The organism is Pseudarthrobacter oxydans (assembly GCF_034258515.1).
GTDB lineage: Bacteria > Actinomycetota > Actinomycetes > Actinomycetales > Micrococcaceae > Arthrobacter.
The window spans coordinates 115,344-171,482 of record NZ_CP139438.1; the positions used below are offsets into that span (position 1 = coordinate 115,344).

52 protein-coding genes (2 of these 52 running past the window's edge) are annotated in these 56,139 nt (G+C 65.2%); 23 read left to right on the plus strand and 29 right to left on the minus strand.

The features are described 5' to 3' along the window. Positions 1 to 623: the end of an MmgE/PrpD family protein gene (locus SMD14_RS00465; RefSeq protein ID WP_321214917.1), read on the plus strand. 772 nt of this gene lie to the left of the window's left edge; 623 of the gene's 1,395 nt are visible here — the last part of the coding sequence; its start codon lies off the left edge, out of view; its stop codon occupies positions 621 to 623. Positions 624 to 848: 225 nt separating this feature from the next. Here the strand turns inward: SMD14_RS00465 and SMD14_RS00470 are convergent, their stop codons facing one another. After that, positions 849 to 2,468, minus strand: coding sequence for a carboxylesterase family protein (locus tag SMD14_RS00470; RefSeq protein ID WP_321214918.1), 1,620 nt, complete (start codon positions 2,466 to 2,468; stop codon positions 849 to 851). 515 nt (positions 2,469 to 2,983) lie between these two features. On the opposite strand from SMD14_RS00470, the gene SMD14_RS00475 reads away from it, so the two are divergent. After that, a complete protein-coding gene (locus SMD14_RS00475; protein ID WP_321214919.1) occupies positions 2,984 to 3,340 on the plus strand; it encodes a VOC family protein in 357 nt (118 codons plus the stop codon). A gap of 168 nt (positions 3,341 to 3,508) precedes the next feature. Here the strand turns inward: SMD14_RS00475 and SMD14_RS00480 are convergent, their stop codons facing one another. After that, a complete protein-coding gene (locus SMD14_RS00480) occupies positions 3,509 to 5,323 on the minus strand; it encodes a GAF domain-containing protein (protein WP_321214920.1) in 1,815 nt (604 codons plus the stop codon). Positions 5,324 to 5,817: 494 nt separating this feature from the next. Between SMD14_RS00480 and SMD14_RS00485 the strand changes: the two genes are divergently transcribed. Together SMD14_RS00485 and SMD14_RS00490 are read left to right on the plus strand one after the other, a co-directional pair. Further along, positions 5,818 to 7,752, plus strand: coding sequence for a hypothetical protein (locus SMD14_RS00485; RefSeq protein ID WP_321214921.1), 1,935 nt, complete (start codon positions 5,818 to 5,820; stop codon positions 7,750 to 7,752). Then, positions 7,745 to 9,205: a hypothetical protein gene (locus SMD14_RS00490; protein WP_321214922.1), complete on the plus strand. Its 1,461-nt coding sequence runs from the start codon at positions 7,745 to 7,747 to the stop codon at positions 9,203 to 9,205. The genes SMD14_RS00485 and SMD14_RS00490 overlap by 8 nt, the downstream gene beginning before the upstream one ends. A gap of 76 nt (positions 9,206 to 9,281) precedes the next feature. On the opposite strand, the gene SMD14_RS00495 is transcribed toward SMD14_RS00490, so the two are convergent. The 3 genes from SMD14_RS00495 to SMD14_RS00505 all read right to left on the minus strand — a co-directional run bounded on the left by SMD14_RS00495 (position 9,282) and on the right by SMD14_RS00505 (position 12,127). Next, positions 9,282 to 9,881 (minus strand): recombinase family protein, encoded by a 600-nt coding sequence (locus tag SMD14_RS00495; protein ID WP_157240048.1) that lies wholly within the window; start codon positions 9,879 to 9,881, stop codon positions 9,282 to 9,284. Between the two features lie 283 nt (positions 9,882 to 10,164). Continuing rightward, positions 10,165 to 10,590 (minus strand): hypothetical protein, encoded by a 426-nt coding sequence (locus SMD14_RS00500; RefSeq protein WP_157240047.1) that lies wholly within the window; start codon positions 10,588 to 10,590, stop codon positions 10,165 to 10,167. A gap of 832 nt (positions 10,591 to 11,422) precedes the next feature. Further along, positions 11,423 to 12,127 carry a TetR/AcrR family transcriptional regulator gene (locus SMD14_RS00505; RefSeq protein ID WP_370460776.1) on the minus strand — a complete coding sequence of 235 codons (705 nt, stop codon included), beginning with the start codon at positions 12,125 to 12,127 and terminating at the stop codon, positions 11,423 to 11,425. 135 nt (positions 12,128 to 12,262) lie between these two features. Here SMD14_RS00505 and SMD14_RS00510 point away from each other — a divergent pair, with 135 nt between their 5' ends. Beyond that, positions 12,263 to 13,648, plus strand: a complete 1,386-nt coding sequence (locus SMD14_RS00510) for an NAD(P)/FAD-dependent oxidoreductase (RefSeq protein WP_321214923.1) — start codon at positions 12,263 to 12,265, stop codon at positions 13,646 to 13,648. An 89-nt stretch (positions 13,649 to 13,737) separates the two neighbouring features. Beyond that, positions 13,738 to 14,220 (plus strand): pyridoxamine 5'-phosphate oxidase family protein, encoded by a 483-nt coding sequence (locus SMD14_RS00515; RefSeq protein ID WP_321214924.1) that lies wholly within the window; start codon positions 13,738 to 13,740, stop codon positions 14,218 to 14,220. Here the strand turns inward: SMD14_RS00515 and SMD14_RS00520 are convergent. Both SMD14_RS00520 and SMD14_RS00525 read right to left on the minus strand, forming a co-directional pair. Further along, entirely contained in the window at positions 14,217 to 14,825 is a 609-nt protein-coding gene (locus tag SMD14_RS00520; RefSeq protein WP_321214925.1) for a DUF6919 domain-containing protein, read from the minus strand. The genes SMD14_RS00515 and SMD14_RS00520 overlap by 4 nt on opposite strands. Positions 14,826 to 14,890: 65 nt before the next feature. Next, on the minus strand, positions 14,891 to 15,493 hold the full coding sequence (locus SMD14_RS00525) for a hypothetical protein (protein WP_321214926.1): 603 nt from the start codon (positions 15,491 to 15,493) through the stop codon (positions 14,891 to 14,893). A gap of 164 nt (positions 15,494 to 15,657) precedes the next feature. Between SMD14_RS00525 and SMD14_RS00530 the strand changes: the two genes are divergently transcribed. After that, a complete protein-coding gene (locus SMD14_RS00530) occupies positions 15,658 to 16,038 on the plus strand; it encodes a VOC family protein (protein ID WP_321214927.1) in 381 nt (126 codons plus the stop codon). A 60-nt stretch (positions 16,039 to 16,098) separates the two neighbouring features. Here SMD14_RS00530 and SMD14_RS00535 read toward each other — a convergent pair whose 3' ends face one another. Next, positions 16,099 to 16,503, minus strand: a complete 405-nt coding sequence (locus tag SMD14_RS00535; protein ID WP_321214928.1) for a DUF5997 family protein — start codon at positions 16,501 to 16,503, stop codon at positions 16,099 to 16,101. Here SMD14_RS00535 and SMD14_RS00540 point away from each other — a divergent pair. Beyond that, complete coding sequence (locus SMD14_RS00540) at positions 16,466 to 17,290, plus strand: LysR family transcriptional regulator substrate-binding protein (protein WP_321214929.1); 825 nt, start codon at positions 16,466 to 16,468, stop codon at positions 17,288 to 17,290. The genes SMD14_RS00535 and SMD14_RS00540 overlap by 38 nt on opposite strands. A gap of 78 nt (positions 17,291 to 17,368) precedes the next feature. Here the strand turns inward: SMD14_RS00540 and SMD14_RS00545 are convergent, their stop codons facing one another. Genes SMD14_RS00545 through SMD14_RS00555 form a run of 3 tightly spaced genes read right to left on the minus strand, consistent with a single transcriptional unit; the run spans position 17,369 to position 19,310 of the window. Beyond that, positions 17,369 to 18,031, minus strand: a complete 663-nt coding sequence (locus SMD14_RS00545; RefSeq protein ID WP_321214930.1) for a DUF3618 domain-containing protein — start codon at positions 18,029 to 18,031, stop codon at positions 17,369 to 17,371. Continuing rightward, entirely contained in the window at positions 18,028 to 18,438 is a 411-nt protein-coding gene (locus tag SMD14_RS00550) for a phage holin family protein (protein WP_321216319.1), read from the minus strand. The genes SMD14_RS00545 and SMD14_RS00550 overlap by 4 nt, the downstream gene beginning before the upstream one ends. 17 nt (positions 18,439 to 18,455) lie before the next feature. Beyond that, a complete protein-coding gene (locus tag SMD14_RS00555) occupies positions 18,456 to 19,310 on the minus strand; it encodes a hypothetical protein (protein ID WP_321214931.1) in 855 nt (284 codons plus the stop codon). Between the two features lie 271 nt (positions 19,311 to 19,581). On the opposite strand from SMD14_RS00555, the gene SMD14_RS00560 reads away from it, so the two are divergent. Beyond that, on the plus strand, positions 19,582 to 20,112 hold the full coding sequence (locus tag SMD14_RS00560; RefSeq protein WP_321214932.1) for a MarR family transcriptional regulator: 531 nt from the start codon (positions 19,582 to 19,584) through the stop codon (positions 20,110 to 20,112). Positions 20,113 to 20,186: 74 nt separating this feature from the next. On the opposite strand, the gene SMD14_RS00565 is transcribed toward SMD14_RS00560, so the two are convergent. The 8 genes from SMD14_RS00565 to SMD14_RS00600 form a co-directional block, all read right to left on the minus strand. Continuing rightward, positions 20,187 to 20,522, minus strand: a complete 336-nt coding sequence (locus SMD14_RS00565; protein ID WP_157240027.1) for a hypothetical protein — start codon at positions 20,520 to 20,522, stop codon at positions 20,187 to 20,189. A 78-nt stretch (positions 20,523 to 20,600) separates the two neighbouring features. Continuing rightward, on the minus strand, positions 20,601 to 21,857 hold the full coding sequence (locus SMD14_RS00570) for a D-arabinono-1,4-lactone oxidase (RefSeq protein ID WP_321214933.1): 1,257 nt from the start codon (positions 21,855 to 21,857) through the stop codon (positions 20,601 to 20,603). Between the two features lie 57 nt (positions 21,858 to 21,914). Continuing rightward, positions 21,915 to 23,666, minus strand: a complete 1,752-nt coding sequence (locus SMD14_RS00575; protein ID WP_321214934.1) for an amidase — start codon at positions 23,664 to 23,666, stop codon at positions 21,915 to 21,917. Continuing rightward, complete coding sequence (locus SMD14_RS00580) at positions 23,663 to 24,769, minus strand: agmatine/peptidylarginine deiminase (protein ID WP_409339698.1); 1,107 nt, start codon at positions 24,767 to 24,769, stop codon at positions 23,663 to 23,665. Before SMD14_RS00580 ends, SMD14_RS00575 begins: the two co-directional genes overlap by 4 nt. Before the next feature lie 83 nt (positions 24,770 to 24,852). After that, positions 24,853 to 25,572 (minus strand): alpha/beta hydrolase, encoded by a 720-nt coding sequence (locus SMD14_RS00585; protein ID WP_321214935.1) that lies wholly within the window; start codon positions 25,570 to 25,572, stop codon positions 24,853 to 24,855. A gap of 38 nt (positions 25,573 to 25,610) precedes the next feature. Then, on the minus strand, positions 25,611 to 27,572 hold the full coding sequence (locus tag SMD14_RS00590; protein WP_321214936.1) for a glycoside hydrolase family 32 protein: 1,962 nt from the start codon (positions 27,570 to 27,572) through the stop codon (positions 25,611 to 25,613). Between the two features lie 163 nt (positions 27,573 to 27,735). Continuing rightward, entirely contained in the window at positions 27,736 to 29,334 is a 1,599-nt protein-coding gene (locus SMD14_RS00595; protein WP_321214937.1) for a glycoside hydrolase family 68 protein, read from the minus strand. A gap of 432 nt (positions 29,335 to 29,766) precedes the next feature. Then, complete coding sequence (locus SMD14_RS00600) at positions 29,767 to 31,749, minus strand: adenylyl cyclase (RefSeq protein WP_321214938.1); 1,983 nt, start codon at positions 31,747 to 31,749, stop codon at positions 29,767 to 29,769. 289 nt (positions 31,750 to 32,038) lie between these two features. On the opposite strand from SMD14_RS00600, the gene SMD14_RS00605 reads away from it, so the two are divergent. The 5 genes from SMD14_RS00605 to SMD14_RS00625 are packed head-to-tail and all read left to right on the plus strand — an operon-like array spanning position 32,039 to position 37,770. Beyond that, on the plus strand, positions 32,039 to 33,331 hold the full coding sequence (locus SMD14_RS00605; protein ID WP_321214939.1) for an extracellular solute-binding protein: 1,293 nt from the start codon (positions 32,039 to 32,041) through the stop codon (positions 33,329 to 33,331). A gap of 2 nt (positions 33,332 to 33,333) precedes the next feature. Continuing rightward, complete coding sequence (locus SMD14_RS00610; RefSeq protein WP_321214940.1) at positions 33,334 to 34,323, plus strand: sugar ABC transporter permease; 990 nt, start codon at positions 33,334 to 33,336, stop codon at positions 34,321 to 34,323. Continuing rightward, entirely contained in the window at positions 34,320 to 35,237 is a 918-nt protein-coding gene (locus SMD14_RS00615) for a carbohydrate ABC transporter permease (protein ID WP_321214941.1), read from the plus strand. Before SMD14_RS00610 ends, SMD14_RS00615 begins: the two co-directional genes overlap by 4 nt. Continuing rightward, positions 35,234 to 36,718: a glycoside hydrolase family 1 protein gene (locus SMD14_RS00620; RefSeq protein ID WP_157240010.1), complete on the plus strand. Its 1,485-nt coding sequence runs from the start codon at positions 35,234 to 35,236 to the stop codon at positions 36,716 to 36,718. The genes SMD14_RS00615 and SMD14_RS00620 overlap by 4 nt, the downstream gene beginning before the upstream one ends. After that, positions 36,718 to 37,770, plus strand: coding sequence for a LacI family DNA-binding transcriptional regulator (locus SMD14_RS00625; protein WP_157240009.1), 1,053 nt, complete (start codon positions 36,718 to 36,720; stop codon positions 37,768 to 37,770). The genes SMD14_RS00620 and SMD14_RS00625 overlap by 1 nt, the downstream gene beginning before the upstream one ends. Before the next feature lie 47 nt (positions 37,771 to 37,817). On the opposite strand, the gene rsgA is transcribed toward SMD14_RS00625, so the two are convergent. Both rsgA and SMD14_RS00635 read right to left on the minus strand, forming a co-directional pair. Then, positions 37,818 to 38,957, minus strand: a complete 1,140-nt coding sequence (rsgA, locus tag SMD14_RS00630) for a ribosome small subunit-dependent GTPase A (RefSeq protein ID WP_321214942.1) — start codon at positions 38,955 to 38,957, stop codon at positions 37,818 to 37,820. A 303-nt stretch (positions 38,958 to 39,260) separates the two neighbouring features. Next, positions 39,261 to 39,497, minus strand: a complete 237-nt coding sequence (locus tag SMD14_RS00635) for a zinc-ribbon domain-containing protein (protein WP_157240005.1) — start codon at positions 39,495 to 39,497, stop codon at positions 39,261 to 39,263. A 143-nt stretch (positions 39,498 to 39,640) separates the two neighbouring features. Here SMD14_RS00635 and SMD14_RS00640 point away from each other — a divergent pair, with 143 nt between their 5' ends. Together SMD14_RS00640 and mptB are read left to right on the plus strand one after the other, a co-directional pair. Further along, a complete protein-coding gene (locus SMD14_RS00640; protein ID WP_321214943.1) occupies positions 39,641 to 40,792 on the plus strand; it encodes a diguanylate cyclase in 1,152 nt (383 codons plus the stop codon). Positions 40,793 to 40,897: 105 nt separating this feature from the next. Beyond that, complete coding sequence (gene mptB, locus SMD14_RS00645; RefSeq protein ID WP_321214944.1) at positions 40,898 to 42,496, plus strand: polyprenol phosphomannose-dependent alpha 1,6 mannosyltransferase MptB; 1,599 nt, start codon at positions 40,898 to 40,900, stop codon at positions 42,494 to 42,496. On the opposite strand, the gene SMD14_RS00650 is transcribed toward mptB, so the two are convergent. From SMD14_RS00650 to acsA, 5 genes are read right to left on the minus strand one after another with little or no spacing between them, the layout of a single operon-like run. Next, complete coding sequence (locus SMD14_RS00650; RefSeq protein ID WP_321214945.1) at positions 42,487 to 42,729, minus strand: acyl carrier protein; 243 nt, start codon at positions 42,727 to 42,729, stop codon at positions 42,487 to 42,489. The genes mptB and SMD14_RS00650 overlap by 10 nt on opposite strands. Continuing rightward, positions 42,726 to 44,126 (minus strand): 2-oxo acid dehydrogenase subunit E2, encoded by a 1,401-nt coding sequence (locus SMD14_RS00655; protein WP_321214946.1) that lies wholly within the window; start codon positions 44,124 to 44,126, stop codon positions 42,726 to 42,728. Before SMD14_RS00655 ends, SMD14_RS00650 begins: the two co-directional genes overlap by 4 nt. Next, a complete protein-coding gene (locus tag SMD14_RS00660; RefSeq protein WP_321214947.1) occupies positions 44,119 to 45,099 on the minus strand; it encodes an alpha-ketoacid dehydrogenase subunit beta in 981 nt (326 codons plus the stop codon). The genes SMD14_RS00655 and SMD14_RS00660 overlap by 8 nt, the downstream gene beginning before the upstream one ends. After that, complete coding sequence (gene pdhA / locus SMD14_RS00665) at positions 45,096 to 46,094, minus strand: pyruvate dehydrogenase (acetyl-transferring) E1 component subunit alpha (RefSeq protein WP_321214948.1); 999 nt, start codon at positions 46,092 to 46,094, stop codon at positions 45,096 to 45,098. The genes SMD14_RS00660 and pdhA overlap by 4 nt, the downstream gene beginning before the upstream one ends. Further along, on the minus strand, positions 46,091 to 47,902 hold the full coding sequence (gene acsA / locus SMD14_RS00670; protein ID WP_321214949.1) for an acetate--CoA ligase: 1,812 nt from the start codon (positions 47,900 to 47,902) through the stop codon (positions 46,091 to 46,093). The genes pdhA and acsA overlap by 4 nt, the downstream gene beginning before the upstream one ends. A 192-nt stretch (positions 47,903 to 48,094) precedes the next feature. On the opposite strand from acsA, the gene SMD14_RS00675 reads away from it, so the two are divergent. The 3 genes from SMD14_RS00675 (at position 48,095) to SMD14_RS00685 (ending at position 49,806) form a co-directional block, all read left to right on the plus strand. Then, positions 48,095 to 48,427 carry a CU044_2847 family protein gene (locus SMD14_RS00675; protein ID WP_321214950.1) on the plus strand — a complete coding sequence of 111 codons (333 nt, stop codon included), beginning with the start codon at positions 48,095 to 48,097 and terminating at the stop codon, positions 48,425 to 48,427. Between the two features lie 63 nt (positions 48,428 to 48,490). Further along, positions 48,491 to 49,645, plus strand: coding sequence for a phosphoribosyltransferase (locus SMD14_RS00680; protein ID WP_321214951.1), 1,155 nt, complete (start codon positions 48,491 to 48,493; stop codon positions 49,643 to 49,645). A gap of 20 nt (positions 49,646 to 49,665) precedes the next feature. Beyond that, positions 49,666 to 49,806, plus strand: coding sequence for a hypothetical protein (locus SMD14_RS00685; RefSeq protein ID WP_321214952.1), 141 nt, complete (start codon positions 49,666 to 49,668; stop codon positions 49,804 to 49,806). Here SMD14_RS00685 and SMD14_RS00690 read toward each other — a convergent pair. Together SMD14_RS00690 and SMD14_RS00695 are read right to left on the minus strand one after the other, a co-directional pair. Further along, complete coding sequence (locus SMD14_RS00690; RefSeq protein WP_321214953.1) at positions 49,803 to 51,059, minus strand: glycosyltransferase 87 family protein; 1,257 nt, start codon at positions 51,057 to 51,059, stop codon at positions 49,803 to 49,805. The two genes, SMD14_RS00685 and SMD14_RS00690, sit on opposite strands and share 4 nt — an antisense overlap. A gap of 28 nt (positions 51,060 to 51,087) precedes the next feature. Continuing rightward, the gene (locus SMD14_RS00695; protein ID WP_409339736.1) at positions 51,088 to 52,395 is read right to left on the minus strand and encodes a glycosyltransferase family 87 protein; all 1,308 of its coding nucleotides are present in this window, start codon (positions 52,393 to 52,395) and stop codon (positions 51,088 to 51,090) included. A gap of 331 nt (positions 52,396 to 52,726) precedes the next feature. Here SMD14_RS00695 and SMD14_RS00700 point away from each other — a divergent pair, with 331 nt between their 5' ends. Continuing rightward, a complete protein-coding gene (locus SMD14_RS00700; RefSeq protein ID WP_157239990.1) occupies positions 52,727 to 52,930 on the plus strand; it encodes a hypothetical protein in 204 nt (67 codons plus the stop codon). A 184-nt stretch (positions 52,931 to 53,114) separates the two neighbouring features. After that, complete coding sequence (locus SMD14_RS00705) at positions 53,115 to 53,405, plus strand: hypothetical protein (RefSeq protein WP_157239988.1); 291 nt, start codon at positions 53,115 to 53,117, stop codon at positions 53,403 to 53,405. Here the strand turns inward: SMD14_RS00705 and SMD14_RS00710 are convergent. Beyond that, the gene (locus tag SMD14_RS00710; protein ID WP_157239986.1) at positions 53,402 to 53,881 is read right to left on the minus strand and encodes a hypothetical protein; all 480 of its coding nucleotides are present in this window, start codon (positions 53,879 to 53,881) and stop codon (positions 53,402 to 53,404) included. The genes SMD14_RS00705 and SMD14_RS00710 overlap by 4 nt on opposite strands. A gap of 236 nt (positions 53,882 to 54,117) precedes the next feature. Here SMD14_RS00710 and SMD14_RS00715 point away from each other — a divergent pair, with 236 nt between their 5' ends. Both SMD14_RS00715 and SMD14_RS00720 read left to right on the plus strand, forming a co-directional pair. Then, a complete protein-coding gene (locus SMD14_RS00715) occupies positions 54,118 to 55,635 on the plus strand; it encodes an FAD-dependent monooxygenase (protein WP_321214955.1) in 1,518 nt (505 codons plus the stop codon). A gap of 132 nt (positions 55,636 to 55,767) precedes the next feature. Then, a protein-coding gene (locus SMD14_RS00720) for a flavin reductase family protein (RefSeq protein WP_157239982.1) crosses the window boundary here: on the plus strand, positions 55,768 to 56,139 show its 5' portion. The gene runs 147 nt beyond the window's last position; 372 of the gene's 519 nt are visible here — the first part of the coding sequence; the start codon lies at positions 55,768 to 55,770; its stop codon lies off the right edge, out of view.

The window sequence follows — 56,139 nt, forward strand, 5'->3', positions numbered from 1 at the left end:
ACTTGGACCAAACCCGGCATGTGACGAAGACGGATATCAAGCAGTACCCAATCGGTGGTCCGATTCAGCCGGCTGCGCAGGCTCTCGAACATCTGATCAATACGGAATCCCTGCGCGCCGATAACGTGCGTTCGATCGAGGTCCGCCTGCCACCGTTTCTCGCATATATCATCAAAGATCGACCGATGCCCGACATCAATCTGAAGTACATCATGAGCATCCTGCTGCTGGAAGGCCGTATCACTTTTGACAACTCCCACGACTACGAACGGTTCTACTCCGAGCCCGTGAAGGAGATCATGAGTCGAGTCCGAGTCGTTGGGGATCCAGATTTGGTGCCCACCGATGAGTACATTGCGGAGAATGGACGTGCGTGGCGTGCGATCGTGACGGTAGAGACGAGAGACGGGCGCACCCTGACCGAGCGTGTCGATGCCTGTCGTGGCGCCGGCAGTAATCCCATCTCCTGGGATCGGCTGTCGACGAAGGCTCACATGGCACTTCTAGGGATTATGACGGAGGGCCAAATCGATGACCTGATCAAGTGGGTTCAAGACGTGGACACCGCGAGTAGCACTCGCGATCTGACGACGTTCCTCGCGACCCCGACGGCTAACGGCTGACACTTAGACCGGCTCGATGCGCAAACTGAGGCATTCGCGGTGGGGGACGAGCCTTCCTTGGGATCTGAGCGGTAAGGAAATTCTTAGTACGGCTGACCGGGGTCCGGCCGACGGCTTTCGCTCGCGGGTCATTCCAGTCAGTGGCGCGGCGCCGGCCCAGGGACTGTTCATCGATGCTGCCCCTACTGTTCCTGAAAAATCAGGGCTGGCATAGGGAGCCGTTGCTCATCCTCGCCTTCCACCTTCGCCTTCGGCTGGGTTATATAGCGGGCAGAGTTCGAGCTGTAAGCGTTCGTCCGACGCCGGGTCATACTCTGGACCGGACTCGCGGTCGAACACCATGGTGGGACGCTCTTCCAAGTTGTAGGCCGGCCATTGGGCCAAGCCGACGCCATTGGGATCCCCGGTTCTGGCGAACTGGACCCATGCCCGTGAGATCTCTTCCTGGAGCCTGTACCTGTCTGGCTCAGTACCGACGAACTCACGGGCGCGATCTACGTTGCGGAAGACGAACGGCAGGCACAGCATGTGAGGCGACCTGAGAAGCCCGCCCATGGCGGGACTGCGCCATCTAATCATGTATAGGTACGTGGCCGCATTGGCCGACGTCATCCGACGCTCAGCCGCGGTAGTTACAGTGCGGCGGTAACGATGGTCGCCGTAGATCATCGCCAGTAGGTCGCCAGGAGAATCGTTCGGACGCCCCGCAGCGTACGTGCTCATGACGTTCGCAGCGAGATAGTCGGGCACATCGAGGAAGCGGGCGACCCCCGCCAATGCACTGGAATGCGTCTGGTTCAGGACCTGGGGGGTGAGCGAAATGGAGGCACGTTGTTCCGTTTCGCACCATCCCATCATGACGGGCACATCTGACGATAGCCGCAGTGATGCCGCAGCGAACGGCTGGTCGAGCAGGTGGAGTCCGTCAACCACGGGACGAAAGTAGTCCCTCCTGCCGGCCGCGCGGATCGCGCATGGGATGGCTGCCAGGAGGTTCGGCACGGAAGTCTCGTGCAAGGTACGCGGCCGCCGCCTGTCGAGCTGCAGCTCGTTCAGAACAAGATCTGCATTGCGGGCAGCTTCGTCCAGGGTTGCGAGGCGTAGCATTGACGAGGCGCTTTGGATGATGGCGCGATGGAACAGGCCCTTGGCTGCTGGCAACGACATCAATGCCGCCACCTTTGATCCACCTCCGGATTGGCCAAAGATGGTCACGCAGTCTGGATCACCGCCGAACTGTCCGATGTTCCGTTTCACCCAGCGAAGTGCTGACACGGCGTCGAGCAGGCCGATGTTCCCGGAGTCAGCGTAATCGTTGTGGTGCTCGCCGAGGTAAAGGTGGCCGAAAATGTTGAGACGGTGATTGATCGTCACCACCACAACTCCCTGCATGGCCAGATTCGCCCCATCTAACCCTGGCGGGCTCGCGGAGCCATTGACGAAGCCCCCTCCATGGAAGAACACCATCACAGGCGCTGCGTCGGCAAATAGCTCAAATGGCGCGTAGATGTTGAGCACCAGACAGTTCTCACCACGTGGCTGAGAGTCGAAGACCCACGCAAGATGTGGAGGAACGGCTGAGGCGCCCGGATGCGGCTGCGGAGCGGTGCAACCGTAGCTCATGGCGTCGCGGACTCCGGCCCACTGTAAAGGCGGCTGCGCCGGCATAAATCGACTATTTCCCTCCGTGTCGGCTCCATATGGCACGCCGCGGAAAACCGAGACCGAATCCCGCGTGACACCCATGACAGCGCCGGCCTCGGTCTGCACGACGGGGTGACGCTCTGGACGCCCTCCCTGTGCCTCGCATCCGGTCGAGTTTTCTTTCCCGCCCCACGCTGTCATGTCGCTGCCTTCTCCTTTTCCCGCCGACCATTCGCTCAGTAGCTGGATGCGAAGATGCCATGGGATTACAGACTCTCCAGTGCCAATAGCCCGTTAATGAGGATATGTTCCAGCCAGCTCCGGTCCACGCCTGAGCGACAAGAAAAAGGTGGACAACATGTGCCGCATTACGAATATGTGTACATTATTAGGAAAGAGGCGATTCTGTCAAACATCTGCGGTGGCCAAGAGGAAGGCTGAACGCTCCCGTGTTTTAAATGCCGACAACCGACCTTCCGTCAAGCTATGGCGGCGGCTACGAGGCAACGACAGCGCCGACAGGGGAGGGGAATCACTCCAGCTTGGCGTGGCGCAGGTACTCGTAGACCATTCCCGCGGCACTGGCCGGATTCTGGTCCAGCGTTGCAAGGCGGTGAACCTACGGGCAGTGCGAAAGATATCTCCGTTCAGTCCGATGCTTTGAATGGCGTCCGCTTCCCTTCCGCTACACGACAACCAGTCGCAGCACCGACCAAGTGACCCACCTCGACTTCTGGGTTGATTGGAGCCGGAGAGAAGCCGAAGTCGAACGTCTCCTGGAACTCGGGGCTGTTCGTCGCTGGGACATCATTGATCAATTCCGAGGTATGCGTTGGACTACACTGGCCGACCCGGAAGGCAATCTTTTCTGCATCGCCGAGGTCAAGCCCGCTAGCCGCCACGCAAGCAGCAGCAGCCGTAGATTCCGCCGCGAGCGTCGAGGTGCGAAGATGTTTGCAATCCGTTCGCGTGGCGGATATGGTCGTTTCGGCACAGCTGCGGTCCGTGACTGCCGCCCGAATGGCAATCTGCGGGCCAGCAATGCAAGCAGCAATCTAGGGGCCGCCGGTTGAATTCCGGGGGAATAGTATCGAAGTCCGTCCGCCACGATGCGGTTAAAACCGCTGCGTAGCGCTCCATCGCCGCCGCACTGGACGTTGTCGGTGAACTTTGAACACGCCTGCACCTGCGAGATATCTTTTACGGCGTGCACCGCTTTGACTCTGTCCAGCGCACGTGCACTACCGCTGCCTGCCTTCGAGGACGTCGTCGACTTCGAGAGCCGTTGAGATGCGCGTGAGGTCAGACGCGCGTGAAAGGTCAAGTGCGAGCAGATCCTCGATCTGTCGGCGGGCTTCGACGACGGCGTCTTCCGGGACATGAAGCTGCTCCGCCGTCTTGCTGGCGTTGAGATCATTGTGAATGAGAGCTGACAATGTCGGCAGGAGCGGCGGATCTTCGGGTAAGCCCTTGTCACGTATCGGGCCAAGCACGGCGTCCGTATAGTGGCTCAGTGCGGATACATCCGGGAGTTGAAGCAGAAGCCCAACCAGTCCCAGATCGCTCAACGCCAGAGTGCCGGAGGGGGAGTTGCGCAGGGCCGCCAGCTCAACCGCTCCGCGGACGGTTGCAAACGCCGAAGGATAATCTGCGCTGCTTGTGACCGGCCCCGAGATGGCAGCGTGCGAGCGACCCGAAGAAATCCGCCTGACTTCGTCACCGATGCTTCGGACTTCGTCGATCGGCGTCGTTGGCGCGAGCGGCCACAGAGCAACAATATATCCGTCGTAAGACCCAATCAGCGGCCTTGGTGCGATTTGTCGTGCCACTCGTGAGAACGTGGCGGCAAGCCAGTAGGGGAGATCGCCCTCGTTACGATGTTCAAATCGCACCGCGATGACTGCGTGGGGTGAGGACAGATCGTGGCCGAGGCGTGCGGCTTGGGCCAAGAGCGTTGTGGCGTTGTGCCGTCCGCCTGACAGGAGCCCGGAGAGAATCTCGCCGGTTTCCCACCACAATGCCTGGATCGCTGTCTGCGTGCGGAGGAGTTCCAGGGCCAGGGGCGCCGCAGCCCGTTCCATCGCCTGGCGATCCAGCGGGCGGAGTTCGGAGACCTTGCCGCTTGTCCAGATCCACGCAACGACCTGCTCCTTGATCATCACCGGAACCCGAACGACAGTCCTTGTCCCTGCGGTATCCGGAATATGCACATCGGCCAATAATCCGGGATTGCCTGCGGACGTGACATCGGGGAGGGGCAGGGCACCATCAATCGAGAGGAGGGCGGCCGGGAGTGAAGCGCCTTCACGTTCGGTTTGGTAGAGGAGGGTCCCGTTGGTCTCGGAAACGGCGACGGGGCGATCCAGGATCTCTGCCAGGGCTCCGCCAAGAGCCCTGACTCCGCCCCCTTCGAGCGTCAGGGCCGTCAACCGCTCGTGGATCGCATCGGCTTGCCTTTGCAGTTCATGCTGCTCCTCAAGAGACTTGTTGAGATCGTTGAGGACTGTGATCCTTTTCGCCTGTTCGGAGCGTAGGCGACTGGTGGTGATGGCTACAGCTGCTTGGCCTGCCAAAAGTAAAAGGCGGGATTCTTCTTCTTTTGCGAAGTGATGGGTCGATCGGGTGTAGCAGTTGAGGGTCCCGAGTATTTCGTTGGCGGAGTTCAAAGGCACGGAGATCATGGAGGTGTATCCCTGGTCTCTTGCCGCAGCTCGCCAAGCGAGCGTCGTAGGATTTCTTCCGATGTCTTCGATCTGCACAGGTATGCCCATGTCGAACGCCTGGCTCGATGCTGTGGGGGTGTGAACGCCATGGAGCCTGAGCGGGTGCGTTGCGTTTACTTCTCGAATGTACTCGGCCGATAGGCCGTAGGATCCTTCGATAATCAGGACTTGCGACGCCGCGTCCGGGATAGTGATCGCGCAAAAGTCGTAGGACATCAATTTGCAGGCGGTCTTGGCGATCAGGTCCAGCAGCTCGCCCAGCGAAACGCCATGGTTGACTGCTGCACCTATATGAGCCAGCGCTTGCAGCCATTCTTGAAGATGCTGGGCCATGCGATCAGGTCCCAATTTCACACTTAGAGTTTTTCACGGTTTCGCTGGCCGAGCGAGAGACTTTCGGTGTGGGGCGACAGCCACGGGCGCTCTCGCGGACGGTGTCCCAGTCTCAATCACAGGTTGGGATCCTGACAAGGCCAGGTAAAAGGCAGGTTCGGGAGTTCGCTCTTGTACCGCCCAAATTGCAAGCCGGTCGGGTTGACCGCATCCGATGCGCCGTTTGATCCTGCCGCCCTGGACATCCTCGCCGTGGACCGGGCCGTGGCCGGCCAGTTCTAAACCTCGGGTTGTGGCCTCGACAAGCGCGGTTACTGGTGCCATGCAGCCCCTTTTGAGGCCGCTCCCCCGCCTGTTTTCAAACGCCGATAATAATGATTCTGTCAAGCTGCCGAGTCGGGACACCGCGGTTCCTAACCACGACCGCGTCAGTTAGATCGACGGTGCCGTCCACGGATTGATAACCGAACGACTATGTGCGCAATGATTTTGCAATGAAATCGTCGAACTCACCTTCCGAGAACCTCTTTTCGTACTTAGCGGCCAAGCATGCAGCAGGAGCCGACATTGAGGGACTCCTGAGTCAACTTCCCTCGCATGCCGATAGGGCCGAGCTACGTCAGGCCGTTGAGCAGGTCGTCAACGACGCAGAGTTCCCACAGGAGCTGATTGCTCGTCACGCCGGTATCTCCCCAGTATCCATGCAACGTCTGCTGACCAAGTTCCGCAACGACGCAAAAGACCCTCACGACCTAGTCCTGGCCTTGCCGGAAGAAGGCGACGCAAAGCCGCGTTATCAGGCGGCTTTTGTGATTCTTGGACAAATGATGACAACGGCCTTTGGCCTGCCACCAGCAAACGGAGAAGACAAACGCAAGTGGCAGCTCGCGAATTTAGTGGTGAATTGGATGCATGGATTTCCGCTCGCAAGACTTATCGAACAACGATCGGGACGGAACGTGCCCATAGCCAAGGCAATTCGGGACGTCATGGCCGATATTGAAACTGTGGCACGGTTTCAAGCGCCTAAGTATCTGTCGTGCTACAACGACATCCTCAAGGTCTACGCAGCAGAACGAGGAGTTCATGATATCGCCGACGGCCCCGACATAACCATGTTGCTGGAACTCGGTGTTTCGCGCGCAAGTGAAGTAGTAATGATGTCCCTGGGGTTGTCCCGGACGGCAACGGTAGCCATAGCCGGGTACGTCACTGCCGATAGCTGGACTACCGAAGAGTGCTTGGCATGGCTTTCGAGGACGAAACATCGAGGGTATGGATATTCCCGTGCTTGTGCAACAGGAAATTATGGATCTGGTCGAGTCCCTTGCCATGAGTTCACGCGACAGTACATCCAGGAAGGCATAAACAACAGCGCACGTGAACGCCCGATTTGTCAGCGGCAAATCGATAATCTTTTCTCGGAAGCGAACCGCAATCCAGTTGAGGGGAAGACGATGGCTGAACAAGTCGACGTGAGTAAGGCCGTAGAAGGCATTGGCAAGGTCTTTCGGAGTGCGTCGGCGCAGCTCATCGAGCAGGTTGAAAGCGTCAAGGAAGCCGCCAAAGAGACAGTCGATAAAATGGCCGTGAAGGCGCCGGACGCCTACGAGGAGGCGATAGCGGATTACAACGCAGCCTTCGCTGGGATGAGCGACAAGGGGCTTTCGCTCCTGCGCCAGCGCGAACGGTCGGCGGACCTGATCGAGTTTGTCGAGCTGTTGGTGAACAGCATCGCCAACACCCCGAAGTCGTTCGAGACCTCCTTCGGCGAGATCGGCGACTACAAGGCCGAGTTTTTGGATGCGGAGGAGTTCGCCCGGAAGGACCTGGAAGCTGCGCAACGGTCTGCTGCCGGCGCCGGCGCTGGGTTTGCCGCGGGAGCTGCAGTCGCGAGCGTGGCGCCAACGGCCGCGATGTGGGTCGCCACCACTTTCGGCACTGCCTCAACTGGTACCGCAATCTCAGCTCTCTCCGGAGCCGCTGCGAGCAACGCCGCTCTTGCATGGCTTGGGGGCGGCGCATTGGCTGCCGGAGGTGGAGGCACCGCGGCAGGCGGCGCAATACTGGCGCTGGCCGGCCCCGTCGGATGGACGGTTGCAGGAGCCACCCTCCTCGCCTCAATCGCGTTGTTCGCAAAGAAAAAGTTCGACAACCTCGCGGCAAAGGAGGAGGCGCTTGCTGCTGTAAAGCGCAACACCGCGTCGGTCAAAAGCGATGATGCAAAGATCGACGACCTCCTCCAGAAGACCACCACGCTTCGCGTAGAGCTGGTGAAGTGCTACGGCCAGGCACTGCCGTACTTTGGTGCCGACTTCCGTTCCCTCTCCGATTCCCAGCAGCAGGAACTCGGCGTCCTCGTGAACAATACGAAGTCGTGTGCAGCACTGCTGAGCAGACGCATCGAGCGGGATGTGACTGATGGATGACCTGCCGAAGTTGGTCAGGAGCAATCAGAAGCAGGCAGTCGCTTCATGGGTGAACTACCTCAACCAACTCCGCATTGACGACCTGCTGAGCTCTTTCAGGCAGCAGGACGAGAACCTGCTGAACGCACTCACCAGCATCGATGAAGCTATTCGGAAGATTGACCTTGAGGTGGTCACCGCCAATCGCGGCGGACAGCACGGAATGCACGGCTTCATCGCGGAGATCGCGGAGGTGGGTATCTCCAATGCCCGGCAACAGATCCTGGGCCAAGCGCAGGTCTACCAATGGGTGAACGATAACGGGCCCGTGGACCTAATCCGCAGCGGGGTGGAGATCCAGCAAAAGTTCGTCGCAGCAGGTGGCCGCTTCTCCCTAGGAGCAATTATCGAACACCTCCAGAAGTATCCCGACTTCGTCCAGAACGGCGGGAAGTACCAGATACCCGCTGATTACTTCGAGGTGATTAAGGAGATGTACTCCACGCCGCCCGAGGAAGCCGGAAAGCTCCTGTCGCGCAGCGGAGACGGACCCTCCTTTAAGGACTGGCAACGAATCGATGCGTTCTTCCAAGACGGATCGATCGGTATTGAAACACTCGAACCATCGACGCTCAAGTACCACGAGGTACAGAGGGGCGCTTACGAGTCGACCATGGCGGCCGAGGAAACCTCCCTCCGTTCTACCGACCAGGCACTTCGTGACAACGCCTATCAGGAGAGCCTGCCAAACCTGCAAGAAGGAGCAAAAGCCACACTCGCAGCCGCCGCGGTTGAGGGCGGTACAGCTTTCGTGCTGGCCGTGGCCGCCAAGCGTCGCGAAGGCAAGAGGCTCAAAGAGTTCAGCGAGCAGGACTGGATCGACATCGCAGGAGAGACCGGCTTCAGCTTCGTCAAAGGCGGAGTACGCGGCCTCAGCATCTACACGCTGACGAACTTCACTGCCACATCAGCGGCCGTCGCAAGCTCAATTGTCACCGTCGCCTTCGGTATCGCAGACCAAGCGAATAAGCTCCGCTGTGGCGAGATCGACCAGCTCGAGTTCATCGAGAACTCCGAGCTCGTCGCCTTGGAAGCCGCGGTGAGCGCACTGTCGTCTTTTGTCGGCCAGGCGCTCATCCCAGTTCCAGTACTCGGCGCCGTTATCGGCAACACGGTCGGCACAATAATGTACAAGGCGGCCGCATCATCCCTCTCGAAGGGAGAGGCCGAGCTGATCGAACGCTATCTCAGCGAGCAGCGCGTGCTCGACGATCAGCTCGCCGGCGAGTACCAGGAGCTCATAGAGAAATTGGATCGAGGCATGTCCGACTATCTCGGCTTACTCGAACGAGCCTTCTCGCCTGACGTGCAGGTCGCACTCATTGGATCAGCCGAACTCGCACGACGGCTGGATGTGCCTGCAGACGAAATTTTGGACTCCGACGAGAAGGTTCACGCCTATTTTCTCGACTAGTTTTTACGCTCAGAACAAAGGTGTCCTGAGTCCTTGCCATTCTTGCAGTGAGTGGATGGACGCGATGGTAGGCCCTCTAAATGAGCTGCGTGGGAGGAAGCTGCTTCGGATGCATTCCGTTGGCGTGGCGGAGATATTGATAGACCGTTTCCCTGCTGATTCCGTAGTCACGGGCGAGGACAACTTTCGGGATTCCGCTGCCCGCGCGTTGGACCAGCTCGGCTGCCCGTTCCGGTGTCAGCGTCTTCTTTCTTCCCTTGTACACGCCGCGTTGCTGGGCCAAGGCGATGCCTTCCCGCTGACGCTCTCGAATGAGGGAGCGTTCGAATTCGGCGAAGGCTCCCATGACCGAGAGCATGAGGTTAGCCATGGGGGAGTCCTCACCAGTGAAGACGAGGTGCTCCTTGATGAACTCGACACGTACCCCTCGTTTCGTAAGCCCTTGAACGAGGGCACGAAGGTCATCCAGGTTGCGGGCAAGCCGGTCCATGCTGTGCACCACGACTGTGTCCCCGTCGCGGGCGAACCGAAGCAGTTCTGTCAGCTGCGGCCGCGCAGTGTCCCTGCCGGAAGCTTTGTCCGTGAAGACTCGGTCGAGAACCTGCCCCTCGAGTTGGCGTTTCTCGTTCTGATCAAGGGTGCTGACCCGGACGTAACCGATACGCTGACCAACCATGACCGCCTCCAACTCTTAGTTGCGTGGAATTGTCCAAACATCCGGGAGGAGCGTCAAGAGTCAGCTCTGCTACCGAGGGCGCTACCTGTGAGTAGGCGAGTTTCGGCCGCGGCGGGGAACACACGCGCAGATGATGCATCACATGCCATACGCAGCCCTCTAGTTTACATAACGTGGCTATCGGCCTGACCAAATTTGAGTAGGGGGAGCGGTTGACCCCTTGTAGACACTCCGGCCGGGCTGGCCTCATGGGTCGAAGCACCTCTCTTGCCCTTCAGCTGACTCAGATCTTCTTTTGCCCGGCACGCCTGAACAGATAGATTCCTGCGACATGACCCTTGGTGACTACGCCCTGCCCAGTTGCCAGCACACGGTTGGTAGAAGTCGACCCGGTTTCCACGAAGACATAACCGGCGTGCTCAAGATGCCAGCCAAGGGCTTCGATCTGCCCCAGGGTTACAGCAGTCGAAGCAGCCTGGACCAGGCGGTTTTCGGAGGACCCGAACGAAGAGTGTGAGCCAGCCAGAGAACTTACTTCCATCTCGACCTGAAAGAACTGGTCTCCATTTTGGTATGCCGTCTCTGCGAGGCCCACAGGGCTGTTTTTGTACGCTTCTTTAGCCCGTTCTGCTTCGCGCACCCGGACGCGTTCCTCATTGGCCGCCTGGCGTTCCCGCTCCTGATCGGCCCATTTTTCCCGCAAGCTCATTTAGTCCTCAATCGTCATCAGTTATCAGGGAGTCGGGCATTATGAATCCAAGTCGCTGCCCAGCACATTCACACCATAAGGCGGGCAGACAGATCTCAAAGGCTAGGCCTCGCAATGATTGGGCTGTGTCGGGTGAAGTGCCTGCCAAGAGTCTGGTTTCGAGCACACGGCGATCCCGCTCCCCTGCGTAGCTTTACATAACGTCGGTTATCGGCATTCAAAATGGAAGGTGTTCCGAGAACCCTATTGGAGCCATCCCGAAGTGAGATGGCCGACGCCTCGCTTGGGGTGGAGCATTCGCCAGGCCGTTTGTGCAGTATGACGTGAACAGGGAGCGCCATGGGCTATACCCGCTACTACTTTCCTGGCCTGAGGGCGACTGCCGAGGTAATCGCTGATGCGCGCATGATCGTGGCAGCATCAGGCCGTAACCATCTGCGGCCCGAACGGCCAAGGACTTTCCATCATCCCTGAGCATTAGGCTATCCGGTTGAACGGCCTCAAGGCTGCCGGCAAAGCATTCGAAACATTCCATCTGCGGAGCGCCAGGAAGCTCGGATATCCAAGGATGACTGGGTCTAGTAAGACTTGGAACCGGCCTTAGGACGAGGTAGTTACAGCGGTCTTGATAGCCGCTGCCGTCCGGGCGCTGAGATCGAGAACGGACCTCGTCATGAGCGACGGGCTTTGGGATGACTGGACCGCCGGTCTCCATCTGTTCGAGAGTGCGGTGCGGCCACTGGCGCACCAAGACAAGATCGGACTGGAGCTCTACATCGAGCGGATGCGGCCGGAGTCTTTCCTAGCTGACTGCTCAGCGTCACCGCAGCTCCTACCCCCGCAGCGCACCCAGCCCCGAAATCAGCGCCTCGAGCCCCAGACTGAAAGCCGCATCCGCGGGGGACCGGTCGTTATTCGCCGCACTCCGCACGGCGGCGGTGAAATGAGGCGTCGAGCCGGCCATCGTGCCCGAATCGAAAATATCCGCCGGTGCCGTGACGTCGTATGCGGAGCCGAAAATAAAGGACTCCAGTGCCACGATCGAGGACACCACCCGATCCTGCGGGAATCCGGCGTCGAGAAATCCCTTGCTCACGGTCTCGTACATCGCCAGCGTCTGCGGCGCGTCCGTCACCGGAAGAACGGCAATGACCGGAATGAGCGGCGTATGCCGGGCGAAGACATTCCGGTAGCTCCACGCCCAGCTTCGTACCGCCTCTTCCCAGGGAGCCGAGCCAAAATCGGACACATCCACCAGTGAGGTCAAATGGTCCTCCACCAGGAGCAGGACGTCCCTTTTCGAGGCCACATGGTTGTAAAGGGCCGACGGCGCCACGTCCAGTTCCTTGGCCAAGCCCGCCATGGTGAGGCCGTCGTAGCCCTTGCGGTTGATGAGTTCCAGCGCCGCCGCCGTGATCCCCGCCTTGTCCAGCAGTGCGGCGGACGGCCGTCCCGCACGCCTCCTGGCCCCCGCATTTCCAGCGGGGGTCCCGGAATTCCCCACGGAGCGTCCCTGTACAGCTGGTCCTGCCGGCATCACTGGCCTTTCGTCGGTGGTCTCCAGCATTATTCCATCCGGCACTTCCGGTCCCGGAGCCAAACAGCTATTATTCTAATAAATGAACGTCATTCATTTACTGGTTCCCGGCAAAGGAACCCAAGAGAGGACATCATGCTGAACCTGAACCGCGACGTCGTGGTCGTCGGAGCCGGGCCCTCGGGACTCACCGCAGCCCGCGAACTGAAGAAGGCCGGCCTCAGCGTCGCCGTGCTGGAGGCCCGCGACCGCGTAGGCGGCCGCACCTGGACCGACACCGTGGACGGGGCCATGCTCGAAATCGGCGGCCAGTGGGTTTCCCCGGACCAAACCGTGCTCCTGGACCTCCTCCAGGAACTCGGCCTCCGGACCTACCCGCGCTACCGGGAGGGCGATTCCATGTACATCGGCAAGGATGGCATCCCGGTTCGCTACGCCGGCGACACCTTCCCCGTGGACCCGGACACCGAAGCCGAAATGAACAAGCTCATCAGCCTGCTGGATGGCCTCGCCGCCGAGATCGGCCCCACCGAGCCCTGGGCCCACCCCAAGGCCCGGGAACTGGACACCGTCTCCTTCCACCACTGGCTGCGCCGGCACTCCGCGAATGAAGAGGCCTGCAGTAACATCGGCCTCTTCATCGCCGGCGGCATGCTCACCAAGCCGGCCCATGCCTTCTCCGCCCTGCAGGCTGTGCTGATGGCCGCCTCCGCGGGGTCCTTCACCCACCTCACGGACGAGGACTTCATCCTGGACCGGCGTGTTGTGGGCGGCATGCAGCAGGTCTCGCTGCTGCTGGCGCAGGAGCTGGGGGACGACGTCGTCCTTAACTCTCCGGTGCGTACCATCAACTGGGAGCCGGACGCCGACGGCGGCCACCGCGTCACCGTCGAATCGGACCGTGCCACCGTCAACGCCCGGTTCGTGATCATGGCGGTGCCGCCCAACCTCTACTCGCGGGTCTCCTTCAACCCGCCGCTGCCGCGCCGCCAGCACCAGATGCACCAGCACCAGTCCCTGGGCCTGGTCATCAAGGTCCATGCCGTCTACAGCCGCCCGTTCTGGCGGAACTCCGGCCTCTCCGGCACCTGCTTCGGCGCCGGGTCCCTGGTCCAGGAGGTTTACGACAACACCAACTTCGGCGATACCAGGGGCACCCTGGTGGGCTTCGTCTCCGATGAAAAGGCCGACGCCGTCTTCGAGTTGGGTGCCGACGAACGCCAGCGTGCCATCCTGGAGTCGATCGCCGGCTTCCTCGGCGCTGAAGCGCTTGAGCCCGAGGTCTACTACGAGTCCGACTGGGGCTCGGAGGAATGGACCCGCGGCGCCTATGCCTCCAGCTACGACCTCGGCGGGCTTCACCGCTACGGCAAGGACCAGCACGTGCCGGTCGGACCCATCTACTGGTCCTCCTCCGACCTCGCCGCGGAAGGCTACCAGCACGTGGACGGCGCAATCCGGATGGGGCTCCGCACCGCTGCCAGCATCCGCGAAGCAGCGAAGTTGCCCGTTCCGGCCTAAAGCGGGACCGGCCCGGCTGGAATGTAAGCATGCTTACCAATAGGCTGGCGGTGGGGAGCGTCCCCGCACGCAGACGAATGAGGTGAGACATGACCGACACCGGGAGCATCAGCAAGGTTACGGACATCATCAACCACTCCCACATCGGGATGTTGACTACCATCAACGAGGAAGGCGCACTCGTCAGCCGGCCGCTCGCCGTCCAGGATGTTAAGGACGACGGCGACATGTGGTTCTTCACGGGCCTCGGCACCTCACAGGTTGCGCATGTCCGGGCTGACCCGCGCGTTAACGTTTCCTTTGGCAAGAACACCGAGTGGGTTTCCGTCGCGGGGACCGCAGAGGTGGTGACGGACCGGGCAAAGATCCGTGAAATGTGGAACCAGGCTGTCGAAGCGTGGTTCCCCGACGGACCGGACACCCCCGAGGTGTGCCTGCTCCGGATCGACTCCGACTCAGCCGAATACTGGACCAGCCCTGGCGGAACGGCCGCCACGGTGCTCCAGTGGGCCAAGTCCAAGGTCACCAACAGCCGGATGAGCGTCGGCGAGAGCGGCAGGGTGGAGCTTTAGTCCAGCTCCACCCTTTGCAGCGCTGCGAGAACCTCCGGCAGCAGGAGATCATTCCGTCCCCAGGCGGGATCGAAGACCTCCACGTACCAGGAGTCGGACAGCAGCAGGGCCAGGGCATCGTTGGTTTCGTCCGCCCAGTCCTGGACCTGCTCCTCCTCCACCGGATTTTCGCTTGACCCGAGGACCGTGGTCACTTCTGTCCCGGTCAGGGTCACAGGTATTGCTGCGCTGCTGGCCTCACCGGGAGCATGGGCCACCGTCACCAGTTCCGTGCGGGTGGACAGGGCCAGCAGCGCAGTGGCCGCGGCGGCGGAGCAGAATCCTGTTACGTACTGCCGCTGCGCAGCCGATTCGGTCCTGATGCCGGGCTGGGACTCCTTCGTGAAAATCCCGTTTCGGTTCAGCTCGGCGAGGGCAGCAGCAAGCGGCCGGGTTTCATCGTCGAAGCCGGGCGCGAACGTGCCCGGCTGGTACTGGCTTGCCCCTTCCAGCCACCGGGCGGTCAGCTCGCCGGCGGCCGCAAGCGTCGTGGCCTGCCGCCAGACCCCGCGGTCTTCCAGCAGCCGGCCGAACTGGTCACGGGTTGGCAATTCCTGAGGATCCATCTTCGGATGCTATCGCCGCTGCGCGCTCCGTTCCATGGAAGCGACACAACGGGTAACGTCCGGCCCTAAGCCTGCTCGGCGGGGATGCCTGCTGCCCTCTCGGCGGCGGCGAGGGTGGCACCGAGGCTGGTGACGGCGTCGGGATACCCCTGTTGGGGGGCCATGCGCAGCGCCTCAGCCTGCCGCATTGCCTTGATGAGGGCGGAGGTTTCCGGTGTCCGGACATCGGTCAGTGCCGGGTAATCGATCAGGCAGGCCGGATCCAGCTCGTACCGGCGCCACCGCGCGATCAGTTCGTCGTGGCGCGCCTGCGCTTCCCGGTGCGCGGCCACCTGCTGCAGGGATTCCCGGCGGCCGCTGCGCCACGCGAAGTACCGCGGGCTGCTCCGGTACGCAGCCACTCCGGCAGCCACACCAGCACCGCCAAGGAACAGTCCTGCCCAAGGGGATATGAACGCCGGGATCAGCAAGGCGGGAACAGCCACGCATGCGCCCAGGAACAGATCCCAGAAGAGCTGGTCCGACCGTTCCGCATTGTCCTCCCGCGCGAGGAGGGAACGGCGCCGGATGACAAAGACCGTGGCCGCCACGCTGGCCACCAGCACCAGGCCGCACAAAACCACCGCACCTGTCCCCTGCAGCACGCCCTGCACTGCGGCTTCCGCCATGTCTGACACCTTGCACCTCCGGCATTGAAGGCCCGGACAAACAAACCCGGGTGGTTCTTCCATTGCAACGTTTTCCGGCCGCCCGGTCAATGGCCGGAACCCCGGGTTCAGGGCACGCCCGGAAGTCCCTTTCTGCCCGGGGCAAGGCACCGTACCGTGGGACCATGAGAATCAAAATGTGCAGCATCCACGTCAAGGACCCGGCCGCCGCCCACGCCTTCTACACAGGGACCCTGGGCTTTGAGACCCTGATGGCCATGCCGGAGTACAACCTGTACATCATCAAGGACCCGGGCGCCGGCAACGGATCTGTCGGGCTGTTGCTGGAGCCCAGCGACAACCCCATCGGCGCCACGTACATGAATGCAGTGCACGACGCCGGGCTCCCCGCCGTAGTGTTCGGCGTCCCGGATGTGCAGGCTGAGTACGAGCGCCTGCTCGCGGCCGGGGTCAGCTTCAAGAGCGGCCCCACGGAGGATCCCTCCGGGATCAGCGCTGTGTTTGACGACGGCTGCGGGAACTTCGTCCAGCTGCACCAGGACTGACGCGACCTGGCGGGGTAGCCGTGAGGCAGGCCTGCCCTGACAAGCCTAGGTTTTGGGCGGCTATTCGGCCTTGGCGCGGGCCTTCTTGGCTTCCTTCTTGGAGGATTCTTCCTTGACGCGCTGGGCCTCGGCCCGGACGGCGGCGTGCGTGGCGCGCTCGGTGACCAGCCACTGCGGGGGAGCCTGGAGCAGCGCGGTGATTTCCGCCGTCGTCAGCGCTTCCTCGACGCCGCCACGGGCCAGCCCGCTGATGGAAACGTTCAGCTTCTGCGCCACCACCGGGCGGGGATGCGGGCCGTTGCGGCGCAGCTCGGCGAGCCACTCCGGCGGGTTGGCCTGGAGCTCGGCGAACTCGGCACGCGTGATGGTTGAATCCTGGAACTCCTGCGGTGTTGCGGGCAGATAGATGCCAAGTTTCTTGGCAACGGTGGCCGGCTTCATGGACTGGGAGTTTGCAGAGGTCATGCTTCAAGGGTATCCGGGCGGACGGTACTGTGAAGACGTGCCCTCCGACAACATCCCCCAAAGCCCTGCCCCCGCTGAATCTCCGGAGCAGGAGGCACCCCGCGTGCTCCGGTTCGCCTACGTGGCCGGCGTGACGCCCGGGAAGTGGATCCGCCGCTGGGAAGAGCGCGTTCTGGATGTCCCGCTGGAGTCTTTTATGTCCGACGACGGCGCGCAGGTTGAAGTGCTGCGCAACGGTTCCGCCGAGCTCAGCTTTGTCCGGCTTCCCGTGGAGCGCGAGGGCCTGAACGTCATTCCGCTCTATGAGGAGCAGCCGGTGGTGGTGGCGCCCAAGGGCCACGAAATTTCGGTCTTTGAAGAGGTGGCCCTCGCGGACCTTGGCGAAGAAACCTTCCTGGACGTGGCGGAAATGGGCGGGCCCGAAGCTGCCCTTCAGGTGGTGGCCTCAGGGGCCGGCCTGGTGATCCTGCCGATGTCCGTTGCCCGGCATTTCAACGTCAAGGACACCGTGGCGCGGCGGCTGACAGGCGCCCCGGGCACGGAAATCGCCTTGGTGTGGCCCGCGGATTCCACGGACGAAGTGATCGAGGAATTCATCGGGATCGTGCGCGGCCGGACGGCGCAGAGTTCCCGCCAGCCTTCGGCGCAGCCAACGAAGGTAAAGAAGGATCCCAAGCCGGACCGGCGCGGAACCGGAGCCAAGAAGGCGCCCAAGGTTGCCCAGCGGTACGCCCCGAACCCGGACAAGGGCCGGGGCAAGGGCTCCCGGAAGAAGGGCAAGCGCTAGCCAGTACTGCACAAACGCAGGGAAGGCCGGCTCCGTGCGGAGCCGGCCTTCCTTGCTGTCACGTCCTAGGTGTTTGGCCTAGGTGTTTTTGACGTGGTCTGTGGCGTCTGTGGCGCGGTCTTTGACGTCGGTGGCGGCGTGTTGGCCTTCGGTTTTGACGTTTTGGGCGGCGTCGGTGGCGGTGGCTTTGACGTTTTCCATGGCTTGCTGGGCGGGTTCCTTGAGGTCCTGGGCCATGTCCTTAGCGGCGTCGGTGACCTGGGTGGCGAGGGGCTCGGCGGCGGTCTTGAGCTGCTGGGCTGCCTCGCGTTCCTTGTCGCTGGCGGGGATCAGGGAGGAGATGAGCATCCCGGCGCCGAACGCGATCAGGCCCGCGGCCAGGGGGTTGCCCTGGGTTTTGGCTTTGACCTGGTCCGGGGCGTTGGAGATCGCGGTGCCGGCGTCGGACAGCGTGGAGGCCACGTTGTCCCTGGCCCCGTGCAGGGTGTCCCCGGTGGAGTGCATCGCGTTGCTGGTGTGCCCGGCGCCGGAGTGCATCCGGTTCTGGACGGTGTTGGTGGCTGAGTCTGCTGTGCCCATGATTTTCTCCTTCACGCCGGTGACCGCGTCTTTTACTTTGTCGGTTTGGCGGTGGACGATGTTGGACGGGGTGACTTTGTCGGCGACCGCGTCAACGTTGGTGCCCAGGCGGGCGCGGGTGGCTTCTATGTCTGAACGGATTGCGTCCGGGTTATCGCTCATCGGTTTACCTCACCTGGTTTTAGGGTTGGGGGAATTTCGGACAGGGTCTCGCCGGTCTGGGGCAGGCCCTTGATCTGTTTGAGTTCCTTGCGCCCGATGGAGGCCAGGACCGCGGCGGTGATGCCCCAGACCACGGCGACGATCAGGGCGGCCCAGCCCAGGGGCATCAGGGCGCCGAGGGCGAACATCAGGGCCAGGGACAGGAAGACGAGCACGAAGTGCCCGGCCACGCCTGCGCCGGCGAGCATGCCCGAGCTCTTGCCGGCCTTGGTGGCGGATTGTTTGAGTTCGGCCTTGGCGAGTTCCACTTCCTGGCGCATCAGCGTGGACAGGTCGCGGGTCACGTCCCCGAGCAGCTCACCCAGCGAGGCGTTATCAGCCTTCAGGTGCGCCTCACTCGGGGGCATCTCCGGAATAGAACTACTCACAGCTGGCGTCCTTCCGTCGAACGGTAAGTGCCGTCGGCAGCGCTGTAGCTGCCGTCCTCATCGCGGTAGGGGTCATCCTCGTACCGCAGGGGGCTGTCTACTGCAGTCCCCCCGGGGAGGGTTGAGGTGGACACCGGAGCCCTCGTGCCTACTGCCGGCTCGTCAAAGAGGTCGTCAGTGCCGGCGGCATAGACGGTCTCCGGGTGAAGGGGCGCAACCGGCTGGGGCTGAACCGACTGCGGGGAAACGCCCTGGACTGCCGCCTGTGCCTCGGGTGCTCCCGCCGTGAGACCACGGGTGAGCCGTCCGGCCAGGACGCCTGCGCCGGCTGCGACCAGCAGGAACGTGCCGGGGCGGTTGCGGGCGAACCTCTGGACTTCGCCGAGAAGGTCTCCCGGCTGCTTGGTCTCAAGCCAGGAGGCTACCGTTTCGGTGGTGCTGGCAGCCTGGCGGATCAGGTCGCTGGCCACGCCCTGCTGGTCAGGTGCCTCGGCCATGCTCTGCAGCTGGCTGGAAATGGAGCGGATGCCTTCCGCTGCCTTCTGCTGCTGCGTTCCCGCCTGGCTTGTCAGGCCCGACTTCGCCTGGTGCAGAAGATCCTGCGCACTGGTCTTCGCCTCGGAGGCCACATGCGCGGCTTCCTCCTTGGCGGTCTGGGCAACGCCCTGGGCTGCGGAGGCGGCCTGGCCGGCAACCTGCGAAGCTTCTTCCTTTGCCGCCTGGCTCTTGGAGCCTCCGGCGGAACCTGCGGCGGGGGAGGTGCCGTAGCGTTCTTCAGCGCCTGTGTCCTGTGCACCGAAAGTATCGGTGGTAGCAGGGCTGGATGTCTGGGGCCATTGGTTCTCTGTCATCGGGCTCTCTTTCATGAAGGGTCAGCTGGCGATCAAGAACCAGCAGTGCTGGCTAGTAGTAAGCATGGTTACTAATTAGATACTAAGCACACTTCCCTTTTGAAGCGCAAGGGCTGCCGAATATATGGCTGCCGGGCAGCGTCTTTGGCCGCAGTGATAGTAAGCCTACTTGCGAATCGGATGCTAAGCATGCTTATTGTAGAGAATGTAGCGACGCAAGAAGAGGTGATCACACCCTGCACTTCGCCACCCACAGGAAGGCCACGGCCCGATGACCAGCAACCTTGATCCAGATGCCCGGACCAGCTATCGCCTGATTACGTTGGCAGCCCGGCTGGTGCAAAGGCGGCAGGACGATGCCTTGGCGCACTTGGGCCTGACACGGGCTGCCGTCATAGCTTTGGAAAATTTGGCCGCCGGGCCCCTTAACCAGGAGCAGCTCGCGGAGGCCATCCGCGTCCAGAGCCAGACCTTGGGACGCGTATTAATCCGGCTGGAGGGCGCCGGGCATATCACCAGGACCCGCCAGTCCACCGACCGCAGGCAGTTCAAAGTTGAATTAACGGAATCCGGCGCCGCGGCCCTGGAAGCTGCGCGCCGGGCGGAAATCAACGCATATCCGGATGATCCAAGTATTGGCTGGAAGGTCCTCAGCGAGGAACTGGCAAAGTTTGTGAGTGCCTTGCCTGCGGACCGGGAGCATGGCGTAGTCCCGTTTGCCGCCACTGAACACCGCACGGTGAGGCGGCCCCAAGGCGGCCGCGGCAGCGGCCTCCGCGGCGTGGACCAGCCCCGCCCCTGAGGTGCGGCCGGACCGCCCCAGAGGCGCTTGTCCGACGCCGGGCGGGCTGTCACGTGTGCGGCCAGGCAGCGTAGCTAAGCCGCGCAGGCGTCCTTGAGTGCCTGGACGGATTCGCCCGGCACTTCGTCTCCGGCCGCGGCGATCTGGCCTAACGGCGTCGTGATCTCTGCGGGTACTCCGGCTGTACGTGCGGCGGAGACCAGGCCGGCCAGCGCCTGCTTGTCCTCCACGCTGACCAGGCCGTCCTGCACCACCGCGCAGACCTGCCGTTTCACTTCGGCAGCGCCTGCGGCGGCTACCTTGGAGGCGGCGTCGCTGGCGGCATTGCCGGCAGCCTCCTCAACGGCACCACAGCCGGCGAGGAGCAGGAAAAGGGGAGCGGCGGACAGGGCGGCAAGGCGGCGTTTCATCAGCCCAGCCTATCGGTCCGAGGCAAACCCGTGCCGGAACAGGGCATCCCGGCAGGACCCCTGCTCAATTCCTGCTGATTAGCGCCTGCTCGCCGCCGGAACGCCGAGGATGCTGTCCAGCAGCGCGTTCCGGAACTTCCCGTCAGGATCGTGGGCCGATGCCAGCGAGCGGAAGTCGGCGAAACGCGGATAGAGCGACTCCCAGTCATGGCCGGCCGGGGAGAACAGTTTGCCCCAGTGCGGTCGGGTTCCGAAGGGCCGAAGTACTTCCTCAAGTTCCGGCAGGACCGCCTCCACCTCAGGCTGCAGCGGCTTCCACGTGAAGTGGAGGGCCACGCTCTGCTGCCGGTAGAAGGGGCTGAGCCAAAATTCATCGGCAGCACCGGTGCGGATCTCGGAGACAAACAGCAGCGGCGCGAGCTTGGGCGCGAGCCCCCGCACCGCCTCGATGGCGGCCGGGGCGTGCTCCAGGGGCAGGATGAATTCGCTTTGCAGTTCCTCACCCTTGCTGGGCGTGAACTCATGGCGGAAATGGGGCAGGCGGTCCAGCCACTGGCCCGGCTCGTCCATCTGGAGCGTGCAATTCTCGGCGGACATGTCCGGCAGCGGGTGCCTGGGGGTGCGGGCGGCTGTGGCACCGAACAGCTTACCCAGCGGCGGCTCCGAATCCAGTGCCTTGAGCCACACCTGGCTGATGGAACCGCCGGCGTAGTCCGTGAAGAGGCTGACGCTGTAGGCGCTGGACACGATTTCCGGAAAGTTGGCCAGCGCGCGGTCCCATGGCAGGTTCTCCAGGACGCGCTGGCGCATGCGGAAGCTCGGCCCGACGCTGAGTTCCAGGCCGGTGATGATGCCCAGGGCGCCGAGACCCACCACGCCGGCCAGGAATTCGTCGCCGTCCGCGCGGGAGAGGGACGCCTGTTCACCGGAGGGCCGCACCAGGTGGATCGCTTCGACGGCACCGGCCAAGGACTGGTTGTCCACCCCGGATCCGTGCGTTCCAGTCTGGACCGCACCCGCCACGGAGATATGCGGAAGGGACGCCAGGTTGTGGATGGCCACCCCGGACTGTTCCAGCGAGCGGCACAGCGTTCCGTAGCTGACCCCGCCGCTGACACGGACGGTCCGGCGCTCCGGGTCCAGTTCGATCTCCCGGGGCAGGCCGTCCAGGAGCACGTGGACGCCGTCGGTGTCGCCAACCCGGTTGAACGAGTGGCGGGACCCCAGGGCTTTGACCCGGCGGGCCCCGGCCACGATGTCTGCCAGTTCTTCCACTGACGACGGCTGCCGGACCTCCGATGAGGCGTACTCGAGGTTCCCTGCCCAGTTCTTCATTGAGTCGGCTTTCCGGTCGGTGGTGGAAATGGCTCCCTCAACTGTCAGCGCTAACAATCAGGCTGTCAAGGCGCGTCCGTTCCCTTCCTGCCGGGCGGCGGAGCTGGTGCGCGGCGGCGGGACCCGACGGCGGCCGGTGGCTTCGAAAGCGGCTGCAAGCTGCAGCAGGCAGGTGTCACTGTAGGCCCTGCCTGCAAAGGTCAGTCCCACCGGCATGGCGATGTCCGCAGCCAGTCCCATCGGGACCGTTACCGTGGGGATGCCCAGATGCCGGGGGACCAGGTTGCCGTTGGACACCCAGACGCCGTTGCGCCAGGCCTGCTCTGCCGAGTGCTCGTTGCGGTCGGCGTCGGCAGGCCCGACATCCGCGGCGGCCGGGAACACCACCGCATCAAGGACCAGGCCGTCCATCCATTCTTCCAGGTCAATCCGGCGAGTTTTCTCCAGGCCGCGCAGCCCTTCGGCCAGATGGGGAATCCCGGACAGGACCGGCACCCCGTTGTCCCGTATCCACGCCGGGTAATCGCTGATGTCGTCCTCAAACCCGTGGTACCGGTCCGGCAGCCCGTCCGGGGCAGGGAAGATGCTCGCGCCGTCGACGTCGGACAGTCGGGAGAGGTTCGGGTCCCCGTTGGCGTCCAGGAAGTCGTGCCAGGCCCAGGCCGAGAGGTCAACGATCTCCCTGCGGAGGTATTCGGGTGACACCAGGCCCCTCGTGGCAATGCTGGGCGCGCCCGGCCGGTCTCCCTCATAGTTGGAGACCACCGGGAAATCCACCTCCACCACTTCCGCCCCGGCCGCCTCCAGCGCGCGGCGGGCAGCATCCCACAGATCCATGATGGAAGCCCTGGTCCGGATGCGCTGCCCGGTGGGCCCGCCAATCCCCGGGGCGGGAGCCGTGCCGGCCTCCGCATCGGCATTGATGTACATCCGCGGGACCCCCAGGCGTTTGCCGGCCAGCACGTTCGCCGCAGCTGCGGGGTCCGTGACGGCCAGCTCCAGGTAGGAGGCGGGGCGCACCTCGGACGCCTTTGGCACGTCAACCCATGGCTGCATCCGCCAGAAGTCGCCGCGGGTTTCGGCGTCGTCGGCCACCACCACGTCCAGCACCTCCAGGAGGTCATCCATGGTGCGGGTATGCGGAACCACCACGTCCATGGTGGGAACCAGCGGCCAGTTGCCGCGGACCGAGATCACGCCGCGAGAGGGGGTATAGGCGCAGAGTGCATTGTTCGACGCCGGCGCCCGGCCGGAAGACCAGGTCTCCTCCGCGAGGCCGAAGGCTGCGAAGCTGGCAGCCGTGGCGGTTCCGGAGCCGTTCGAGGATCCGGAGGCAAACGCCGCGGTCAGGTAATCCGCGTTGTAGGGGCTTTCCGCCCGGCCGTACACGCCGCGCTGCATGCCGCCGTTGGCCATGGGCGGCATGTTGGTGAGGCCGATCAGGACCGCCCCGCCGGACCGGAGCCGCTCGATGGTGAAGGCATCGCGCCGGGCCACAAGGTCCTTGAAGGCCGGTGAACCGGCCGCTACCGTCAGTCCCGCCACCTGGTAACTGTCCTTGGCGGTGTAGGGGATGCCGTCCAATGGGCCCAGGGTGGAGTTCCGCGCCCGCCGTTCGTCGGAGGCCCTCGCCTCCGCAATGGCCTCGGGGTTCAGTACCACCACCGAGTTCAGGCGGATGCCGGACCTGTCGTAGGCCTCGATCCGCTGCAGGTACTCGCGGACCAGCTCCTCGCTCGAGACCCGACCCGCTTCCAGTGCTTCGCGGAGTTGCCTGATACCTGCTTCCACCACGGTGAACGGGCTCACGCTGCCGCCTCCTGCCGCCCGGCCGGCGCCGGCTGCTGCTGGGTGATGCAATGGATGCCGCCGCCAAAGGCGAAGATGTCCCGCGCGTCCACCAGTTCTATGGTGCGGCCCGGATAGGCGCGTCCGAGTATTCCTGCGGCAACGGCGTCGTTCGGGTCATCGAAGCTGCAGAGGACTACTGCGTTGTTGGCCACGTAATGGTTGATGTAGGACCAGTCCACGAACCCCTCGTCGTCTTCAAGGGCGGCAGGGGCGGGCACATCGATGATGCGCAGCGGCCGGCCCTGGGCGTCGGTCTGCCCTGCCAGGACGGAATGGAGTTCCTGGTAGACCTCATGGTCGGGGTGGGCGGGATTGTCCTGGCGGTGCAGCAGGACAATGCCCGGGCCGGCGAAGGCAGCTACGATGTCCACGTGCCCGCGGGTGCCGAATTCACCGTAATCACGGGTGAGTCCGCGGGGCAGCCAGATGGCCTTGGTGGTTCCCAAGGCCTCGTGGATCGCGGCTTCCACCGATTCCTTGGTGGCGCCCGGGTTTCGCTGGGGATCCAGCTGCACCGTTTCGGTGAGAAGGACCGTTCCCTCGCCGTCCACGTGGAAGCCGCCGCCCTCGTTGACCAGGGAACTCGGATTGACCGGCACCCCTGCGTGCGCCGCGAGCACCCGGCCCACGTTCCGGTCCTTGCCCCATTGCGCCCACTGCTGGGCGCCCCAGCCGTTGAACACCCAGTCGACGGCGGCCACGGTACCGTCCGGACGGCGGGTGAAGGTCGGCCCGCTGTCACGCAGCCAGGCGTCATCGAGCGGAACCCCAAGGACGGTGATGCCCTCCCCGAGCCACTCCCTGGCGGCCGTCGTGTCACGGGGGTCAGCCAGCACGGTCACCGGTTCATAGCGGCTGATGGTGCGCGCAACGCGTGCCCAGGCCCCACGGGCGCGGTCAAGGGTGGGGCTCCCGGATGGGCCGAAGGTGTGGTTGGGCGGCGGGAAGGCCATGTAGGTGCCCAGGTGGGTTTCCCATTCGGCGGGCATGCGGGCGGGGGCTGCGTCGAGCGTCAATGCTGGGGCGGCAGGCGGAAAAGCGGATGAATAAATGAATGGCATTCATTTATTATGGAGACGGCGCTGCTGCCGCGCAAGGGGTTGGGAAGAAACTCCTGAATGATGGGCTAAGCAAGGTGCAGCCGTTACTGGCTCGCGTCGTCGCCCTTCCGGTCAACGGCTGCGAGGATCACCCGTGCCAGTTCCGCCGGCTTGGTGAACTGGGGCCAGTGCCCCGTGGGAAGGTCCACGAACTCCACGTCGCGGACCCGCGCCAGTTCGGCGACAAAGGGGTGGCCGGCGTCGATCCATTCGCGGAGCAGCGAGGAGGGGAATTCGCACGCAATCACGGTGGCCGGGACGTCATAGCGGCGGGTATCGTGCAGGTGCTGCCTGCCGTAGGCCACTCCCTTGGGTTGCGGGATGGCACGTGCGCGGAATGCTTCCCGCAGTCCGTCGTCGAGGTCAATGAGGTCGGCATCGTCGAAGCCTTCCCACGGCGGCAGCGGAATGTCGTCGCCGTCGGCCGGCAGTTCGTTGTTGATCACGTCGCCTTCACCCAGAGGACCGCTGTCCACGTAAATGGCTCGTTCCACCCGGTCCGGGCGCGCGTCCAGCGCGCCGTGGATGACGGCGCCGCCCCCCGAGTGGCCCACCAGGACCACCTTGCCCTCGAGAGCGTCAATGGCGGCAACCACAAAGTCGATGTGGTCCTGGAGGCTGATGCCTGACCGGTCCGCGTCAAGGGATTCAAGGCCGGGCAGCGTGAGTGGATGCGGCCGGTGTCCCGCGGCCTCCAGTGCCGGGACCACCTCCTGCCACGAAGAGGCATCCAACCAGAAACCGGGTACCAGGATGATGTCCATGCTGGAACCCTAACTTGTTGCGGCAGGCGTGGGTAGCGTCAGGGGAGCTTGTGCAGCGGCAATTGGCGGGCCGGTGACAGGGGCGTGTAGTCCAGTGATTTAAGCGGGAGCGGCCCCTTGTCCGTGACCGTTTTGATGGCGTGCTGTTCCGAGCGCGGGAAGACGAGCGACGTCAGTGTTTGCTCGCCGTCGTTGACGAACACTTCGACGGAAGAGTAGTCAACGAAGACAGTCAGCTTCACAAGGCCGTCTTTCGCCGGGGCTGTTGCAGTCCGCCGCTGGGTGAAGAGCGGGCCCAGGTCTCTGTCGGCGGGGTGCTGCCGGTCCAGGAACACGGTGCCGTCCTGGAAGTTGTAACCGATGGCTGCAAACGCAGAGCCGCCGCTTTCCATGGAAATCCGTGCCTCGGATCCGTCATGGGGTCCGGGCCGCTCAAGCGTCACGTCCAGCCGGTACGCCCCTCCCTGGGAGGACGGAAGCTTCTTGATGCCGTCGGGTGTGGACCCTTGGAGATCCAACGTCTGGCCCCCGAGCCGGCCCAAGGTTTTCGCAGGAGCAGAGACAAGGGTGGGGCGGTCCTGGACGGTTTTGAGGCGGATGTCCCGGATGAGGGTGTCCATGCCGCCGTGCCAGTCCGCGGTTGGGAGCTTCCGGGCATAGTCCCAGTTGTTCATCCACCCGATTGCCTGCCGGGACCGCATTTTCTGGCCTTCGGTGAGCCGGGGGTCGTCCCAGGTCACGGCTGCGTAGAAGTCGGATCCGGCGTCCAGCCACTGATGGTCCTCGTCCCGGGGCGTGAAGCGGGTTCCGTCCCAGCTTCCGGTCCAATAGGCGACGCCGGTGGTTCTTCCCTCTTCTGTTCCATTGGCGCTTGCCGCGAGCACCCAGGTTCTCTTGGCAGGATCCCCGTCCAGATCCAGCTGGAACAGGTCGGGACATTCCAGTGTCCCCAGGCCGGTCCGCTCGAAACCTGAAACGTAGCGCCAATCCTTGAGGTTGGAGGAGGTATACATGCCGACCTTGTGTCCCTCGGCAAGGACCATGAGCCACTGGCTGCGTTCCCCGTCCCAGACAATTTTCGGGTCCCGCCAGTGCTCCGCTCCGGGGTTGTCCATCACGGGATTTCCCTCGTACGCGTTGAAGGTGTACCCGCCGTCGGTTGAGTAGAACAGGGACTGGCGCTGGACGCCCTGGTCCTGCTGCGTCAGTACTGAGATGACGGCGCCGTGCCCAAATCCGGCAGTGTTTTCGTAGTCCACCACCGCGCTGCCGGTTTCAATGTCCCCCAGCCCGTTTTTGTACTTCTCAATGGCCACCCCTTCGTCCTTCCAGGTCAGCAGGTCTTCACTGGTGAGGTGGTACCACTCGGTTCCGTTTCCCTCCGGATAGTCGGAGTTGTACAGGTAGTAGTAATGCCAGAGCCCATTGAGGAAAAAGGGCCGCTGCGGATCATTCATCCAGTTGCGTTCGGAAGTGATGTGGTAGTTCGGGCGGTACTTCGATGAGTCCTGCGGCCGGTCAGCGATTGGCCCTGGCTCCGCTGGCTGTTCCTGCAGGCCAACGTCGGAAAGCATTCGCCGGAGGGCTTCATCAGTGACGCAGCCGGGCCGGCGGATTTCCCCGGCTCCTGCCGCAACAGCGCCTTCCTCGAGGTTTGACCGCACGTAGATTTCGCCGTCAACCCGGGCTGCTGCTACCCAGCCGTCGTCGCAACTGATGCTCCTGAGGTCCGCTACCCCTTCCGCCTGGACCGGATGGGCGGCAGAGAGGCTGTGGTCACCGCCAGTCAGCCAATAGGAGGCATAAACGCCCGCCGCATCCTTGGATGCGGACTGGGCTGTCGCAACACTCCGAAGGGCCTCTTCTGCCCGCACTTTGGCGCTCGACCCCTCGATCCGGACAACGGTGGAGACAATGGCGGCCAGGATTGCGAGGGCTGCCGCTATTGCCCAGGCGGTGCGCCGGCTGGCGGGAGTACGGAGATCAGGTTTTTCCGACATGGTGACCATTTCAGTTGGGGCTGCTTGTCCGGGCGCCGGTGCGCCACGGCAACGGAGCGGGACGCCTGGGATGGCGCCCCGCTCCGCACTGGTGCCGGCTACCGCACAGGCAGGGAACTGCCGGTGCGCCGCCTGCAAGCAGGATGTGTCGTCGAGGTGTTGGTTACTTGTAGTGTCCCTCGCCGCCGACACGGACGTTGGTGGGCAGGTAGCCGAACGGGCCAAGGCCGTTCTCGCCGAAGCTGCGGTCAACCTGCGTGACGCCGTTCTTGAAGTTGATCTTCACGGTCGGGGACAGGGAGCCGCCGCGGACGCCGTTGACGTTGTCGATGAACGACTGCACGAGTCCATTGGGCTGCACGTAGTGCGAGTAGGCCTGGAACTGCCGGCCGTTCTGCTGGCCCGAGATAGTGCCGCTCGGGTTGTTGGCCGGCAGGTTCAGGTCGGTGGGCGAACCGAGTGCCAGGCCGGAGTTGTTGACGGGCTGGTAGTCGGAGCGCACGCCGTCGCCCACGAAGCCGTAGACGCCGTCGGGGCCGCGCATGCCGGCCGCGTACGTGAACTGGTGACTGATCGTGTACAGGTAGTACTTGTTCTTGCCGTCCTCGTTCTGGATGAAGATCTGGGGACGTTCAGTCTGGTCGTTGACGCAGTTCGCGGAGAGGATCGGAGGCAGGAAGGACCACTTGGTCAGGTCCTTGTTGTCAGCCACGGCGAGGCCCACATTGCCGGTCTGGTAGAAGGCGCCGCTGCTGTTCACTTCCTCGAGGGATTCTGCGTTGGCATCGCCCTCACGGTAGCCGAGGTCTTCCTCGGTGCACTGGTACTCGCCGCGGTTGCCGGCCGTATTGCCTTCGAAGACCATGAAGGTCTTGCCGGGGTGCGCCGGGTCGGCGAAGGTGAACGGGTCGCGGAATGCAAAGCCCGGATTCTGCTCCTTGGTCTGGTACATCGTGCCGTCCGGCTCGAGCAGCTTGGTGTGCTCGAAGCCGTCGAACCAGACGCGTTCCTCGTTGGCATGGATGTTGCCGAGGGCCTTGGCAATTGCCGCGTCCGGGGCGATGCCGCCGCCGCCGGCATTCCGCTCAGCCACGTCGTGGAAAGTGGTGGCCGTGTAGAACACGTTCACATGGTTGCCCTGCATCAGGCGGGTGGAGCCGGACCACTCGGTGTTGCCGATGGAAGATCCGTCGACGAAGAGGTGCCCGCCGTAGTTCCACTTGTCCTTGGCCGGGTCCGCATTGGTCTTGCGGAAGAAGAAGCCGATGCGGGCGTTCCAGTGGCGCTGGTCGAAGTTGTAGCCGGCGTGGCGGTCAGCGACGAGCGAGAAGATGACGTCGTAGCCCTTGTAGCTGATCTGGTTGGCATTCTCGTCCGTCAGGGACCAGGTGTCCCAGACCCAGACGTCCTCATTCATGGTGGGGAAATCCTCGGGGATTTCCGGCATGGTGACGTCCGGGCTCATGGAGTTCTGTCCGGGAGCCACCGTGGTGTCGCTCTGCGCCATGATCTGGCTGGCATCGGCGCGGGTCCACTTGGAGGTGAAGTCCGACGCCGGGTCGAAGGCTTCCTGGGTGTGTTCCGTGGGGAGCGGGAAACCGGGGGTCGGCGCCGGCATCTGCTCTGCGGCCGGCGGATCGGCAGGCTCGTTGGCCTGCGCCGACGGCACGGCAAGGAAGGTCGAGGCAGCCACGGCTGTAGCCAGTGCCGCGGCGGCGGACCGCCACCGCGGCATCCGGGGGGTTTGGGGGTGCTTGTGCATTATTGCTCTTCTCGCGGAGTTGTAACTGTTCGTGGAAGACGGGCATCTGCCCTCATTTCCCGATACTCCGGCGGCCCCGATTCCGCAGGCGTCATCAGGGACGCCGTTGTTCGGAGGCGAACCGGCGCAGGACCGCCGGTTCAAGGACCAGGAGACTTTGTGGGCTCCCGGCCGCACCCACCGTAGGGAGAGGCGGGAACCAGGCGCAAGTATGTTTCCATGCACCCCAAAGCCAGTTCGCGGGACACATGTAAGCGCTTACATCTGAATACGCGCGCGTAAAGGGTCCGGCCATCCAAGTCAAATGTTTCTTCCGGAACAGATTCCCACCCGGCCCACGCAGACCGGGGACAAGTCCCCTTACGGTCATGCGGCCGCCCCTGGCAGCCGGCGCGGACGGGGGTGGGAAACGCCCGTCCGCGCGCATCCCGCCTAGGGGAAACTGGGGACGTAGCTGGGTACCCCGACGGCGTCCGTCGACACGGGTGCGCCGGTGTCGTTGATGACGTGGTCCAGGGTGCCGGCACCCAGGTTGACGGTCAGCAGGCTGTGCAGTGTCACGCCCGGTGTCACCGGTACCTCGAAGCCGCGGGTGGCGTGGATGGTGGGGTCCACGTTGTTGTAGACGTAACTGCCGCCGCCCCAGAGTTCATGGGTCTTGACCGAATCGGCGACTTTGTAGCCCGCCCAGCCGAGGACCCCGTCGTGCTGCCAGGCGGCCTGGTTCGGCGCGTCATAGGGCAGCTCGTTCTGGAAGAAGACGGTCCTGCCGTTTTCGCCGTTCCAGATGACGTTGTACTCCTGGTAGTGCTCGACAAACAGGCCGGTGGCGGTGACGTTGTTACCGTTGATGAGCACGCCGTTCCTGCCGGTGTTGGTGGTCCAGCCCACCCCGTTGCCGTGGTCGGCGCGCCAGGCCCAGATGTGGTCCAGGAGAACGTTATCGCTGTTGACCTCCAGGCTGACCGAGGCTTTGCCCACGTGAGGTCCGCCGATGCGGAAGAACACGTCATGGAGCACGGTGGGGTTGCCGGGGTCCGTGCGGACAGCCGGGTTGGCGGCGCCGCCGCCGCCCTGCGTGGCCTTCCCGATCCGCATGAGTGCCGGTGAATTCACCTCGCCGGCATCAATCGTGACGGCGGCAATGTCCACGCCGGGCACATCCGCGACGGTCAGCGGGACGGCGCCGTTGATGGCGGTGAGGGTGGCGATCCCCAGCCCCAGGACGACGGTGTTGGCCCTCTTGACCTCGATGCTCTCATCAATGCCGTAGACCCCCGGGGTGAGCAGGAGGTTCTTGCCGCGTGCCAGCTGGGAATTGATGGTCTTGACCGAATCCGAGGGGCGGGCCACATAGAAATCTGACAGCGGGATGCTGCGCCCCGCCGTCGGGCCGTTTTCCCACGTGGTCCCGGCGGAGTCCGTGCGGACGGCGGGAACGAACACGCTGTACTGGCCGGCGGCATCCAGCGTGAGATAAGGCTTTTCGCGGCTGATAGGCGTGCTCGCCAAAGTGGTGTACGGCGGGTTCGGGAAGGACTGCGCCGGTGCCCCGTCCACTCCGGAGAAGACCTGGTTCCAGACGCCGTTGGACCAGTTGCCGATGCTGCTGTCACGCACGAAGTACTGCTGCTGTGAGCCGTTGATGACATCGCCCGTCTTGGAATCGGCGATGAAGCCGCCGCTGGCGTATTGCGGTCCGGCGGTGCAGTAGTCCATGAGGGAGAGGTTGCCGCCGGTGATGTTGATCCGCCGCATGGGGGACGCCTGCGAGGCCGCCCAGAAATTGGCGGAGCTGCGGCAGCCTTCGAGGCCGGTGACATTGATGGTGAGGTTGGACAGGGACCGCCAGAAGTTGTTCAGGGCGATGCAGTTGTCCGCGGTGAGGCACCGGTTGTAGACGTCCACGTGCCCGTTGATGGTGACATCCGTGGGGGAAGCGCCCAGCCCCGCCACCTCGGTGGAGTAGCCCACCTGGACGATGAGCGGCTCTTCGGCACTGCCGTAGGTTCCCGGCTTGAACAGCAGTGAGTAGCGTTTGGACCCCATCTCATCGTCCACCTGTTCAGCGGCGATGGAATCAACCGTGGCCTGGATTTCGGCCACCGGCATGCCGGGGTCGAAGATCCGGACGTTGGGTCCGAAGTCAGGCTCTGCAACCTGGGGAAGGGCAGGGGGAGCAGCCGGTGCGGGAGCCTGTTGCGCTAATGACTTTGAAGCCGATGCCTTTGAAACGGCGGGAGCGGCCGGCGCAGCAGCGGCCATGCTTCCTCCGCTGGCGACCAGGCCGGCGAGGAGGGCGACGGCGCCGGCGACAGTGCCGGCGACGTGCCGGCGCCGGGCCTGGGTGCGCCCCTGCTGCGGGTTCTGGGGTCTGCCGGCGCGCGGAGGATGGGGGACGTGGGCTAGCGGCATTGCTTGTCCTGTTCGTTGGCGGGAATCGTCGAGCGCGGGCGACAGGAAAAGCTGCAGCCGTGGGAGCGCTCTCGTCGGGGAAGCGTAACACCGCGGGGGAGTCCCGGCAAGGGTCGCGTGGAAGCGCTCCTACCGCCTCTTGACAAGGGGTTGTGAGGTGGGACACCATGTGGTGAGAGCGCTCCCACGCTCGGGCCACTGCCGCGGGGCAGTTCCACCGCACCACCTCTCCGCCTCCGACCGTCATGTGGGTCGACAGGGCATTTTTTCTGACGAAGGAGTCTTTCCTGTGAAAAACCCAACCAAGTTCTCTGTGTCGTCGGCTGCGGCCGCCTGCCTGGCCCTGTCGCTGACGGCCTGCGGCTCGTCCGCTCCTGAATCAGGCGGCGTCGACGGCGCCACCGGCTCCGATCCCGTCACGCTCACGGTGGGTACCTTCAACGAATTCGGGTACGAAAAACTCTTTGAAGAGTACGAAGCGCTGAACCCGAACGTGACCATTGAGCACAAGAAGGCGGCAACCACCAACGAGGCACGGGACAACCTCACCACGCGCCTGGCCGCCGGCTCCGGCCTGTCCGATATCGAGGCCGTTGAGGTGGACTGGCTTCCGGAACTGCTGCAGTACCCGGACCGCTTTGCAGACCTGAAGGACCCCGCTGTGGAAGGCCGCTGGCTGGACTGGAAGGCCGAGGCCGCCACGACCGCCGACGGCAAGCTGCTTGGCTACGGGACCGACTCCGGCCCTGAAGCAGTCTGCTACAACGCCGAGCTGCTCAAGAAGGCCGGCATGCCCACCGAACGCGGGGAAGTTGCCAAGATGCTGGGGACCACCTGGGACAGCTACTTCGAGGCCGGCAAGGCCTTCAAGGCCGCAAGCCCGGATTCCGCATGGTTCGACTCGGCGGGGGCGATCTACCAGGGCATGAGCAACCAGCTCGAGAAGGTCTATGAGGAGGAGGACGGCACCGTCATCGCCACGGAGAACCCGAAGGTCAAGGACACCTACAACCAGGTCCTGGAAGCCTCCACCAGGGACGGGCTGTCCGCCCACCTTAGCCAGTGGAGCGACGACTGGGCCTCCGGCTTCCAGACGGGCGCCTTCGCAACAACCCTCTGCCCGGGCTGGATGCTGGGGGTCATCGAGGGCAACGCGGCCGGGGTCACCGGCTGGGATGTTGCCAACGTCTTCCCCGGCGGCGGGGGAAACTGGGGTGGTTCCTACCTGACGGTTCCCACCCAGGGCGAACACCAGGCCGAGGCCAAGAAGCTGGCAGGCTGGCTGACCGCCCCTGAGCAGCAGATCAAGGCCTTCACCGCCAAGGGCACCTTCCCCAGCCAGAAGGAAGCGCTGGAAAGCAGCGATCTGCTGGGCCAGACGAACGCGTTCTTCAACGGCGCGCCCACCGGCCAGATCTTCGCCGAACGCGCCAAGGCTGTTGACGTGACCCCGTTCAAGGGAACCAAGTACTTCGCCATCAACGATGCCATGCAGCAGGCCCTTACCCGCGTGGACGTTGACAAGTCGGACGACGCCGCCTCCTCCTGGGAGAAGTTCGTCACCGCAGTGAAGTCCCTCTAAGCATGGCTGTCACCGACCGGGTCCGGCCACGGAGCGGAGGGACGCAGGTTCCCCCGGAAGATACGAAGGGCGTCCGGCGCCTGGCCTTCTCGCAACAGGTCTCCAGGTGGGACGTCAAGTTGTCCCCCTACCTCTACATCTCGCCGTTCTTTATCCTGTTCGCCGTCACCGGGCTCTTCCCGCTCGTCTACACAGCGTGGGTTTCCCTGCACAACTGGAACCTGATCGGCGGACAGGGGAAGTTCACGGGCCTGGAAAACTATGCCTTCGTTGTGGCCCAGCCCTACTTCTGGAACGCCGTGGGCAACACCTTCAGCATCTTCATCCTGTCTTCAGTCCCTCAGGTTGTCATCGCCCTGGTGATAGCAGCGGTGCTGGACGCGAACCTGAGGGCAAGGACGTTCTGGCGGATGGGGGTCCTGGTGCCCTTCGTCGTTGCACCGGTGGCGGTGGGCCTGATCTTCAACAACCTCTTCGCGGACCAGTTCGGGCTGATCAACGGGATGTTGGCGGGGGCAGGGCTGGACCCGGTCCGGTGGCATTCCGACCCGCTGGCAAGCCATCTGGCAATCGCCACCATGGTGAACTTCCGCTGGACCGGCTACAACGCGCTGATCTTCCTCGCAGCCATGCAGGCAATCCCGCGGGATGTGTTTGAAGCGGCAACCATCGACGGGGCCGGCAGGCTGCGGCAGTTCTTCTCCGTGACCGTCCCCATGCTGCGGCCCACGGTGATCTTCGTGGTGATCACCTCCACCATCGGCGGCCTGCAGATCTTCGACGAGCCGCGGGTCTTTGACCAGTCCGGCCTGGGCGGAGCGGACCGGCAGTGGCAGACGCTGACCATGTACATCTGGGAACTCGGCTGGGGCCAGCGCAACTTCGGCAGGGCCTCTGCCGTTGCCTGGCTGCTCTTCCTGATCATCGTGCTGATTGCCCTGCTCAACTTCCTCATTACCAAGCGCATCGCAAGCCAGGGAGGCCGTAAGTGAGCTCCATCCCCATGATTGAACAGACTGCCGGGAAGGGGGCCGCCCGGGCAGCAGCGCGGCGCCGGCCAGGTGCCAGGGGTCCCGGGGCCGGCCACGGCGGTGCCCGCAGGCCAGGCTTCCTCACCTACGGCTTCCTGGGTGCCGTCCTGCTGGCGTCACTCTTTCCGTTGTATTGGTCCTTCCTGGTGGGCAGCCATGACAACACCGTCCTGAGCCGCGGCATCCCGCTGCTGCCGGGCGGGAACTTCCTGGCCAACGCCGCCAAAGTCTTTGACAGCATCCCGTTCTGGAAGGCGATGGGCAACAGCCTCATCGTCTCGTGCGTGACCGCGGCTTCCGTCGTCGTATTCTCCACCCTTGCCGGATTCGCCTTCGCCAAGCTCCGCTTCCGCGGCAGCAAGGGGCTGCTGGTGTTCGTCATCGCCACCATGGCGGTTCCCACCCAGCTCGGCGTCGTCCCGCTGTTTATCGTGATGTCCAGGCTGGGGTGGACCGGCTCGCTTTGGGCTGTGATCATTCCGGGCGTTGTTACCGCCTTCGGCGTGTTTTGGATGACCCAATACCTGCGTGACGCCCTCCCGGATGAACTCATCGAGGCCGTGCGGATGGACGGGGCTTCCATGATCCAGGCCTTCTGGTACATCGGATTCCCGGCCGCGCGGCCGGCGGCCGCCATGCTCGCCCTGTTCACTTTCGTGGCCACCTGGACGAACTTCTTCTGGCCGTTCATTGTCCTTGACCCGTCGAACCCCACCCTTCCGGTGGCGCTGCAGCTGTTGCAGGCCGCCCACTTCGTGGACTACTCCGTGGTCCTGGCCGGAGCCGTCCTGGCCACCGTCCCGCTCCTGCTCCTGTTTATCGCGGCAGGCCGCCAACTCGTATCCGGAATTATGCAAGGAGCAGTCAAAGGATGAGTTCCACCCAACTTCCGTTTCCGGAGGGCTTTCTCTGGGGCGCGGCAACCGCTGCCTACCAGATCGAAGGCGCAGCACACACCGGGGGCCGGCAGGACTCCATCTGGGACGTGTTCGCCCGGGTTCCCGGCGCCGTGGCGGACGGCCACAACGGCGACGTGGCCTGCGACCACTACCGGCGCTACAAGCAGGACGTGGCGCTCATGGGCCGGCTGCACATGAAGGCCTACCGCTTCTCCACGTCCTGGGCCCGCTGCATGCCCGACGGCGTCACGCCCAATCCCGAAGGCATCGCCTTCTACTCCCGCCTGGTGGATGAACTGCTTGCTGCCGGAATCACGCCGTGGCTGACCCTCTACCACTGGGACCTGCCGCAGGCACTTGAAGACAAGGGCGGCTGGGCCAACCGGGACACGGCCTACCGTTTCGCCGAGTACGCGGCGCTCATGCACGGCGTCCTGGGGGACAGGGTCCGGATCTGGACCACCCTCAACGAGCCGTGGTGCTCGGCGTTCCTCGGCTACGCCGCCGGTATCCACGCGCCGGGAAGGCAGGACCCGCAGGCCGGACTTGCCGCCGCCCACCACCTGCTGCTCGGCCACGGCCTGGCAGCCCGTGCGCTGCGCCGCGAGGATCCGGACGCCTCTGTGGGCATCACCCTGAACCTGACGGTCCCGGATCCGCGGGATCCCGGCAGCGAGGGTGACCGGGACGCAGCCAGGCGGATCGACGGCCAGTTCAACAGGATCTTCCTGGATCCGCTGTTCAGGGGCGAGTACCCGGCTGACCTGCTGGCAGACGTGGCGCACCTTGGAATGGCTGACCTGGTGCAGGACGGGGACCTGGAGATCATATCCACGCCGCTGGACCTGCTGGGCGTCAACTACTACCACGGGGAATCCCTCACGAAGGATCCGGCGGACCCCGGGGAACTGGCGGGGCAGGAGACGACGGCGGCTCCGGGGCAGGCAGCCCGCCCGGTGTCCTCCCCGTTCGTGGCAGCCGACGGCGCCCGATCGGTATCCCGCGGCCTGCCGGTGACGGGAATGGGCTGGGAGGTCCAGCCGGAGGGGCTGCGGCGCCTGCTCAACCGGCTGCAGGCTGAGTACACGGGTCCTGCCGGGATCCCCATCTACATCACCGAAAACGGTGCAGCGTACGACGATGTCCCGGACGAGGCGGGCTTCGTGGACGACCAGGACCGGCTGGGGTTCTTCGCGGCACACCTCCAGGCGGTGCATGATGCCATAGCTGACGGCGTGGACGTCCGCGGATACCTGGCGTGGTCCCTGCTGGACAACTTCGAGTGGTCCTTCGGCTACCACCAGCGCTTTGGCCTGGTCCGGGTTGATTATGCAACCCAGGAGCGCATCCCGAAAGCCAGTGCCTGGTGGTACTCGGCGGTGGCCGCATCCAATGCCATTCCGGCCGGCAGCAGCCCCGTGCCGTCTACGGAGCCAGGTGTCGTATTGTCTGTGTAATGAACGAAAAGTCCCGCCGGCCCGGCCTCCTGCACGCCGGGCGGCCCAGCCCGACGCTCGAGGACCTCGCCACGGCCGCCGGAGTGTCCCGCTCCACCGCGTCCAGGGCGATCAACGGCGGGCTGAAGGTCAGTCCGGAGGCCCAGGCCGCCGTCGACGCTGCGATCGTGGCGCTCGGCTACACGCCGAACCGTGCGGCCCGGAGCCTGGTGACCAGGCGCACCGGATCCATTGCGCTGGTCATCCCGGAGCCGGACGCACGGGTGATGATGGACCCCTTCTTCGCCGCCGTCATCACCGGCGTCAACGAGGCACTCCGGGGCACCGACATGCAGCTGGTGCTGCTGATGTCCCGGGCTGGGGATGACTCCGCCCGGACCATGCGGTACCTGCGGGGCGGGCACGTGGACGGCGCGATCGTGGTCTCGTTCCACAAGGCGGACGACTGGGCGGAGACCCTTGGCACAACCGGCCTGCCCACTGTCTTCATCGGCAGGCCCTGGGCCGCGGGCTTCGGCGTCCCTTATGTGGACCTGGACAACTTCGAGGGCGGCCGGCTTGCCGCCCGCCACCTGGCCGCCACCGGGTGCACCCGGCTTGGAACCGTGGCAGGACCCGCCGACATGACAGCGGCAGTCGACCGCCTGGACGGATGGATGCAGGGTGTCCGGGAGGCCGGGCTGCAGCCCGGCCCCGTCATCCATGGGGACTTCACGACGGCGGGCGGCGCCGAAGCGGCAAGGAACCTGTTCTCCGAGGCGCCGGAGCTCGACGGCGTTTTCGCCGCCTCGGACCTGATGGCCCTGGGTGTCATTGAAACTGTGCGGGGCGGGGGCCGGAGGGTTCCGGAGGACGTTGCTGTTGTGGGGTTCGACAACCATTCCCTCCTGGCGGCCAATGGCATGGGCCTGACCACTGTGACGCAGCCGATGGTGGATATGGCCGTGACAGCCGGACAGCTCCTGATCCGCGCGATCGAAAACCCGGAAGAGCAGCTGGAACCGGTCATCTACCCGGCCGAACTGGTGGTCCGGGGCAGCACCGCCCGCTGACCCGGACGCCGCCGGAACGCGCATCAGCGCCGGGGAGCTGCCGACCGTCACCGCCGCTTCCGGCCCGGCCGTTCCTTCCTCTCCGCCGTCTCGCGTTCGGCCCAGCGCTGGGACTTCCCTGCCGCCACCACTTTCTGGTGCCACTCCCGCTGGTAGGCACGCTGCGCCGCGGCGTCGCTCCGGCGGGCCAGGGCGGCAAGCTCCCGCTGCAGCTTCAGGTAGTTGTGCCAGCGGCGCTCCTCCAACACGCCTGTGGCAAGAGCCTCCTGAACAGCGCAGCCGGGTGCGCCCTGGTGGGAACAGTCCGAAAACCTGCACCCGGCCGCCAGCGCCTCCACATCGCCGAACATCTCGCCGATGCCGTCCTCGGCGTCGAACAGGCCGAAGCCCCGCACGCCAGGCGTGTCCATCAGCACCGTCCCGTTCGCGAGCGGGACCAGTTCCCGGGAGGTGGTGGTGTGCCTCCCCCTGAAGTCGCCGGAGCGCACCTCGCCGGTGTCCTGGATGTCGCGGCCCACCAGCGCGTTGATGAGCGTGGACTTTCCGGCACCCGATGGCCCCAGGAGCACGATGGTTCCGCCCGCCGGGATGTGCGCCAGCAGCTGATCGATGCCGTCGCCGGTTTCCGCGGAGGTGGTGACCACATCCACGCCTGCAGCCTGCAGGATGACTTTCCCGACGACGTCGTCCGCCACGTCCGCGAGGTCCGCCTTGGTGATGATCACCAGGGGAGTAGCCCCCGAGTCCCACGCGGCCACAAGGGTGCGTTCCAACCGGTTGTGAGTCAGGGGCCGGTCGACCGGGACCACCACGCCGACGGTGTCCATGTTGGCGGCCAGGACCTGTGCCTCGGAGGAGGCTTCGAACGCGCGCTTGCGGCTCAGTTCCGAACGGCGCGGCAGGACGCTGAGGATCTGGCGCTCGCCGGCCCGGTTGGGCCCTATCCACACCCAGTCTCCGGTCACTGCCGGTTCGCCGCTCAGCGGATAGGGCAGGTGCAGCAGGTCCGAGCCCGCAGCCACCAGCAGCAGGTTCCTGTCCACGCGGACCACCCGCCCGCGCCCGGTGGCCGCCGGCATCGGATGGTCCTCGAAGTGCTGGGCGACGGCGGGGGTATAGCCATAGGGGAGCGGACCGTCGCTTGGGTGGTTGGTGCTTTCCAGGCCGCTGCCTGACGATGTGTTCACTGTAATACCTCACGGGAGGGCCCCCGCGCACCGGCCTGCGGCCTTGGATGTTCGGCGCCCCGCGGGAGGTCAGGCGGGGCCGGTGCGGAAAAGGGGAAGGGTCCGGATGAAAAGTGCGGGGCGCGCAGGACGCAGGGCTTGAACAGTCATCACAGACACCTCCTTTTGCCACATCAGGACGGACACGTCCCGGGATTTCCCGCCAACTCCTGGAGCAGAGGCTCACAGTCGGGTCCCACTCTAGCCACGGGCGGCACGAACGTCCATGGTTTTCCGCTTTTGTTCCATGGGCGGTTGGGTTGGCTAGCGCTGCAGTTCCAACGCCCGCTTCTGCCGCGCGGAAATGCTCGAGACGTGCCCGCAATTGGTGCACGTGATCTGGTAGGAACGCGACGTGGTGAACACCGGAATGAAGAAGAGCGTGAACTTGGTGGCCCGCTCCTCAAGGCGGTGGTGGGCGAACGCCCGGCAGTACTGGCAGGTGGCCGGTTTCCCGGGCAAGGCCTTGAGCACGGTCTTGAAACCAAAGAGAAGGAGCATGGGGATTGCCTTCCGGAATAGTCCTGCTGGCTGTCCTGACAACACTAGGCCCTGCGCCAGCCGTAATCCCATCCTGACAACCTCCCGGACCGGTGCGATACTTGGGGTCGGCGCGGTATCGGCAGTGGGGGGACTTCGGAAACATGGCTCTGGATACCACAACCCTCCGGATCGCCTTTGGCCTGATGGCGCTGGTGCTGGTGCTCCTCTTCTACTTCTCCGCCTACCGGACCACGCGCTCGCCCTACAGCGGCTGGTGGTGCCTGGCGCTGCTGTTTTTCCTGTCAGGATCCGGCTGTTTCCTCCTGGATGGAACAGCACACCAGGTCTGGGGCAACCCCTTGGGCAACGTGCTCCTGGTGCTCGGCGGAGTGGCTGTCTGGGCGGGCGCCCGGTCGCTGCGGACCGTGCCGCCGCCAAAGTGGGCGTTCGCCGCCATCCCCCTGGTGACCCTGGTTGCCTCGGTCCTGGACAACCCGGCCACCAACACCTGGTCCGGCGGCCCCGTGTTCCTGGCAGCCATGAGCCTCACCATAGGCCTGGCGTCGCGCGAGCTCTGGCGGCTGGAACCGGGATACTCGCGCGTACGGATCCCCATGGCGGCGGCGGCAGGCGGACTCTCCGTGTTCTATGTACTGCGCTGGGCGGCGTTCATGCTGGAGGGGCAGGACGGCCCCATCTTCGTCACTGTTTTTGGTTCCGCGGTGACCACACTGGTGACCATGGTCCTCCTGGTGGTGGTTTCCTTCAGCATGGCGGCCCTCAGCAATGAACAGCAGACCAGGGCGCTGCGCATGGTGGCCTCCCGCGATGACCTCACCGGCCTCCTCAACCGCAAGGCCTTCCTGAACCTGGCGGCCGAACAGTTGGCCGACCTGTCCATCGCCAAAGGCACCGGCGCCCTGGTCCTGGCGGACCTGGACCACTTCAAGGCGGTCAACGACACCTACGGCCACGCCGCCGGGGACGTGGCCCTGCAGACGTTCGCGGACGCCTGCGCTGCCACGGTGCGGTCCACCGACCTGGTGGGACGCTACGGCGGGGAGGAATTTGTGATCCTTATCCCGGGTGCCAGCGCGGAACGGGCGGAAATCATCGCTAAGTCGATCAGCCGGCGCCTGGCGGCGGCTGCAACCGTGGACGGGATGGACATGCCGACTGTCAGTTACGGTATTTCCACGTATGACGGTGCCACAACGGATGTGGAACGCCTCATCGCCTCAGCGGACGCCGCCCTTTACCGGGCAAAGTCGCTCGGCCGGAACCGGACCGCCCGCAGCGACCGTATGCTCTAGCCTCGGAAGGGGCGCGGGAAACCCGGCTGATAAAATAGCGGCGTTGCAGGGCGGCCTTATTGCTGGTCCAACCAGCGCCGTAACCAAGTGAGGGACCAGACAAACATGACGGCAGGCGGGTCACACCTCGGGACTTCGGAGACGCAGCCGGCAGCGTCGGCTAAAGCCTCCGGCCCGGCCACCGGCCGCGCCTACCTGGCCACCATCGAGGGCTTTGTCGGGGCCCTGATGATGTTTATCGGTTCCATCGGGACCGGGTGGATCGCCAACGGCTCACCCATGATCCGCCAGCCGGTGGTAATCGCCCTCCGCACCGAGGGCTGGGGAGTGACTGTATCCACCGTGCTCCTGACGGTGGGCGCCATGGTGCTGATGCGGTCCTGGCTCCGGCTGGGCCAGCGCCTGGCGGATTGGGGCAAATCGTCGCTGCGGTCCGTCGTCCTCGCCATCTCTGCCTGGTCCCTGCCGCTGCTTTTCTGTGTCCCCGTATTTTCCCGCGACGTCTACGCCTACACCGGCCAGGGCCGGCTGGTCATGGAGGGCCAGAACCCTTACCAGGTGGGGATTTCCACGCTCAGCAACTGGTTCTCGCTCGGCGCCGATCCTGCCTGGGCGGAAGCCAGGACCCCCTACGGTCCGTACTTCCTCTGGCTGGCGCGCGGGGTGGTGGGGCTGACCGGCGCGCAGCCGGATGTGTCTGTCCTCCTGTTCCGCCTCCTCGCCGGCGTCGGGGTCCTGCTTTGCGTCATCTATGTGCCCAGGCTGGCGGAGCTGCACGGCATCAACGGGGCGCGTGCACTCTGGATCTCCGTGGCCAACCCGCTGTTCCTGATCAGCTTCATCGCCAGCGCGCACAACGACGCCCTCATGGTGGGCCTCGCCGTCGCAGGCGTCTACTTCGCGGCCACGCGCCGGTACCTGCTCGGAGTGCTGCTGGTGACCGCGTCGATCGGAATCAAGCCGATCACCGTCCTCCTGCTTCCCTTTGTTGGCCTGATGTGGGCGGGCCCGTCGGCTTCCTGGCCCCGCAAGTTCCTGATGTGGGGCGCGACGGCGGGCATCAGCTTCGGCGTGCTGGCCCTCAGCGGCATCCCGTACAACCTGGGGATGGGATGGGTGTGGGCCATCATGGACCCCACGCCGGGCTATACCGGCTACTCGCCATCGGGCTTCCTGGGCCAGCAGGTGGAGTTCCTGGGCAACGTGCTGGGGCTCCCCGGCGGCACGTTCGCCACCCTCCTGCGGACGGGAATGAAATGGGCGGCGATCGCGCTGGTCCTGGTCCTGATGTTCCGCGGTGACTACTCGCGGGCGGTGCGCCGGATGGCGCTGGCGTTTACCGCCGTCGTGATGCTCTCGCCCATCATCCAGCCCTGGTACATCCTCTGGTTCCTGCCTTTCCTGGCCGTTACCGGTATCCGGGACGACTGGCAGATCAGGTCGTTGTACGTGGGCGTGACGTTCTTTGTGGTGTTTGGGGCGCAGGACCAGCTCTCCGTGTGGTCCTTCGTGGCGCTGCCCATCGACGCCTCCTCGCTGGCGTTCGTCACAGCCCTTGCCTTCACGTTCTACCTTCTATTCCTCGACCTGCATACACGGCGGCTGCTCATCGAGGCCAGGCCGCTTGACCTGGTAAAACGCGGGTGGCGCTGGGCTGTGGCCGTAGTTGAGGCGAGACGCGGAGCTGCCCGGCGTCAGGCGTGACCGGCGATGTACGCAATCAGGCCGCCCACCGTCGCCACCCGGGGGTAGTCGCCTTCCGGAATATTTATGCCTGTTGCGGAATATATGGTCTCCACAAGCCGCAGGAAGTCGAGTGAATCGAGTTCAAGGTCCTGCCGCAGCCGTGCACCGTCCGCAAGGTCCGCCGGCTCCACGTCCGGCGCCACCTGCCCGATCGCCTGGTGCACTGCCGCGCGGGCGTCCTGTTCGTTCATAGTTCCTCCGGTTTTTGCAGCAGTTCGTCCAGCCGCGCCAGATAACGTGCGCCGCGCAGGCCGTCACTCACCCTGTGGTCGGCGGAGAGGGTGGCCGTCACCACGGGACGGACGCCGAGCATTCCCTCGTGCGCCCACGGTTGTTCCATCAGCCGGCCCAGGCCCACCATGGCCACCTGCGGCGGATAGATCACCCCGAACACGCTCTCCACGCCCAGGTCGCCCAGGTTGGTCACGGTGATGGTGGGATCGGCCATTTCTGCCCGCTGCAGCCTGCCTGCCCGGGCACGGGACACGAGGTCCCTCAGCTGCTCCATGAGGGTGTCCACCGGGAGCTGGTCGGCGTCGTGGATTGCCGGGGCCACGATGCCGCCCTTCCGAAGGGCAACGGCGACGCCGAGATGCACTGCCTGGCTGGGCCGGAACTCGTTATCCACATACAGGCCGTTGACCTCGGGCACGTCCCTGGCAGCAAGGGCAGCGGCCTTCAGCAGGAGTGCAGAGGGAACCAGCCGGGAGGAAACAGGGCGCTGGAGGTTAACGGACTGCATCCAGGCCACAGCGGCACCCATGTCCAGCGTGGTGCTGAGGTAATAGTGCGGAATCGTCTTCTTGGAGCGGGACATCAGCGCCCCGACCGCCCTGCGCAGGCTTGCCTCGCGCTGCCGGTCCTCCGCGGGCCTGGCCGCAGGCTCTTCTGCTGTTGCCGGGACTTCAGGCACAGTCAGCTCCGGTGATGCCGGAGCTTCCGGCGCCGCACCCCCTGGTGGCACCGGTGCGGGGGCGGCAGCGGCCGCGTGGAGGACGTCGCCTTCCGTGACCGCACCGCCGGGCCCGGTCCCGGCCACGGCCGAAAGGTCAACTCCGCGCTCGGCCGCCAGGCGCCGGGCGAGAGGTGACGAGCGCACCCGCCCACGGTTGCCGCCGTCATCCTCCACGTGAGGCGCCGCGGACTCCGGAGCTGCCGGTGCGGGTTCCGGAGCTGCCGGCACCGGCACCAGCGCTGCAGCGCGTTCCACGTCGGAACGCGTCACCGCCCCGTGCCTGCCCGTGCCGCGGATGGAGCCCGGATCAACTCCCAGCTGGTGGGCGAGGTGCCGCACCGGGGGCGAGAGGGGCCCGTGGGTTTCCGCCGGCGGCATGGCTCCCGTCCCGTCATCGGGCGTTGCAGTGATCCGCGCGAGCGGGGTGCCGATGGGAACCGTGGTGCCGACGTCCACCAGCAGTTCGGCCACAACCCCCTCTTCGAAGGTCTCGATGTCCATGACCGTCTTTTCGGTGTCCACTACGGCCACCACGTCACCGCGGTGGACGTAGTCGCCCGGCTTGACGAGCCACTCCACCATCTTGCCGTGGTCCATATCCGCCCCCAGGGACGGCATGCGGAAATCACCCACGCCCGCCCGTCACCTCCCGCGCCGCCGCCACGATCCGTTCAGCCGAGGGAAGCGCGGCAAGCTCCAGGTGCTTGGCGTAGGGCAGCGGGACCTCGGCGCTGCAGACCCGTCCCACCGGGGCGTCGAGGTCGTAGAAGGCCGCCTCCGTGATCCGCGCGCTGATCTCGGCCGAGATGCTGCCGCTGCGCCACCCTTCATCCACCACCACGGCCCGGTGCGTCTTGCCCACCGTGGCCAGGATTGCCGCATCATCGAGCGGGCGCAGGACGCGCAGGTCCAGTACCTCGGCACCGATGCCTTCCGCTGCCAGCCGCCCGGCGGCGTCGAGCACTGCCGGCAGCGTGCCGCCGTAGGTGATGAGCGAGACGTCCGTCCCCGGCCGCCGGACGGCGGCGGCGGTGATGTCCACCGGCCCGGCGCCGTCATCAAGCTCGCCCGGCATGTTGTAGAGCGTCCCGTGCTCGAAAATCAGCACCGGGTCCGGGTCCTCCAGCGCGGTCCAGAGCATTCCGCGTGCATCCTCCAGGGTGGCCGGCGCGAGAATGCGCAGGCCCGGAATGTGGGCGTACCAGCCCTCCAGGCTGTGCGAGTGCTGGGCGCCCAGCTGGCGTCCCGCGCCGGTGGTCATCCTGATCACCAGCGGGACGTTGAACTGCCCGCCGGACATGTGCAGGAGCGTGGCCGCGTTGTTCACGATCTGGTCCAGGGCCAGCAGGCTGAAGTTGACGGTCATGATCTCCACGATGGGCCGCATGCCGCCCAGCGCCGCGCCGATGCCCGCACCGACGAAGCCGGATTCGGACAGGGGAGTGTCGCGGATCCGTTGCGGCCCGAACTCCTCGAACAGTCCCAGGCTGACGGCGAAGCAGCCGCCGTACGCGCCCACGTCCTCGCCCATGAGGAACACCCGGGGGTCACGGTTCATGGCATCCCGGATCCCGGCCCTGATGGCTTCCCGGTAGGTGGTTTTCATTCCGGTCCCCGCTCGCTGTAGACAAACCGGGCCAGGTCCTCCAGCGGCTCCGGAGTCCCGGCTTCGGCGAACTCGACGGCGGCCGCCACTTCCGCGTCGGCGTCACCCTGGATGCCGGCCAACTGGTCTTCGCTCAGCTGGCCCGCAGCCTCCAAGGCGTTGCGCAGGAGGGTGATGGGGTCCCGCTCGATCCAGTGCGCCACCTCTGCCTTCTCCCGGTAGCGCTCCGGATCAAACATGGAGTGGGCACGGAAGCGGTAGGTCCGCAGCTCCAGGAAGTGCGGACCCGCGCCCGACCGCACGGCATCCACGGCGCGGCGGGCGGCTTCATGGACGGCGAGGACGTCCATCCCGTCCACTGCCCAGGCTGCGAGCTCGTAGCCGGCGGCCTTCAGCGCAATGTCCGTCTGCGACTCGGAGCGGCGCAGTGCCGTGCCCATCGCATACAGGTTGTTCTCGCAGCAGAAGAGCACGGGCAACTGCCACAATGCCGCCAGGTTCAGGCTTTCGTGGAATTCTCCCTCGGCCACGGCCCCTTCGCCGAAGAAGCAGGCCGTCACGCGCGCGCGGCCGGCCATCTTGTCCGCCAGCGCTAGGCCGACGGCGAGGGGCAGCCCGCCCGCCACGATCGCGTTGCCGCCGTAGAAGCGCGTGGCGGCATCGAACAGGTGCATGGAGCCGCCCCGCCCGCGGCAGCAGCCCTGGACGTTGCCGTACATTTCGGCGAGGATGGCGCCGGCGGGCACGCCCCGCAGCAGTGCATGGCCGTGTTCCCGGTAGGTTGCCACCACGGCGTCTCCTGCGTCCAGGTTGTCCAGGACGCCCGCAGCCACGGCTTCCTCGCCGATGTAGACGTGCAGGAAGCCCCGGATTTTCGCCTCGGTGTAGAGTTCGACGCACTTTTCCTCCAGCCGGCGCACCCGGAGCATCTGGTGCAGGAGATGCCTCGCGGTGCCGGCCCGGTCCGCGCCGATCCTTTCCGGTGTGCCGGTCATCGTGCCTCCGTGGTGGTTTCGACGGTGGATGTGTCCCCCTCGGGGAGCCCCAGTTCGCGGGCCTTCAGGAGCCTCCGCAGGATCTTTCCGCTGCGGGTTTTCGGCAGCGCCGCGGTGAAGTCCACCATGCGCGGCGCAACTGCGGCGCCGAGCCGCTTGCGCGCGAAACCGATGATGTCCAGGCGCAGCTCTTCGGAGGGCTCCCATCCGGTCCTGAGCTCGACAAACGCCTTGACCACCTCGCCGGCCACCGGGTCCGGGACGCCGATGACGCCCGCCTGGGCCACGGCCGGGTGCTCCATCAGCGAGCTCTCCACCTCGAAGGGGCCGATGAGGTGGCCGGAGGACTTGATGACGTCGTCGCCGCGGCCCACGAACCAGTAGTACCCGTCCGCATCGCGTTTTGCGACGTCCCCGGTGAGGTACCAGCCTCCGGCGAAGCACCTGCGGTAGCGTTCCTCCTCGTTGAGGTAGCCCCTGAACATTGATGGCCAGCCGGCGCGCAGCGCCAGTTCCCCCATGGTGTCCGGTTCCGTGACCAGCACGGGGTCGCCGTCACGGACCACCGGCTTGCCGTCCCCGTCCCGCGCGACGAGCGCCGCCTCCACTCCCGGCAGCGGCCGGCCCATGGAACCGGGCCGGATTTCCGTGGCCGCGAAGTTGGCGATCATGATTCCGCCGGTCTCCGTCTGCCACCAGTTGTCGTGGACGGGCAGGCCGAACGCTTCCTGGCCCCAGACCACCACTTCCGGGTTGAGCGGCTCGCCCACGCTGGCCACGAACCGCAGCGCCGAAAGATCGTGCCCGGCGGCCCTCTCCGCCCCGGCTTTCATCAGCATGCGCAGGGCGGTCGGCGCGGTGTACCAGACAGTAACGCGCTGCTCAGCGAGGATCCGGTACCACCGGTCCGCGTCCATCTCCTCCTCGTCCACCACTGTGGTGACGCCGTGCACCAGCGGGGCGATGACACCGTAGGAGGTGCCCGTGACCCATCCGGGGTCCGCTGTGCACCAGTAGGTGTCGCCGGGGTGCAGGTCCAGCGCGAACCGGCCCGTCGCATAGTGGGCGGTGACGGCCTCGTGGACATGGATGGCGCCTTTCGGGGTGCCCGTGGTGCCGCTGGTGAAGTGCAGCAGCGCCATGTCCTCGCCGGCGGTGGGCGCCATGATGCTGTCCGCCGGGGCGGCCGCCAGGAGCCCCGTGAGGTCGAGGGTCCCCGGTTCCGGAGCGCCGTCCGCGTCAATGAGGAAGACGTGCTTGAGATCCGGGAGGCTATCCCGGATCTGGGCCACTTTCTTGCGGTAGAGGGCCCTGGTGGTGACCAGCGCCCGCCCCTGCCCCAGGTGCAGGCGCTGCCTCACGGGCTCCGGCCCGAAGGCGGAAAACAACGGGCAGAAGACGCTTCCGTTCTTGAGGGCGCCCAGCACCGCAACGTAGAGCTCGGGGCTGCGGCCGGTGAGCGAGAAGATCCGCTCCCCGCGGCCGATGCCCAGCTGCCGCAGCACGGCGGCAAAACGGTTGGTCTGGCCGGCAAGCTCCAGATAGGTCAGGGAATGAGCGGATCCGTCGGCGCGCACGAACCGCAAGGCCTCGTGGTGGGCCCGCGGCCCGGCGGCATGGCGGTCCACTGCTTCATGGGCTATGTTCAGGCCGCCGCCCCGGAGTCCGGAAAGAGCCCGGCGGGCATCGTCCCAGGAGAACTGGCGGCATGCGGTTTCATAGTCCTGCAGGTTGGGCCGGACAGGGAAGCCTTGAACGTCCTTGGGGATTCGCTGCCAGCGCATGGGCCGTTCGGTTCCTGCCGTCATGTTCCTATCCGACGCCCCGCAGCCCATGCGGGCAAGGGTAGAAAGTCCCCCGGGAAAGAGGGCCGGCACCCGGGCCGGCGCCGCCCGGCCGGGCCTTTCGGCACTGTCAGCTGCGCTCCGGGCAGGTGTCTACTGGAAGCGCACCGGGACCCGGCAACTGTCCTTCCCCGCCCGTGATTGGAGGCATCTGCCATGACTGAAGTAGTCCGCTATGAAGTGGGGTCCGGGACAATCCTGGTCGAGGTGGATGACAACAGCTACGGCGTGGACCATCCCGGCCGGAATGAGCAGGGGATCCTGGACGCCGGCCGCCGGCTGGAGGACGCGCTCGCTGCCGTCCGCCCCGCTGCCGCCGCTGCCGTGGACGCCATGCGGGAAATCGGGCCTGAACACATCGAAGTGGAGTTCGGCGTGAAACTGGCAGGGACGGCAGGGGCGGTCATTGCCCGGAACACCGCAGACGGCCACTTTGTCCTGAGGCTGTCATGGTCGGCCGCAGCGGAGGGCCCGTTTGAGGAAGAGTAGCGGGCCTGCGGGGGAGGGTTTTCCCGGAACAGATAACTGGGCTCCATGCGAAGGGGTGGCCTGATGTATGAATTCCTGGACAGGGTTGACGCCGGCCGGAAACTGGGGCTCATGTTGGAACGGTTCCGGGCGGAAGATGTGCTGGTCCTGGGGCTGCCCCGCGGAGGGGTTCCGGTGGCGGCCGAAGTTGCGAAGGCCCTGAATGCGCCGCTGGACGTCATCGTGGTGCGGAAACTCGGCCTTCCGTTCCAGCCTGAAGTAGCCATGGGAGCCATAGGCGAAGGCGGCGCGCGGGTCCTCAACCAGCGCGTCATCTCGCTCGCCGGAGTCACGGAGGATGACCTTGAGGCCGTCGAGCGGCGCGAGCGCGTGAGGCTGGAGTCCAGGCTGGAACGCTACCGCCAGGGGAGGCCGCGGAAGGACCTTGCCGGGCGCACTGCCATCGTTGTGGACGACGGCATCGCAACGGGGTCGACGGCGCGTGTTGCCTGCCAGGTTGCACGCCACCTGGGCGCCGCAAAGGTGATCCTGGCAGTTCCTGTGGCCCCGGCGGACGCGATGGGAACACTGTCCGAGCCGGACCAGGTCTATTCCCTGATCAGCGCCCGGAACTTCCAGGCCGTGGGGTACTACTACCGCGACTTCTCGCCCACCACCGACGAAGAGGTGGTGCAGCTGCTCGATGCCGCCGCGCTGCGGGAACGCCTCGCCGGGGCTGGGGCTGCGGGCACCGACCATGATGTGGAGATCGCGGTGGACGGGGTGGCGCTCCACGGCGATCTGCACCTTCCGGAACCCTGCAATGCAGTGGTGGTGTTCGCCCACGGCAGCGGGAGCAGCAGGCACAGCCCCCGCAACCGCTACGTTGCCTCAGTCCTGCAGGGGGCGGGCCTGGGCACACTGCTGCTGGACCTGCTCACCCCGGCCGAGGAGATGGACCGCGGGAATGTCTTCGACATCGCCCTGCTGGCGGAGCGGCTGGCCGCGGCAACCCGCTGGCTGAACGGCAGGAGTGACAACACGGGATGCAAGGTGGGCTACTTCGGCGCCAGCACCGGCGCGGGTGCCGCCCTGTGGGCGGCAGCCGACCCTGACACGGAAGTGGACGCCGTCGTTTCCCGCGGCGGCCGCCCGGACCTCGCCGGGCCGCGGCTGGCGGCGGTGCGCGCACCCACCCTGCTGGTGGTAGGGGCGCCGACACCCAGGTCCTGGCCCTGAACCGCCAGGCAATGGACCGGATGCGGGCGCCGGTCCGGCTGGAAGTGGTCCCGGGGGCAACCCACCTGTTCGAAGAACCCGGAACGCTCACCCAGGCCGCAACCCTCGCCAGGGAATGGTTTGCGCGCTACCTGCTGCCGGGGAGCCAGGCCGGCAACTAGGCGCCGGCAGGCACCGCGGCAGGGGATTTCCGCCCCAGCTCGGCAGTCCGCTTCACCGACCACCACAGCAGCACCACCAGGAGCACATTGCGCGTGGTGAGGATGGCCGCCATCACCGGGTGGGCGTGGATCAGCGGGGTGTAGAACAGGGGATAGATCACGAACGTGGTCATGGCGATGCCCATGAGCAGAGCTGCCGGGACCTTCCACCTGTTCCAGTCGTGGGTAAGCCCGGCGATGATCACCGGCGCCAGCCAGATGATGAACTGCGGCGAACCCACCTTGTTGAACACGATGAACGCCGTGACCATCATGAGGGAACCCTCAAGGAACAGCTCCTCCCGTTCGGCGCCGCGGTTCAGGGCCCGCACCAGCAGGACGGCGGCCACCACCGCGGCCAGGATCAGCAGCGGCTGCATCAGGAAAGCCGCAGTCCCCGCGCCCGGGCCGTAGACCTCGGTGGAGTTGATGGCGGTGTTGTCCGCCATCCTGGAACCGGCGATGTTGAAGACGCTCAGCCACACCCACGGGGTGGAGAAGGTGGCTTCAAGCTGCATGCCGCGCTCGCCCTGGTTCAGGAGGAAGTCCATGATGTGCCGGAGGCCGCCGGACATCCACGTTCCCAGCGCAACGACGGCGGTCACGGCGACGCCTGAGAGGACCACCTGGACCCGCTTCCGGCTGGCTATCACGATGGGTACCAGCACAGCCGCGGGCCATACCTTGATCCAGGTGGCGACGCTGAGCAGGATGCCGGCCACCACCGGACGCTGCGCCGCGTACAGCAGCGCGATCAGCACGATCGGCGCGGTGATGCCTTCCACCCGCGCGAAGCTGAGGTAGCCCATGAAGACGGTGAAGAACAGCCACCACCAGGCGGGCGCAATGCCGCCCGCCTTCCGCGGTCCGCGGGTGAGGAAGGCAAGCCCGACGGCGTTGAGGGCTGTGATGATCAGGAACCAGACGAGGAGGTACAGGTCCGGTCCCGCGATGTTGGCGAGGAAGATGGGGAGCTGCGCCAGTACCGGGTAGACCCAGGGGCTGATCTTCCCGTCCAGGTCCTGCGGGTTGTAGCCGTCCACGGCCCACTGGCGGTACTGCTCGGTGTCGCTGAACGTATCGCCGTGCAGGAAGAAGGACGCCATCCAGCCCAGGAAATAGAGATGGACGACGGCGAAGCCCCACCACACGGAGGACGGGCGGGCGAACCAGTCCACCACCTTGGCGGGGAGGACTTTGGTGCGGACGGTCACCAGCCGGTCAAAGAACTTCGCGGAAATGTCAGGACTCCTTCAGCGCGGGAGCCGCTGCGGGCGTCTTCTTACCCAGCAGGTAGAGGCGGCGGACGCTCCACAGGAACAGGACCACCAGGAGGACGTTGCGGATGGTCAGCACCAGCGCCATCCAGGGGTTGTTGTGGCTCAGGGCGTCGTAGAAGAGCGGGTAGATGAAGTACGTGGCCACGGCGATAACGATCAGCATGGTGGCAGGGACGCGCCATTCCCGCCAGCTGTGGGCCAAACCGACGGCGACAGCGGGGGCGAGCCACACCATGAACTGCGGGGAGCCTACCTTGTTGAAGACAACGAACGCGGTGGCCAGCGTAAGGGCGCCGGCCAGGAGCAGTTCAGTGCGGTCCACGCCGCCGCTGACTTTTCCGTTATGGAGCGCCCAGAACGTCAGGGCCGCCACCAGCAGTGCCGCCAGGACCAGGAGGGGCTGCATCAGCACTGACATCAGCGCCGTGCCGGGGCCGTCCACCTGCATGGAGTTGATGTCCGTGTTCATGTACATCCGGGAACCGCCCACGTTCAGGACGGACAGCCAGAGCCAGGGCGTGGTGAAGGTGGCCTCCAGCTGCATGCCGCGGTCACCCTGCTGGGTGAGGAAGTTCAAAAGCTTGGGGACGCTGCCCACCGCAGCGGCCAGCGCGACGACCCCCGCCGTCGTCGTTATGCCTGCCAGGACCACCAGGATCCGGTTCCGGACGACCGCGAACAGGGCCAGCATGACCGCTGCCGGCCACACCTTGACCCAGGTGCCGATGGCCAGCAGGACGGAGGCGATGAACGGCCGGCCCACGCCGTATGCGAGGGCGACCAGGACCAGCGGGGCGGTGAGCCCGTCCACGCGGGCGAAGCCGAGCCAGCCCATCAGCAACGTGAAGACCAGCCACCACCAGGCGGCGGGGATCGCGTTGCGGTCGCGGCCGCGGTTGGTGAGCTTCAGCAGGGCCCAGCCGTTGAGCAGCGTGGTCATCAGCACCCACAGGAAAAAGAACGGTCCGGGGCCGGCGACGCCCGCGACGGCCATGGGGATCAGCGCCAGGATGGGGTAGACCCAGGGGCTGGGGCCGCCGGTCAGGTTGGCGTCGTTGAAGCCTGCCATGGCCCAGTCGCGGTAGATGAAGGTGTCGCTGAAGGCTTCGCCGCGCAGGGACACCGAGGCGGCGAAGACCAGGAAGACCATGTGCACAACGATGAATCCGCCCAGCAGTCCGCGCCCGGTGTTCAGCCGCGCCCGGGCGGGTGCGGGAAGGATGACATTGCGGATCCGGGTGAGTCTGCCGAAGAAAGCGTCCGTGGAAATGGCGGGATCCTTGTCAGTTTGTGGCACGCGTATGGTGCTGCGCTGGTTGCTTGGTTCTGCCGCCTGGCGGTTGTTCAGGGGCATGGGAACCGTCCGAAAACAGCGCCCACTCCTGTCCAACTCTAATTCAACCGCTTGGAGCCCGATGACTGTTGCAAGTCCACGGAAAGCCATATCCCTCTCTGACCTGCGGCTTTTATCTAAAGTTGCTGGCAGTTTAACGTTCGGGAAACATTGGGCGGGGCACACCGATGCCCGCTTCGTCTGCAGCCTTGGGGAGCGCAGGTGCCTGTTCACCCCCCCCGTCCCTCGACCTACAAAGGCTAGACCCATGAACTTCCCCCTCACCCTGACCGTCGCCGACCGCCACAGCATGGACGCTGAGCTCGACGCCGCCGTGACGGCCGCCAAGGCCCAGGCACTCGCCGGCAAGCGCCACGGCATCCTGGTCACACGCCTCGGCGTCGACAAGTTCACTGTTGCCCTCAGCGAGGCAGTCCCCTTCGGCCTCACCCGCGAACACCAGGCCTGGTAGCCGGGCGGCCGGTCCGCGTTACCGGCGCTGCGGAGCCGTTTCCGGGCCCATTCTGCTCTCTTCGGTTCCTGATGCGCGGCTGTGCATCAGAAGGTTAGCCAACCGTGACCTTCCAATCGTTCCGTCCCGGCGCATCGCCCGTTACTGTCGACAGCACCATCCGGGACAACGGAGAAGAGGCACGATGAGCATCGACATCGAGATTGGTACAAGCCTCAGCAATGAGGACGCAGCGCACTTTGCGGCCAAGACGGAAGCAATCACCTCAGCGATGCAGAGGGTGCGGGAATTGCATGCGGCTTACAGCTGGGTGTGGACGGACGAGATCCGCTGCCGGGGCTGCAACGCCAGCCTGGACATACCGCTGCTGGCCAGCACGAACGTGAGCGCCGACAAGGCCTTCCAGGCACACCAGTCCGCCCAGCTGGATGCCCTCTTGGCTGCTGGCGGACATCAGCGCGGGGAATCCGGCTAGCGGTACCAGCCCACGGAACGGTCGTAACTGGACACCAAGGCTCCCGTGCCTGATGCGCCGCTTCCGCCCGCCGGAAAGTAGATGGCCCCAAACTCGGCGCCTTGGGCTTCGATCCGTTTGCGTGCCCAGGCCTTGGCGGCTTCGATGTCCGTTTCCGGGATGCTTTCGCGGGTGTTGTTTCCAGCGCTGAGATGGATGTCCAGCTGGTACTCCCCGGGCTGGGAGGCTCCGGCATGGTGGCCTGGATCCCGCTCATCGCGCCTGCTGACCATCACCTGCGCCAAGGCATGGAGGACGGACGGGTCCTTGGCGGTGCTGCCATGCTGCTGTTGTTCCATCCGCAGCGCTGAAACCACGTTCTCCACGGTGTCCCCATCGCTGACCACGTACGACGCTCCGGCGACGTCCGCCTCCGAGCCCCCAACGCTTTCCAAGTACTGCATAAATTGCTCGGAGCTGGACTGTCTGGAGTTCATGCACCCTCCCTGAGGGCTATTCGCGGCAAATGCCGACCCGCCCAACACTAGACCCATATGGGTCCTCTGAACGGGTGCTCCCGGGACCGATTTGGACGCAACGGGCGGCCGGCCCGCGCGGAGGCCTGTGCACACCTTCCATTTCCACTGTATCCCCGTAGGTGGGGCTTGCGGCAAGGCCCGGGCGCGGCCGGATAATCGCAGGGCCGGAAACCGGGAGAACTGGAGCAAGCGGAATGACAGGGCATGCGGTAGTGATTGTGGGCGGCGGCCCGACGGGGCTGATGCTGGCAGGGGAGTTGGCGCTGGCGGAGGTTGATGTGGCCGTTGTGGAGCGGCGCCCCAACCAGGACCTCGCCGGAGCGCGGGCGGGCGGGCTTCATGCGCGGACCCTTGAAGTCCTGGACCAGCGAGGCATCGCGGGGAGGTTCCTCGCCGAGGGCCAGGTGGCCCAGGTGGCGGGCTTCGCCGGCACCCGCCTGGACATCAGCGACTTTCCCACCCGCCATCCCTACGGGCTGGGCCTGTGGCAGAACCACATCGAACGCATCCTGGCCGGCTGGGTGGCGGAGCTGGCCGTAACGTTCTACCGCGGATGCGAGGTGACCGGCCTGGCGCAGGATGGCACCGGCGTCGGCCTCCACCTCAAGGACGGCAGGACGCTGCGGGGGGACTACGTGGTGGGGTGCGACGGCGGCAGGAGCCTCGTCCGTAAGGCTGCGGGCATCGGGTTCCCCGGCTGGGAACCCACCACCAGTGCGCTGATTGCCGAGGTGGAGATGACAGGCCAGCCGGAGTTCGGCGTGCACCGGAACGCTTTTGGCATCCACTCCTTTGGCCGGCGGGAGTACAAGATCGTGGACGGCAAGGTGGTTTACGCGGACAGCGGGCCGGTGGGGGTGATGGTGACCGAGGAACACGTGGGTCCCGCTACGGAACCCACGCTGGCTGATCTCAGCGCGGCCCTGATTGCCGCCTGCGGCACGGACTACGGGGCCCACAGCCCCACCTGGATTTCCCGGTTCACGGACATGACGCGCCAGGCCGCTGCCTACCGTTCGGGGCGGATCCTCCTCGCGGGCGACGCGGCGCACGTGCATGCCCCGGACGGCGGGCAGGGCCTGAACATCGGGGTGCAGGACGCGGTGAACCTGGGCTGGAAGCTGGGGCAGGTGGTCCATGGAACAGCCCCGGACGGGCTCCTGGATACCTACCATGCCGAGCGCCACCCGGTGGCTGCCCGCGTGCTGCGCAACACCATGGCGCAGAGTGCACTGCGCCGCCCGGACCCGCGGATCGAGGCGGCAGGGGAAGTTGTTGCCGAGCTCCTGGGCATGGAGGAACCGCGCCGGCGTTTCGCGGCAATGCAGTCCGGCCTGGACGTTCACTACGACGTCGGCAAGGGACACCCGCTGCTCGGGCGGCGGATGCCCGACGTCGAGCTCGCCGCCCGGGAAGGACCCCGCACGGTCTATTCGCTGCTGCATGACGCCCGGCCCGTGCTCCTGAACTTCGGGGTGCCGGGCGCCTTCGACAATCTTCCGCGGCCGCCACGGGTGAAGCTGGTGGATGCCGAGTACGGCGGGGCATGGGAGCTGCCCGCGCTCGGGGACGTTCCGGCGCCTGCCGCAGTCCTCGTCCGGCCGGACGGGCATGTGGCCTGGGTGGGTGGCGGAAGCGACGCCGGCCTCAGGGAGGCGCTGGCCAGATGGTTCGGACCCGCCATGCCGCCGGCTTCGGTGCCAAGCCTTTGACCCCCCTTTTCGTTACGTCATGCTTCGGGCCGTGACCCCGTATTGCCCAGGGAGTCAGTGCGTTTCACCCCCGATTGAACAGCACGCTTACGGGTGGTTGGTTTGAACCACCGGCCTCGAAAGGAAAGAACAATGACGGAACACTTTGACCTCACGCCGCAGCGCCTGCGCCACGTCCTGGGCCATTTCGCCTCCGGACTGACCGTCATCACCGCCGCCACGGACAACGGCCCCGTTGGCTTCACCTGCCAGTCGTTTTCGTCGCTCTCCCTGGACCCCGCCCTGGTCACCTTCAGCCCTGCACGAAGCTCCAGCACCTGGCCGCGGCTGCGCGACGCGGGCCGGTTCACCGTGAACATCCTGCCCGCGGAACACCAGCACCTGGCAGCCCGGTTTGCCCGCTCCGGCACCGACAAATACGCCGGCGTCAACTACTCTGCGTCACCCCTGGGCAATCCCGTACTGGACCAGGCGCTCGCCTGGGTGGACTGCGAACTGCATGAG

Coding starts and splice junctions, on each gene's coding strand:
- SMD14_RS00470 (WP_321214918.1), bottom strand. CDS start 2,468: ATGACAGCGTGGGGCGGGAAAGAAAACTCGACCGGATGCGAGGCACAG.
- SMD14_RS00480 (WP_321214920.1), bottom strand. CDS start 5,323: ATGGCCCAGCATCTTCAAGAATGGCTGCAAGCGCTGGCTCATATAGGT.
- SMD14_RS00485 (WP_321214921.1), top strand. CDS start 5,818: ATGAAATCGTCGAACTCACCTTCCGAGAACCTCTTTTCGTACTTAGCG.
- SMD14_RS00490 (WP_321214922.1), top strand. CDS start 7,745: ATGGATGACCTGCCGAAGTTGGTCAGGAGCAATCAGAAGCAGGCAGTC.
- SMD14_RS00495 (WP_157240048.1), bottom strand. CDS start 9,881: ATGGTTGGTCAGCGTATCGGTTACGTCCGGGTCAGCACCCTTGATCAG.
- SMD14_RS00500 (WP_157240047.1), bottom strand. CDS start 10,590: ATGAGCTTGCGGGAAAAATGGGCCGATCAGGAGCGGGAACGCCAGGCG.
- SMD14_RS00505 (WP_370460776.1), bottom strand. CDS start 12,127: ATGCCGGCAGGACCAGCTGTACAGGGACGCTCCGTGGGGAATTCCGGG.
- SMD14_RS00510 (WP_321214923.1), top strand. CDS start 12,263: ATGCTGAACCTGAACCGCGACGTCGTGGTCGTCGGAGCCGGGCCCTCG.
- SMD14_RS00515 (WP_321214924.1), top strand. CDS start 13,738: ATGACCGACACCGGGAGCATCAGCAAGGTTACGGACATCATCAACCAC.
- SMD14_RS00520 (WP_321214925.1), bottom strand. CDS start 14,825: ATGGATCCTCAGGAATTGCCAACCCGTGACCAGTTCGGCCGGCTGCTG.
- SMD14_RS00525 (WP_321214926.1), bottom strand. CDS start 15,493: ATGGCGGAAGCCGCAGTGCAGGGCGTGCTGCAGGGGACAGGTGCGGTG.
- SMD14_RS00530 (WP_321214927.1), top strand. CDS start 15,658: ATGAGAATCAAAATGTGCAGCATCCACGTCAAGGACCCGGCCGCCGCC.
- SMD14_RS00535 (WP_321214928.1), bottom strand. CDS start 16,503: ATGACCTCTGCAAACTCCCAGTCCATGAAGCCGGCCACCGTTGCCAAG.
- SMD14_RS00545 (WP_321214930.1), bottom strand. CDS start 18,031: ATGAGCGATAACCCGGACGCAATCCGTTCAGACATAGAAGCCACCCGC.
- SMD14_RS00550 (WP_321216319.1), bottom strand. CDS start 18,438: ATGCCCCCGAGTGAGGCGCACCTGAAGGCTGATAACGCCTCGCTGGGT.
- SMD14_RS00555 (WP_321214931.1), bottom strand. CDS start 19,310: ATGACAGAGAACCAATGGCCCCAGACATCCAGCCCTGCTACCACCGAT.
- SMD14_RS00560 (WP_321214932.1), top strand. CDS start 19,582: ATGACCAGCAACCTTGATCCAGATGCCCGGACCAGCTATCGCCTGATT.
- SMD14_RS00565 (WP_157240027.1), bottom strand. CDS start 20,522: ATGAAACGCCGCCTTGCCGCCCTGTCCGCCGCTCCCCTTTTCCTGCTC.
- SMD14_RS00570 (WP_321214933.1), bottom strand. CDS start 21,857: ATGAAGAACTGGGCAGGGAACCTCGAGTACGCCTCATCGGAGGTCCGG.
- SMD14_RS00580 (WP_409339698.1), bottom strand. CDS start 24,769: ATGCCATTCATTTATTCATCCGCTTTTCCGCCTGCCGCCCCAGCATTG.
- SMD14_RS00585 (WP_321214935.1), bottom strand. CDS start 25,572: ATGGACATCATCCTGGTACCCGGTTTCTGGTTGGATGCCTCTTCGTGG.
- SMD14_RS00590 (WP_321214936.1), bottom strand. CDS start 27,572: ATGTCGGAAAAACCTGATCTCCGTACTCCCGCCAGCCGGCGCACCGCC.
- SMD14_RS00595 (WP_321214937.1), bottom strand. CDS start 29,334: ATGCACAAGCACCCCCAAACCCCCCGGATGCCGCGGTGGCGGTCCGCC.
- SMD14_RS00600 (WP_321214938.1), bottom strand. CDS start 31,749: ATGCCGCTAGCCCACGTCCCCCATCCTCCGCGCGCCGGCAGACCCCAG.
- SMD14_RS00610 (WP_321214940.1), top strand. CDS start 33,334: ATGGCTGTCACCGACCGGGTCCGGCCACGGAGCGGAGGGACGCAGGTT.
- SMD14_RS00620 (WP_157240010.1), top strand. CDS start 35,234: ATGAGTTCCACCCAACTTCCGTTTCCGGAGGGCTTTCTCTGGGGCGCG.
- SMD14_RS00625 (WP_157240009.1), top strand. CDS start 36,718: ATGAACGAAAAGTCCCGCCGGCCCGGCCTCCTGCACGCCGGGCGGCCC.
- SMD14_RS00635 (WP_157240005.1), bottom strand. CDS start 39,497: ATGCTCCTTCTCTTTGGTTTCAAGACCGTGCTCAAGGCCTTGCCCGGG.
- SMD14_RS00640 (WP_321214943.1), top strand. CDS start 39,641: ATGGCTCTGGATACCACAACCCTCCGGATCGCCTTTGGCCTGATGGCG.
- mptB (WP_321214944.1), top strand. CDS start 40,898: ATGACGGCAGGCGGGTCACACCTCGGGACTTCGGAGACGCAGCCGGCA.
- SMD14_RS00650 (WP_321214945.1), bottom strand. CDS start 42,729: ATGAACGAACAGGACGCCCGCGCGGCAGTGCACCAGGCGATCGGGCAG.
- SMD14_RS00660 (WP_321214947.1), bottom strand. CDS start 45,099: ATGAAAACCACCTACCGGGAAGCCATCAGGGCCGGGATCCGGGATGCC.
- pdhA (WP_321214948.1), bottom strand. CDS start 46,094: ATGACCGGCACACCGGAAAGGATCGGCGCGGACCGGGCCGGCACCGCG.
- acsA (WP_321214949.1), bottom strand. CDS start 47,902: ATGACGGCAGGAACCGAACGGCCCATGCGCTGGCAGCGAATCCCCAAG.
- SMD14_RS00675 (WP_321214950.1), top strand. CDS start 48,095: ATGACTGAAGTAGTCCGCTATGAAGTGGGGTCCGGGACAATCCTGGTC.
- SMD14_RS00680 (WP_321214951.1), top strand. CDS start 48,491: ATGTATGAATTCCTGGACAGGGTTGACGCCGGCCGGAAACTGGGGCTC.
- SMD14_RS00685 (WP_321214952.1), top strand. CDS start 49,666: ATGCGGGCGCCGGTCCGGCTGGAAGTGGTCCCGGGGGCAACCCACCTG.
- SMD14_RS00700 (WP_157239990.1), top strand. CDS start 52,727: ATGAACTTCCCCCTCACCCTGACCGTCGCCGACCGCCACAGCATGGAC.
- SMD14_RS00705 (WP_157239988.1), top strand. CDS start 53,115: ATGAGCATCGACATCGAGATTGGTACAAGCCTCAGCAATGAGGACGCA.
- SMD14_RS00710 (WP_157239986.1), bottom strand. CDS start 53,881: ATGAACTCCAGACAGTCCAGCTCCGAGCAATTTATGCAGTACTTGGAA.
- SMD14_RS00715 (WP_321214955.1), top strand. CDS start 54,118: ATGACAGGGCATGCGGTAGTGATTGTGGGCGGCGGCCCGACGGGGCTG.